Origin of the sequence: Pseudoalteromonas sp. P1-13-1a (assembly GCF_001401875.1) — a bacterium.
Lineage (GTDB): Bacteria > Pseudomonadota > Gammaproteobacteria > Enterobacterales > Alteromonadaceae > Pseudoalteromonas.
On record NZ_LKDV01000003.1, the window covers coordinates 115344 to 173014 of the forward strand.

Annotated in this window: 44 protein-coding genes and 2 pseudogenes (2 of these 46 cut by a window edge); 15 read left to right on the forward strand and 31 right to left on the reverse strand. The window is 39.0% G+C overall.

The window, feature by feature from the left end; translation table 11 throughout:
- Together AN391_RS04155 and AN391_RS04160 are read left to right on the forward strand one after the other, a co-directional pair.
- Positions 1 to 9: the 3' portion of an ABC transporter permease gene (locus AN391_RS04155; protein ID WP_055014229.1), read on the forward strand. Its footprint begins 1305 nt before the window's first position; only the last 9 of its 1314 coding nucleotides appear in the window; the start codon falls outside the window, past its left edge; the stop codon is at positions 7 to 9.
- A 13-nt stretch (positions 10 to 22) separates the two neighbouring features.
- On the forward strand, positions 23 to 523 hold the full coding sequence (locus AN391_RS04160) for a DUF3299 domain-containing protein (protein WP_055014230.1): 501 nt from the start codon (positions 23 to 25) through the stop codon (positions 521 to 523).
- A gap of 5 nt (positions 524 to 528) precedes the next feature.
- On the opposite strand, the gene mutM is transcribed toward AN391_RS04160, so the two are convergent.
- Positions 529 to 1338 carry a bifunctional DNA-formamidopyrimidine glycosylase/DNA-(apurinic or apyrimidinic site) lyase gene (gene mutM, locus AN391_RS04165; RefSeq protein ID WP_055014231.1) on the reverse strand — a complete coding sequence of 270 codons (810 nt, stop codon included), beginning with the start codon at positions 1336 to 1338 and terminating at the stop codon, positions 529 to 531.
- Positions 1338 to 1853 (reverse strand): hypothetical protein, encoded by a 516-nt coding sequence (locus AN391_RS04170; protein WP_055014232.1) that lies wholly within the window; start codon positions 1851 to 1853, stop codon positions 1338 to 1340. The genes mutM and AN391_RS04170 overlap by 1 nt, the downstream gene beginning before the upstream one ends.
- Positions 1854 to 1971: 118 nt before the next feature.
- Here AN391_RS04170 and AN391_RS04175 point away from each other — a divergent pair, with 118 nt between their 5' ends.
- Complete coding sequence (locus AN391_RS04175) at positions 1972 to 2898, forward strand: manganese-dependent inorganic pyrophosphatase (protein WP_055014233.1); 927 nt, start codon at positions 1972 to 1974, stop codon at positions 2896 to 2898.
- 151 nt (positions 2899 to 3049) lie between these two features.
- Here the strand turns inward: AN391_RS04175 and rpmG are convergent, their stop codons facing one another.
- The 3 genes from rpmG to radC all read right to left on the reverse strand — a co-directional run bounded on the left by rpmG (position 3050) and on the right by radC (position 4398).
- Positions 3050 to 3205 carry a 50S ribosomal protein L33 gene (gene rpmG, locus AN391_RS04180; protein WP_022946036.1) on the reverse strand — a complete coding sequence of 52 codons (156 nt, stop codon included), beginning with the start codon at positions 3203 to 3205 and terminating at the stop codon, positions 3050 to 3052.
- Between the two features lie 11 nt (positions 3206 to 3216).
- A complete protein-coding gene (gene rpmB / locus AN391_RS04185; RefSeq protein ID WP_004587946.1) occupies positions 3217 to 3453 on the reverse strand; it encodes a 50S ribosomal protein L28 in 237 nt (78 codons plus the stop codon).
- Positions 3454 to 3723: 270 nt separating this feature from the next.
- Positions 3724 to 4398, reverse strand: a complete 675-nt coding sequence (gene radC, locus AN391_RS04190) for a DNA repair protein RadC (RefSeq protein WP_055014234.1) — start codon at positions 4396 to 4398, stop codon at positions 3724 to 3726.
- Between the two features lie 144 nt (positions 4399 to 4542).
- Between radC and coaBC the strand changes: the two genes are divergently transcribed.
- The 3 genes from coaBC (at position 4543) to AN391_RS04205 (ending at position 9343) form a co-directional block, all read left to right on the forward strand.
- Positions 4543 to 5736, forward strand: coding sequence for a bifunctional phosphopantothenoylcysteine decarboxylase/phosphopantothenate--cysteine ligase CoaBC (coaBC, locus tag AN391_RS04195; RefSeq protein ID WP_055014235.1), 1194 nt, complete (start codon positions 4543 to 4545; stop codon positions 5734 to 5736).
- 101 nt (positions 5737 to 5837) lie between these two features.
- Entirely contained in the window at positions 5838 to 6425 is a 588-nt protein-coding gene (gene slmA / locus AN391_RS04200; protein WP_004587943.1) for a nucleoid occlusion factor SlmA, read from the forward strand.
- A gap of 158 nt (positions 6426 to 6583) precedes the next feature.
- Entirely contained in the window at positions 6584 to 9343 is a 2760-nt protein-coding gene (locus AN391_RS04205; RefSeq protein WP_055014236.1) for a prolyl oligopeptidase family serine peptidase, read from the forward strand.
- Between the two features lie 69 nt (positions 9344 to 9412).
- Here the strand turns inward: AN391_RS04205 and AN391_RS04210 are convergent, their stop codons facing one another.
- From AN391_RS04210 to AN391_RS04225, 4 genes are all read right to left on the reverse strand, one after another.
- Entirely contained in the window at positions 9413 to 10570 is a 1158-nt protein-coding gene (locus AN391_RS04210; RefSeq protein ID WP_055014237.1) for an ROK family transcriptional regulator, read from the reverse strand.
- A 73-nt stretch (positions 10571 to 10643) separates the two neighbouring features.
- Positions 10644 to 11885: a glycerate kinase gene (locus AN391_RS04215; protein ID WP_055014238.1), complete on the reverse strand. Its 1242-nt coding sequence runs from the start codon at positions 11883 to 11885 to the stop codon at positions 10644 to 10646.
- 10 nt (positions 11886 to 11895) lie between these two features.
- Positions 11896 to 13476: a sodium:solute symporter gene (locus AN391_RS04220; protein ID WP_055014239.1), complete on the reverse strand. Its 1581-nt coding sequence runs from the start codon at positions 13474 to 13476 to the stop codon at positions 11896 to 11898.
- 185 nt (positions 13477 to 13661) lie between these two features.
- On the reverse strand, positions 13662 to 16103 hold the full coding sequence (locus tag AN391_RS04225; protein WP_055014240.1) for a TonB-dependent siderophore receptor: 2442 nt from the start codon (positions 16101 to 16103) through the stop codon (positions 13662 to 13664).
- A gap of 196 nt (positions 16104 to 16299) precedes the next feature.
- On the opposite strand from AN391_RS04225, the gene AN391_RS04230 reads away from it, so the two are divergent.
- The 4 genes from AN391_RS04230 to AN391_RS04245 all read left to right on the forward strand — a co-directional run bounded on the left by AN391_RS04230 (position 16300) and on the right by AN391_RS04245 (position 21294).
- The gene (locus AN391_RS04230) at positions 16300 to 17601 is read left to right on the forward strand and encodes an MGH1-like glycoside hydrolase domain-containing protein (RefSeq protein ID WP_055014241.1); all 1302 of its coding nucleotides are present in this window, start codon (positions 16300 to 16302) and stop codon (positions 17599 to 17601) included.
- Positions 17602 to 17618: 17 nt separating this feature from the next.
- Complete coding sequence (locus tag AN391_RS04235) at positions 17619 to 18596, forward strand: carbohydrate kinase (RefSeq protein ID WP_055014242.1); 978 nt, start codon at positions 17619 to 17621, stop codon at positions 18594 to 18596.
- Entirely contained in the window at positions 18593 to 19792 is a 1200-nt protein-coding gene (locus AN391_RS04240) for an AGE family epimerase/isomerase (RefSeq protein WP_055014243.1), read from the forward strand. Before AN391_RS04235 ends, AN391_RS04240 begins: the two co-directional genes overlap by 4 nt.
- Before the next feature lie 227 nt (positions 19793 to 20019).
- Positions 20020 to 21294, forward strand: a complete 1275-nt coding sequence (locus tag AN391_RS04245; protein WP_055014244.1) for a cytosine permease — start codon at positions 20020 to 20022, stop codon at positions 21292 to 21294.
- Positions 21295 to 21349: 55 nt separating this feature from the next.
- Here the strand turns inward: AN391_RS04245 and AN391_RS04250 are convergent, their stop codons facing one another.
- Complete coding sequence (locus AN391_RS04250; protein WP_055014245.1) at positions 21350 to 21868, reverse strand: Lrp/AsnC family transcriptional regulator; 519 nt, start codon at positions 21866 to 21868, stop codon at positions 21350 to 21352.
- A gap of 196 nt (positions 21869 to 22064) precedes the next feature.
- Between AN391_RS04250 and AN391_RS04255 the strand changes: the two genes are divergently transcribed.
- The gene (locus AN391_RS04255) at positions 22065 to 24209 is read left to right on the forward strand and encodes a TonB-dependent receptor (RefSeq protein ID WP_055014246.1); all 2145 of its coding nucleotides are present in this window, start codon (positions 22065 to 22067) and stop codon (positions 24207 to 24209) included.
- Between the two features lie 75 nt (positions 24210 to 24284).
- A complete protein-coding gene (locus AN391_RS04260; protein WP_055014247.1) occupies positions 24285 to 25391 on the forward strand; it encodes a DUF917 domain-containing protein in 1107 nt (368 codons plus the stop codon).
- On the opposite strand, the gene AN391_RS04265 is transcribed toward AN391_RS04260, so the two are convergent.
- The 13 genes and pseudogenes from AN391_RS04265 to AN391_RS04325 all read right to left on the reverse strand — a co-directional run bounded on the left by AN391_RS04265 (position 25388) and on the right by AN391_RS04325 (position 42199).
- On the reverse strand, positions 25388 to 26299 hold the full coding sequence (locus AN391_RS04265; RefSeq protein ID WP_235576186.1) for a M48 family metallopeptidase: 912 nt from the start codon (positions 26297 to 26299) through the stop codon (positions 25388 to 25390). The genes AN391_RS04260 and AN391_RS04265 overlap by 4 nt on opposite strands.
- Before the next feature lie 497 nt (positions 26300 to 26796).
- Positions 26797 to 27456, reverse strand: a complete 660-nt coding sequence (locus AN391_RS04270) for a hypothetical protein (RefSeq protein ID WP_055014249.1) — start codon at positions 27454 to 27456, stop codon at positions 26797 to 26799.
- A 52-nt stretch (positions 27457 to 27508) separates the two neighbouring features.
- Complete coding sequence (locus tag AN391_RS20870; protein WP_055014250.1) at positions 27509 to 27640, reverse strand: hypothetical protein; 132 nt, start codon at positions 27638 to 27640, stop codon at positions 27509 to 27511.
- Positions 27641 to 28279: 639 nt separating this feature from the next.
- Positions 28280 to 28903: an HNH endonuclease gene (locus tag AN391_RS04280; protein WP_055014251.1), complete on the reverse strand. Its 624-nt coding sequence runs from the start codon at positions 28901 to 28903 to the stop codon at positions 28280 to 28282.
- 1 nt (position 28904) lies between these two features.
- Positions 28905 to 30035: an AAA family ATPase gene (locus AN391_RS04285; RefSeq protein WP_055014252.1), complete on the reverse strand. Its 1131-nt coding sequence runs from the start codon at positions 30033 to 30035 to the stop codon at positions 28905 to 28907.
- A gap of 53 nt (positions 30036 to 30088) precedes the next feature.
- Positions 30089 to 31231, reverse strand: a complete 1143-nt coding sequence (locus AN391_RS04290) for a phospholipase D family protein (protein WP_055014253.1) — start codon at positions 31229 to 31231, stop codon at positions 30089 to 30091.
- A 157-nt stretch (positions 31232 to 31388) separates the two neighbouring features.
- Positions 31389 to 31790: pseudogene (locus AN391_RS04295) on the reverse strand (integrase core domain-containing protein); the annotation flags it as partial.
- Between the two features lie 19 nt (positions 31791 to 31809).
- A complete protein-coding gene (locus AN391_RS20715) occupies positions 31810 to 35892 on the reverse strand; it encodes a hypothetical protein (RefSeq protein WP_200910088.1) in 4083 nt (1360 codons plus the stop codon).
- Positions 35889 to 36905: a ComEC/Rec2 family competence protein gene (locus AN391_RS04305; protein ID WP_055014254.1), complete on the reverse strand. Its 1017-nt coding sequence runs from the start codon at positions 36903 to 36905 to the stop codon at positions 35889 to 35891. The genes AN391_RS20715 and AN391_RS04305 overlap by 4 nt, the downstream gene beginning before the upstream one ends.
- Before the next feature lie 42 nt (positions 36906 to 36947).
- Positions 36948 to 38237 (reverse strand): hypothetical protein, encoded by a 1290-nt coding sequence (locus AN391_RS04310; RefSeq protein ID WP_055014255.1) that lies wholly within the window; start codon positions 38235 to 38237, stop codon positions 36948 to 36950.
- Positions 38238 to 38239: 2 nt separating this feature from the next.
- Complete coding sequence (locus AN391_RS04315; RefSeq protein ID WP_055014256.1) at positions 38240 to 39340, reverse strand: nucleoid-associated protein; 1101 nt, start codon at positions 39338 to 39340, stop codon at positions 38240 to 38242.
- A 225-nt stretch (positions 39341 to 39565) separates the two neighbouring features.
- The gene (locus tag AN391_RS04320) at positions 39566 to 41065 is read right to left on the reverse strand and encodes a competence protein CoiA family protein (protein WP_055014257.1); all 1500 of its coding nucleotides are present in this window, start codon (positions 41063 to 41065) and stop codon (positions 39566 to 39568) included.
- A gap of 213 nt (positions 41066 to 41278) precedes the next feature.
- Positions 41279 to 42199, reverse strand: a complete 921-nt coding sequence (locus AN391_RS04325) for a hypothetical protein (RefSeq protein ID WP_055014258.1) — start codon at positions 42197 to 42199, stop codon at positions 41279 to 41281.
- Between the two features lie 962 nt (positions 42200 to 43161).
- On the opposite strand from AN391_RS04325, the pseudogene AN391_RS04330 reads away from it, so the two are divergent.
- Positions 43162 to 44396 (forward strand): annotated as a pseudogene (locus tag AN391_RS04330) (IS110 family transposase).
- A gap of 275 nt (positions 44397 to 44671) precedes the next feature.
- Positions 44672 to 45193 (forward strand): hypothetical protein, encoded by a 522-nt coding sequence (locus tag AN391_RS04335; RefSeq protein ID WP_055014259.1) that lies wholly within the window; start codon positions 44672 to 44674, stop codon positions 45191 to 45193.
- Between the two features lie 437 nt (positions 45194 to 45630).
- Here AN391_RS04335 and AN391_RS04340 read toward each other — a convergent pair whose 3' ends face one another.
- The 6 genes from AN391_RS04340 to AN391_RS04365 all read right to left on the reverse strand — a co-directional run bounded on the left by AN391_RS04340 (position 45631) and on the right by AN391_RS04365 (position 53345).
- Positions 45631 to 45954 (reverse strand): hypothetical protein, encoded by a 324-nt coding sequence (locus AN391_RS04340; RefSeq protein WP_055014260.1) that lies wholly within the window; start codon positions 45952 to 45954, stop codon positions 45631 to 45633.
- A 68-nt stretch (positions 45955 to 46022) separates the two neighbouring features.
- Positions 46023 to 47585: a TnsD family Tn7-like transposition protein gene (locus AN391_RS04345; RefSeq protein ID WP_055014261.1), complete on the reverse strand. Its 1563-nt coding sequence runs from the start codon at positions 47583 to 47585 to the stop codon at positions 46023 to 46025.
- Positions 47586 to 47659: 74 nt separating this feature from the next.
- The gene (locus AN391_RS04350; RefSeq protein ID WP_055014262.1) at positions 47660 to 49081 is read right to left on the reverse strand and encodes an ATP-binding protein; all 1422 of its coding nucleotides are present in this window, start codon (positions 49079 to 49081) and stop codon (positions 47660 to 47662) included.
- A complete protein-coding gene (locus AN391_RS04355) occupies positions 49053 to 51215 on the reverse strand; it encodes a DDE-type integrase/transposase/recombinase (protein ID WP_055014263.1) in 2163 nt (720 codons plus the stop codon). The genes AN391_RS04350 and AN391_RS04355 overlap by 29 nt, the downstream gene beginning before the upstream one ends.
- Complete coding sequence (locus AN391_RS04360; protein ID WP_055014264.1) at positions 51202 to 52029, reverse strand: TnsA endonuclease N-terminal domain-containing protein; 828 nt, start codon at positions 52027 to 52029, stop codon at positions 51202 to 51204. Before AN391_RS04360 ends, AN391_RS04355 begins: the two co-directional genes overlap by 14 nt.
- A 131-nt stretch (positions 52030 to 52160) precedes the next feature.
- A complete protein-coding gene (locus AN391_RS04365; protein ID WP_055014265.1) occupies positions 52161 to 53345 on the reverse strand; it encodes an NAD(P)/FAD-dependent oxidoreductase in 1185 nt (394 codons plus the stop codon).
- Between the two features lie 329 nt (positions 53346 to 53674).
- Between AN391_RS04365 and AN391_RS04370 the strand changes: the two genes are divergently transcribed.
- The gene (locus AN391_RS04370) at positions 53675 to 55801 is read left to right on the forward strand and encodes a S8 family peptidase (RefSeq protein ID WP_055014266.1); all 2127 of its coding nucleotides are present in this window, start codon (positions 53675 to 53677) and stop codon (positions 55799 to 55801) included.
- Between the two features lie 45 nt (positions 55802 to 55846).
- On the opposite strand, the gene AN391_RS04375 is transcribed toward AN391_RS04370, so the two are convergent.
- Positions 55847 to 56320 carry a peroxiredoxin gene (locus AN391_RS04375; protein WP_055014267.1) on the reverse strand — a complete coding sequence of 158 codons (474 nt, stop codon included), beginning with the start codon at positions 56318 to 56320 and terminating at the stop codon, positions 55847 to 55849.
- An 82-nt stretch (positions 56321 to 56402) separates the two neighbouring features.
- Positions 56403 to 57671 carry the 3' portion of a methyl-accepting chemotaxis protein gene (locus tag AN391_RS04380; protein WP_055014268.1) on the reverse strand. It continues 657 nt past the right edge of the window, so only the last 1269 of its 1926 coding nucleotides appear in the window; its start codon lies beyond the right edge, outside the window; its stop codon occupies positions 56403 to 56405.

A 57671-nucleotide genomic window follows, 5' to 3' on the forward strand; every position in this document is an offset into this window, starting at 1 on the left:
AAAACTTAATTTTAGGAATTTCATGATACTTTTTAAATCTGCGCTTTATTACAGCATGCTAGTGGGCTACTTCCTTATTAGCTTTAACAGCAGTGCAAATCCACCAAAAGAAATTTTTTGGGAAGACTTAATCCCACAAGGGCATGTACAAATAGATACTCAAGCACAGGCCAATCACGAGGGCAGCGAGCAAAACTGGGTGCAACCAGAATTAGATGCTCCCGTGGTTGAAGCATTAAATGGGCAATCAGTGAGCTTGCCGGGGTTTGTTGTTCCACTAGAGGGCGACAGCGAAGTCATTACTGAGTTTTTACTTGTGCCATACTTTGGCGCGTGTATTCACGTACCGCCCCCGCCGCCAAATCAAATCGTTCATGTAACAGTAAAAGGCGGTGTGCCCATAGAGAGCTTGTATGATGCGATTGTTGTCACAGGCATTATCAGCACTGAAACCTGGTCGGGCGAAATAGCCCAAGTGGGCTATAAAATGAAAGCCGTCGGTGTGGCCCCCTTTGAGCTATAACATGGCTATTTTTGGCAGTGCTTACAAAACACCGTACTGCGCTGCCCTAGCCTAATTTCTTCAAGTGGCGTTTTACACGTTACGCACGCCTCTGCTTTTCGCCCATACACTAACAACTGCTGCGCAAAATAACCTGGTTTGCCATCACTTTGGGCAAAGTCTTTTAAGGTTGTACCACCTTGTGTTATTGCCGCTGCTAGGGTGTCTTTAATAATAGGAACGAGGGTTTGATAACGCTTTAGCGATACTTTGCCTGCTTCGCGTTTTGGGTGTATCCCCGCTTTAAATAACGACTCATTGGCATAAATATTACCTACGCCCACAACCACCGCGTTATCCATAATAAATTGCTTCACGGGGACTTTTTTATTACGCGATTGCTCGTATACACGCTTTGCAAAAAAATCATCCGTAAGCGGCTCAGGTCCAAGCTTTGAAAGCAACTTATGAACATCACCCGGTGCTTGCCATAAACAGCAACCAAATCGGCGAGGGTCGTTTAATCGCAGCGCCTTGTCATTACTAAGAATAAACTCAACATGATCATGCTTTTTAAGTGGCTCGCGTTTATCCACAACACGCAAATTACCCGACATTCCCAAATGTAAAATAGCACTCCCTAATTCGCAGTGCAGTAACAAATACTTTGCTCGGCGCTCGATTCGCTCTACCTTGAGCCCTTCTAACTTATAAACATCATCTGGCACAGGCCAGCGCATACTGGCATTATAAATATTAACTTTGCTTACAACTTGGTTTTCAATATGTGGGGTGATCCCCAGTCTACTAACTTCTACCTCTGGTAATTCAGGCATTAATGCAACTCACTTTTTGAAAAATCAACACTTGGAAATAACTGCTTTGCAGTTTCTAAATCAAGCCCCATAACACGCTGGCTATTTTTCTCGAGCAAATAATATTGCCCGCTGCCTTTATAAAGTAAATAAACCCAAGGTAAGCGCTCGCCAGCCAACTCAAAGGTGGCAACATAAAGTGGTGAATTGGGGTTAAATACCATCGACTCATTTACTTCCAATAAGGCAGCCGTTTGCCACCTATTGATTAGCTCAGCTAACTGCTGCGGTGATGCATCCCAGCTCACTGGCGTATTTTCTTTTAATGCGGTTGTACGCCAACTAGTACCAATACGTTCAATTTTCTGATCAACAAAGCTCAGAGTTAACACAAAACTTTGTAATGGCAGTACAGGCTGTAATTTAGGCCCGTCCTCGCCCCCTAAAAACTGCTTATGCCAGCCATTTAAAAAAAAGATCATAATCAACATCGAAAAAATAATAACGTTGTTCCAACCTTTGCGGCCTAGTCGCATATTTATACACCCAGTAAATTCAAGATTTTAAAGTGTAACTAAAACTTAATTGCACTGTCTATATGTTAAAGGCCACAGACTTTGGTAGAATATCTGCAAATTTAAAGGAGTTCCGTCAATGTCTATGTATGTAGTGGGCCATAAAATCCCAGATTCAGATTCTATTTGTGGTGCAATTGCACTGGCTTATTTAAAAAACCAAATCGATGAGCCAGCAATTCCAACACGCCTTGGTGAAGTATCACCAGAAACACAATTTATCCTAGATAAATTTGGCTTCGAAGCACCTGAGCTTAAATTAAGCTACGCTGGCGAAGATGTATATATTGTTGATCACACCGAAAAAACACAAGCACCTGACGATATCGACCAAGCACGCGTTGTTGGCGTAGTCGATCATCATAAGTTAGGTGACTTAACGTCATCTACACCACTTGAGTGCTGGATTCGCCCAGTTGGCTGTTCTAACACTATTATTAAAATGATGTATGACTTCTACAACGTAGAAATCCCTAAAGACATCGCTGGCATCATGCTATGTGCAATTTTAAGCGACACCGTTATTTTTAAATCGCCTACTTGTACAACGGCTGATATTAAATGTGTAGAAGCACTTGCAGAGATCGCTGGCATTGAAGACTTTAAAGAACTAGGCATGGACATGTTCCGTGTTAAGTCTGCAGTTGAAGACACACCAGTACGTGACTTAGTAATGCGTGATTTTAAAGACTTCAACATGAACGGCAATCTAGTCGGCATAGGCCAGCTAGAAGTAATCGACCTTGCAGTGTTTGACGAAATTAAAGCAGACTTAGAAGCCGATATTGCTAAGCTAAAAATTGAAGGTAACCGCCACTCAGTATTTTTACTACTTACCGACATCATGAAAGAAGGCTCACAAATGCTGATCGCATCAGATGATGCAACACTTGTAGAGCAAGCTTATGGTGAAAAACTAAGCGAAGGTAAAGTGTGGCTAGACGGTGTATTAAGCCGTAAAAAGCAAGTAGTACCACCACTACAAGACGTGTTTGCCAAGCTGTAAGCTTTAAAATAATGACCTTGTGGGTTTTACCTGCAAGGTTTTTTTATGCCTAGGTTTTAGAGTAAGTTGGCGTATACATTACGAATATGTAACTTTAAAAACAAAAAACCCAGCCTAAGCTGGGTTTTTACAATTCTGAAAGAAAACTAAATTACTTGATTTTAGCTTCTTTGAAAATCACATGTTTACGAGCTTTAGGATCGTATTTTTTGATTTCCATTTTTTCAGGCATGTTACGCTTGTTTTTGTCGGTAGTGTAGAAAAAACCAGTACCAGCAGTTGAAACTAAACGGATTTTATCGCGCATGATTCAGTTCCTTAAACTTTTTCGCCGCGAGCACGGATATCTGTAAGTACCGCGTCGATGCCTTTTTTATCGATAATACGCATACCTTTAGTAGTAGTGCGTAGTGTTACAAAACGTTTTTCACTTTCAACCCAAAAACGGTGTGTTTGTAGGTTAGGTAGGAAACGACGTCTAGTCGCGTTTCTCGCGTGTGAACGGTGGTTACCAACCGTTGGACGCTTACCTGTAACTTGACATACTTTAGACATGTCTATATATCTCCAATAACTTCGCTCGAGCTTAATTTAACCTAAGGCCATGTATTTGTGCCCTAGATAAATCGAAGGGCGCTCTTTATACAGCTTTTACAGGCAAAGATCAAATACTGATCTATCCAACCAGCTCATATGTAAATTTGATAGCGGCTAATTATAAAGATCGAATGCCCTTAGGGAAAGTAAAAACTGCATTTAAATTAAACTAATTTGCCAAAACACCTCAAACAGCTCATTTTTAACACACTTATTCACCAAGCAAAGTTAAATCAAGCCTCGCTGTGCAAATGAAACACACGTTTCTCCTCCCACGATAATATGATCAAGCACATTTATGTCTACCAATTGCAACGCTTGCTGTAATTTTTGAGTGATAAGTTTGTCTGCTTGGCTTGGCTCGGCAATACCACTAGGATGGTTGTGCGCCAAAATAATAGCCGCAGCATTGTTTTTTAAGGCCGCTTTAAGCACTTCTCTGGGGTAAACGCTGGCTGAGTTTATCGTGCCATAAAACAATATTTCGTCTTTTACCAAACGGTTTTGACTATCAAGGTAGAGCACCATGAACACTTCTTGCTGTAACCCACGCATTTGCAGTGTTAAATATTCATATACCGCATTTGGCGAATTAAACACCGCATCGCGCTGGCAGCGCTCCTGCATGTAACGCTGACTTAGCTCAAGCACAGCTTGCAATTGCACATATTTTGCCACCCCTAAGCCTTTTTGCGCACAAAACTCATCTTGGCTGGCGTTAAATAAATTATGCAATGTTTTATTTTCGTTAAGCAGGTGCTGCGCAAGCTCAATAACATTCATGCCAGGTAAACCCGTACGCAAAAAAATCGCTAATAACTCCGCATCGCTCAAGGCTTTGGGTCCTTTAGCAATGAGTTTTTCACGGGGGCGAAGTGAATTAGGTAACGAAGTTAATTGCATTATTCATCCTTGATGATTAAAAAACAGTCATATAACTGTAATGCAAATTTCAAAATTAGCCTGATTATTTAATCTTAAAAACTTAGCTCAAAGCACAAAGATTTGTTATTTTAGCCTACATACATACTCAAGCTGAAAACACTCATGACTAACTTATCAAACAAAAAAATAGTACTTGGCATCACTGGCGGTATTGCAGCCTATAAATGTGCCGAGCTCGTTAGGCGTTTAAAAGACGCAGGTTGCGAAGTAAAAGTCGTTATGAACGAATCAGCTAAACACTTTATAACTCCATTAACCATGCAAGCAGTGAGCGGCGAGATAGTGTCTGACTCATTACTTGACCCCTCAGCTGAAGCTGCAATGGGCCATATAGAATTTGCAAAATGGGCTGACTTAATTTTAGTCGCACCTGCAACGAGTAATACTATTGCCAAAATGGCTGCAGGCATTGCCGATGACTTACTAACAACGTTATTACTGGCAACCCCCGCAAAAGTAGCAATAGCGCCTGCAATGAACCAGCAAATGTATGCTCACCCTGCTACACAAGCTAATTTGGCAACGCTTAAATCTCGTAATGTATTAATTTGGGGCCCTGGCAAAGGCGAGCAAGCGTGTGGCGATGTAGGTGCTGGGCGCATGCTAGAGCCGCATGAGCTTGTAGCTTTGTGCACGGCCACAGAGCAGCCGCAATTATTAGCGGGTAAAACAATTACCATTACCTCTGGGCCAACACGTGAGCCACTTGACCCTGTACGCTTTATCTCTAATCACAGCTCAGGAAAAATGGGCTATGCCCTTGCACAAGCTGCGTTAGAGCTTGGTGCTAAAGTTAATTTAATTTCAGGCCCAGTGACTATTAAAGCCCCTGCTGGTGCTAATTTAATAAACATAGAAAGTGCTGAACAGCTTTTAAATGAGTCATTAGCCTATGCCGTACATTCTGACGCTTTTATTGGTTGCGCCGCCGTAGCTGATTACAGAGCAGCGAATGTCGCTACTCAAAAAATGAAAAAACAAGGCGATGAGCTTACCCTTACACTTGTTAAAAACCCCGATGTAATAGCCGCCGTTGCAAGCTTAGAGCAAGGCCGCCCTTATACAGTAGGTTTTGCAGCAGAAACACAAAATGTAGAGAGCTACGCAAAGGGTAAACTTAAAAATAAGAACTTAGATATGATTTGTGCAAATGATGTATCAAAAAGTGGCTTAGGCTTTAACTCCGATCATAATGCTTTAACACTTTATTGGCATAATCAAAGCGTAGAATTACCAGCAACAAGTAAAACAGAAATTGCGCATCAAGTGATCGAACAGCTCGCTAAACATCTATAAAAATGCTGGAAACAAACTGAATAAAACATTAACATAAGCCACTCATTTGAACAGAAAATGACTAGCCCCAGCTAAAAATAACAAATAAAAAAGGAAGGTTCATGCCTGCGACAAAAAGAAGTAATCGCAAAGAGCAGATACTGCAAGCCCTCGCGCAAATGTTAGAAACCAGCCCAGGACAACGGATTACAACTGCAAAGCTTGCTGCTGAAGTGGGCGTGTCTGAAGCGGCGCTTTACCGCCACTTCCCAAGTAAAGCACGTATGTTTGAAGGCCTAATAGAATTTATCGAAGACACACTTTTATCGCGCATCAACCTTATTTTAGAAAACGAAAAAGAAAGCCAAACACGCGTTTATAATATTTTATTATTACTACTCACCTTTGCAGAAAAAAACCCAGGAATTACACGTATACTTACCGGCGACGCCCTACAAGGCGAGCAAGAGCGTTTACGCGAACGTGTACAAGGTTTATTTGAAAAACTAGAAACGCAATTTAAACAAGTACTGCGCGAGCGAAAGCTTCGTGAAGGAAAAACCTTCCAAAGTGACGAACTTACCCTGGCTAACTTTTTACTAGCCTATGTTGAAGGTAAAATGAACCAGTTTGTACGCAGCGACTTTAAAGTAAAGCCAAGTTCGCAATTTGAAAAACAATGGCCAGAGCTACAAAAAATTTGGTTATAACCTTACTTTATTATTTTACCGTTAGCGCTAGTTATTCGCGCTAACGCTTACCCTTTCGTCCCTTTTCTTATACCGCTTATCTGATCCGCTCGAAATATAAAGCAAACTCGCTACAATACTTATTACATTAAAAGTACTGTGAAAAACGAGAATCAATAATGAAAACAACGCTCACCTTTTTAAGCTCAGCTCTGCTTGCAAGTTTGGCAAGCCCAGCTGCTTGGGCTCAAAAGCCGTTAGAATTTAAAGACGTATTCGATTTTAAGTACGCAAAAAACACACAACTTTCAGATGATGGTAAAATCCTCAGCTTTAGCGCTAAGCCTTACCGTGGCAATGCAAACGGGCAAGTTTATGACTTAACAACTAACACCCTCATTAGCACTGTAGAGCGCGGCACCAAGCCCGTTATTAACAAAGCGGCTAACTGGGTGGCCTTCACACAAGTGCCAACGCTTTTAAAGCAAGAGACCACTAAAAAGAAATCTGAGCTAAAAAACAACCTTATATTAATCAACACTCAAACCGGCGAAAAACAACAATTTGCCGACGTAAAAGATTATGTATTAGCTGATAATGGCCAGTGGCTTGCTTACCGAGTTGATCAAAAAGCTGAAAAAGACGAAACCACCGACAATAAAACAGAAGAAAAAAGCGAGATCACGCCAGACAAAAAAGATAAAAGCTTTGAGCTGGTTATTGTCGATTTAAAAAACAATACAACACATAGCATAAATAATGTATTTAGTTACGCCATAAGCCCTAAAGCCAGCCTGTTACTCGCAAGCCAAAGTTACAGCGATGGCAATAATAATCAAATTGTCCTACTTGAACTAAACAACAACTTTGCACAAAGTGTACTAATCGATGAGCCTGGTGTTGTTGCGCAAACAATTGTGTGGCATCCAAGCAAAGATATTGCAGCATTTAGCTTAGGTAATTATGTAAATGACGATACACGCCGTAGGCAATATGAACTAAAACTTTGGCAAAATAATACCCTTAGCACTATCGACCCCCCTAATAAAGACTGGGTAATAGGCAAAACAGCAAAAATTACATTCTCCGAAGATGGCGAGCGTTTATACTTTGAAAACCACCCAAAACTTGCTGCAAAAGTAAAAGCAAAAGAATACACTGATACAGCGTCACTGTATAACTTTGACACGATTCGTGAGCATAAAGGGCTGAAAGTTTGGCACAATAACGACGCTCAAATAAAACCACGCGAAGAACAACAATGGAACAAGGTAAATAAAAACCGTCATTACAGCGCAGTTTTACATTTAGATAGTCAAAAAACAGTACAGCTTAGTAATGAAAAAGTGAGCGATTTAGCGCTTAACACTAACCGTAGTCAAAGTGTATTAGGCTATTCAAACCAAGCGCATCTTGAAAAAATAATGTACGGCGGCTTTTTTGCCGACTACTACAGCATCAATGTAAATACTGGTGAGCAAACAGTCATTGTTAAAAACTCACCGTTTACACCAAGCCTTGCGCCAAATGGTCAGTACGCTGCTTATTTTGCTAATAGCCAAGTTCAGCTTAAAGATTTAAAAAATAATAAAGTAACCGCGCTTAGCAAAGCCATTAATGCCACCTTTGCAGATGACAAGCACGACTACCCGTCAGCGCAGCCTGGTTATGGGTTTGCCGGTTGGTTAAATAACAGCAGCCAAGTATTAGTGTATAGCAAATACGATATTTGGGCGTTTGATGTAAATACCCAGCAAGCAACCCAACTTACAAACGGTAAAGATACTGACACCCAATATCGCGTAATTCAGCTAGATAAAAACCTAGTTGGCTATAATAAAGATGACACGTTGCTACTATCGGCTGTGAACTTACAATCAAAACAGCGTGAAGTTGCTAAGCTCGACTTAGGCTCAAACACAGTCACTAAAGTACTTAACGGTAATAAGCGCTTTGATGTAGTAAAAAAAGCAAAAAATGCCGATAAATACCTATTTACCGAGCAAACTTACCAACAATTCCCTGATTACTACCAAACTGATTTTAGCTTTTCAGCGCCTAAAAAGGTAACTCATTTAAACCCACAAATTGCTGATTTTTCCTGGGGCGAAAAGCCAGAGCTAATTAGTTATAAAGGCTTTGACGGCGAAGACTTACAAGGGGTATTAATTAAACCTGCAGGCTACAAAAAAGGCGATAAAGTACCGGTTGTTGTGTACTTTTACCGCTATATGAGCCAGCGCATGTATGATTTTCCTAAAATGGAGCTAAATCATCGTCCTAACTTCCCTATGTTCACCTCAAATGGTTACGCAGTATTTTTGCCTGATATTCGCTTTGAAATAGGCCACCCAGGTAAATCGTCAACGCAAACCATGATAAACGCCACACAAAAGCTTATAGATTTAGGCATAGCCGACCCAGATAAAATAGGCCTACAAGGGCACTCATGGGCAGGATATCAAAGTGCATTTATGATCACCCAAACAGATATGTTTAAAGCGGTTGTATCCGGCGCACCGGTATCAAACATGACCAGTGCGTACAGTGGCATACGTTTAAAGTCGGGCCTTGCACGTCAATTTCAATACGAAACAGGACAAAGCCGTATAGGTAAAAACTTATTTGAAGCACCCGAGCTGTATATAGAAAACTCACCAGTGTTTTTTGCAGATAAAGTAAATACCCCTATTTTAATTATGTTTGGCGATAAAGACGATGCAGTGCCTTGGCACGAAGGCGTGCAATACTACTTAGCACTGCGCAGAGCGGGTAAAGACGCGACCTTTTTACAATATGAAGGCGAACCACATCATTTGAAAAAGTTTCCTAATCAGGTCGATTTTTCAATACGTATGATGCAGTACTTTGATCATTACTTAAAAGGCAAGCCAGCCGCTAAGTGGATGACAGAAGGTGAACCGTTCGTTGAAGAGTAAGTAACCCAAACAAAAAAGCCGATATTGCTTATGCAATATCGGCTTTTTTGTTTTTAGGTTTCTCTTAAGCTACAAACACAACTCTCTAAATGGCAATGTGGCTGCGCCTATCGACACCGGAAAATTATCAATATTAGACACCACCAGCTTAGGCATTGGGCGTTTAGCACCTCGTCTAAATTGCGCATAAACTTCAGTACGCGCTATTACTTTTTCAGCTAGCTCTTTAGGTATATGGCCACCAATAATAATCGCTTCTGCATCTAATAACGCTGAGCAACAGGTTGCGACTAAATCAAACGAGTCTTGAACTTTAAATAGCCATTCTTCAACGCCTGGCCATTCTGGGTCAAAGTTATCGTGCAAGTCGTAAATTGAATTAACAGCAACGCCATTTTTTTTCAAAATACGTTTTAATAACTCTAAATTTGGATGGGCATACAGCTTAGGCGGTAACATGTCGCCAAGCTCACCAGCGTTACCGTATGTACCATGCAATACGTCGCCGTTATTAACTATACCGCCACCAAATGCGGCCGATACAAACATATATACAAAGTTTTTATACTCACGGCCAATACCTGCAACGCCCTCGCCCGCGGCGGCGCCTGTGGCGTCGTTAACCACCCAAGTAGGTAACTGAAAGTGCTGCGATACAATATCGATAATATCAACCTGTGACCACTCTTCTAGCATATGGTGGGTATTCATTTTTCCGTCCATAGAACTAAAAAAGCCTGAAATACCCACGCCCATACCCAATATTTTATCGCTTGGAATATCGCGCTCTGCGCTTATATCATCCACCAGCTTTTGCGCGCATTTAAGCACGTTATTAATGCTCATATCCGACATTAGCTGCATGTGGGTGTAAACTACTTTGCCTGTAAAATCCATAACTGCAAGTGAAATGGCATCAAGCAAAATAGCTAAACCAAAGGTAAATCCGTAATCGGGGTTTAGCGCAATGCCAAACCCCGGTTTACCTTTTTTATTAGGAATTAGCGTATCGGTTTGCACTATTACGCCGTGCTGGGTTAACGACTTAAGTAAACGCGAGACAGTTTGCTGCGGAATTCGGGTGGCGCTCACAATATGGCTTTGTGTTACACATTGCTCCCAAAACACCACCTTAATAATATCGCGCTCAATGTCTTGAAAAAGCTTATCGCCTTTGCCAAGCTCAAAACCTGAGCGTAATAAGTTACTGTTATTTAGCGAAAACATAGCTATTAACCCTAATAAAATTGGAGCACAAGATTACGTTAAACCACTATAAAGAACAAGTACGGCGCAGCGCCTACTCAACCACTATCACTCTAAAATCATTCACATTTGTGTTCGTGGGCCCAGTAATAATTAAATCATCTATAGCTTTAAAAAACTGATGACTATTATGACCTTGTAACTGCGCTTGTAAGTTCTCACCAGCGGCTTGTGCGCGAGCAATCGTACTGCTATCTATATACGCGCCAGCAACATCTTTACTGCCATCAACTCCGTCAGTATCACACGCTATTGCGTAAATACCCGCTTCGCCGTTTAGTGCTTCAGCCAGTGCCATTAAATACTCTTGATTAGGGCCGCCATCACCGTATACATCGGCAACAGTTACTGTAAGCTCGCCACCTGAGAACAACATAACCCGCTTGCCTTGTACTTTTTGCTCAAGAGCAATTTTAGCATGTGCGCGGGCAACCTCTTTTGCCTCACCTTGAATATCGTATCCAAGTACTTGCGTATCCCAGCCATTATGCTGTGCTACATTTATTGCGCTATCAATGGCGTGCTGCGCATTAGCTACAATAAAGTGCTCTCCCACTGTATCGGCTGCACCCGCTTGCTCAGGCTTTAGTAAATAAGCTTCAATCTCGCTTATGACTGGCCAATTGTACTTTTGTAAAATAGCCAGTGCATCAGCTTTAGTGCTGCCATCGCTAATAGTGGGGCCTGAGGCAATATCGCTTGGCTTATCGCCCACTACATCAGAAATAATCAGCGTGACATAATCCGATTTAGCCGCTTGCGCTAACTTACCGCCTTTAACAAGCGAGAGTTGTTTGCGCACAACATTAATTTCATCAACACTTGCACCACTTTTAAGTAAAAACTGATTAAGTGCCTGCTTTTGCGCAAATGGAACATCATCTACCGGTAAGCACATAAGCGACGAGCCACCACCTGATATAATAAACAAAATAGGAATATCGGCCGGGTTATTTTTTACAAGCGCCAATAACTCTTTACCTGCTGCTAAGCTGTTATCATCTGGCGTTGGGTGATTAGCGCTCAGTACTTTTATGCGCCCAGTATCGCCGGCACTTTCGTAGCCATAACGCGTCACTACCGCACCAAAGCATTTATCCCCATAAAAACGGTTAACCTCTGCGGCCATTTCTGCGGCGGCCTTACCAGCACCTACCACACATAAACCATTACTGGCATCTATATTTTCCAAGTACTTGCCCATACACGCACTGGGTTTACAGGCATTTACCGCCGTGGTAAATAAATCGATTAAAAATGACTTTTTAGAATCCATGGGTAAACGCTCACGAAAAAATTGATGGAATAGCAAGGCAAATTAATACCATCACAACAAACATGCTAAGCAGCATAACGATATCTTTACCGGTTAAAATTGAGTTTGAGGTTGTCTCAGCGTTTTGCGCTTTAGCAACCTCGTTTACTTCACGAGGAATAACGCGGCTGGTTATATAAATAATAATTGCAGTGCTTACAAAACCAATAAAGTTCCACCAAAACCAAAATATGTCTGGCGCAAATACCGACACCAACAAGTTAATTAACACACCACTAATTAGGCCTATATTTGCATGCAGCGCAGCACTGCGCTTACTAACTACGGCAATTAAAAATACCGCCAGTATTGGGCCATAAAATAATGAGCCTACTTTGTTAATGGCTTCAATAATAGTAGGCGCTATATCACCGGCATAAAGCGATAAAATTAACGTAATTGCTCCCCAAATAAGTCCTAAGTATTTAGCTAGTTTTAAATAGGTTGGTTGGTCTAGCTCTTTATTTGAAATACGGCTGTAATCTTCAATACTGACCGCCGAAAGCGAGTTAATAGCAGAGCTAAGTGATGACATAGCCGCCGATAAAATAGCCACTACTAATAAACCAATTAGGCCATGTGGTAAGTAATCTAAAATAAAGATTGGCATCATCCAATCTGGGTTATCGGCTGGAATTTTTGCTAAAAATTCAGGGTTGCTCATAGCCAGTGTGCCTACAATTAAACCCGACACACAATATAAAATAGTAATAGGAAACCGTACTACGCCGTTGGCTAAAATCATGTAGCGTAAGTTTTTAGGATCTTTCGCACTAAGTGCACGTTGCGCTTGTGTTTGGTCACACCCATAGTAGGAGGCGTAAAGCACCACACCACCAAAAATCATAGGTAAAAAACCAAAACCATCACCACTAAAACCAAACGAATCAAATTTTATGGCTTCTAATCGACTCGAATCCACATTAGCAATAAAGGTATCAACCCCACCTAAGTGATAAAGTCCGAAGCCAATACAGGCAATGGTACCCAATACAATGATGATCATTTGAATTGCATCACCATATACCACCGCTTTCATGCCGCCTTGCAGTGAATATAACACCGTGATCACGCCGGTAAGCACAATGGCTTGCCATGCTTCTATGCCCATGGTGCCTTGAAGAATAAGCGATACCGCATAAATCATAATACCGGTGGCAAATGCACGGCTAAACTGAAAAACCACACTAATAAACACACGGGTAGAACGACCAAAGCGCATTTCTAAGTAATCATAAATACTGACAATGCCGCTTTTATAAAGCTTAGGTAAAATAGTCGCTAAAATTAAAATCATCGCCAGCGGCACACCTAACTCATACGAGAGCCATTGCATACCACCGCCTTCACGCAAACCAACAAATGCAGGAGCCGAAATAAAGCTAATAGCCGAAAGCTGTGTGGCCATTACCGACAAAGCTAAAGGTTTCCACCCTAAGCTTTTACCTCCTAAAAAGTAATCACTTTTATTGGTTTGTTCGCGTAGCATAAACCCCATTACCAATAAGGCACCGAGATAAAGAGCAACTATTGAAAAATCTAATATATTCATAATTATTTCGCGTATTCACATGAAGAAAACACAGCGCCTTCTCAAAAATAAAAAACTAAACAGCTATATGCTTACTTCTAAAACAGTCCCTAAAAACAAACCTATCGCTAACTTAGCTGAAAAATGCATCACAACGCAAAAAGCCTATTAACCCCATAACAGGTTAATAGGCGTAAAGCATTTATTTAAAAGTCGTATTTGACTCTAAATGTAACGCGTCGTGGGAGAATTGGGCGACCTACAAAGTAAGGATTGTCTGACGTTTGGCTGTTGCCTAAACGCGGCGAGCCTTCGGTTACACCATCAGAGTCAAACAAATTAAATATCCCTACGCTTAGGCGTACTGTTTGCTCTGGTGCAATTTGCCAGTTATAACCTGCATCAAATCTAAATAAATGAAATGAATCAAGCTCTACCGAGTTTGCATCGTTAGCATAGTTTTTACCGGTAAAGTTATGATACAAAGCAGCATCCCAGTTGTCTGCGGTGTAACTAATGGATGAGTTAAATAATATTTTTGGTTTACGACGTAACTCGTTACCAATAATAGAAGGGTCTGAGTCAAACTCAGTAAATTCGTGGTCGGTGTAAGTCATGTTGGCATCAACCGCCCACTCATCGGTAATATCGTAACGACCGGTAAGCTCCACGCCCATTGCTTTGGTCGATTGCATAACTGGCAGCTCTAATACGCCCCCGTTACCATCGTTTACAAAGTCTACGCTGCGTCTGTCTTTTAAGTCGGTTCTAAATAACGCGATGCTCCCGCTAAAGTCGTTATCAAAAAACTTAATACCCAGTTCGCCTTGTTCAACAATTTCGGCTTCGTAGCTGGCAGGCTCACCTAAATCGTTAAACTGAATCCCTCTAATTTCTGGGAAGAAAAACCCGCGAGATGCATTCGCGTATACGTTTAAGTTATCGGTCAAGCGGTATAACGCCGCACCCGATACGGCAAATTCAGAGGTATCTACTTCACCGTAGGTCATCACACCACTGCCTATGGTGTTTACCTGTAAATTAGGCGCAAGTGATGGATCATCAGATATTTGTACAACTTGGCTGCCTTCACGGCTAATTTTGCCGTCAATTTCTTCATATCGTACACCAAAATCGATAATCCAGTCATCGCTTTCCATTTGGTCCGCAATATAAAGCGCACGACGGGTAGCGCTAATTGTTTGGTTAGTGTAAGAAATACCTGGACCACTTATACCATTTTGTGTGTACTGAACAACATCACCCTCAGCATTGGTGTACGTTAAATCAACCAGTTCTGGGTTATTGTTAAATTCCCCCAAGTAGGTCGTAATAATGTTATCGTCATCGGCTTCACTGTGTGAGAAAAACGAACCTAACGTAATATCATGGCTAAAATCGCCAACAAACATACTTTTAATAACATTAAATTCGGCAGAAAAATCTTCTGCTGGACGATCGCGGTCTAAAATACGGTTAGCAAATAGCAAGTCGTCACTTGCCAGTGCCTGCCCAGATGCGGTGTAAGTAAACGCTGCATCGCTTACATCGCCTAAACCTCGGTTAGCTAAAAAGTCTTCTTGGCTCTCAGGAACATTAAAAATACCGTCGCCATCTAAAAAAAGGTTAAATTCGTGCTGATACTTTGCGTATTTGCTGCGCATGTTAATAGCAAAATCGTTAGCGAGCTCTTTTTCAAACACGACCGAGATTGAGCCACCTTTAGTTACCACACCATCACTGATTGGCGATTCATAACGACCATTAGCAGTGTCATAAGTAAGGTTAGACACATTAGCAGTTTGTAATGACTCCACCTCGCTGCCATCGTTACCAATTAAACGCTCGCGGCTGTCGCCATCAAGCGGAATAGGCAGGTAAAACTGCGCTTGATCGTCAATGTATTGGCCATAAACCGTAAATGAGCCAGAGCCGTCATCAAATTCTTTACGAATATTACCGCGAAGCTGAGTACCTTTAGTCTCAAGCCCTGTATCTAACGGGCCCTCGTCGTAACGGTAAAACCCCGACAGCGCATAGTAAAGGCCCTCTTCGTTAAGCGGTCCGCTTGTAGCAAAGTCTAAACGAGTACGCCCTTGATCAGATAGCTCCATTTGCACGGTACTTTGCGGATCATCACTGCCTGTTTTAGAAATGTAGTTAATAATACCCGCTACAGAACCTTGGCCAAATAAGTTAGATACACCACCACGCACAAACTCTACGCGCTCAATACCTAAGTCGTTTCGGTAGTAAACATCAAAAGCCGACGAGTTTAAGCCAAAAACACTCAAACTAGGTGAACCGTCGTACGACAGTGGCGTAAACTGAAACTGACCCGATGAAGGTAAGCCTCTTACTTGTAGGTTTGTTGCAACCTCACCACCGCCCCCTTCTACTTTAATACCTGGGATATAACGTAGTACATCTGCTTGGCTGCTTGAGGAAAGCTTTATTAATTCATCTTCGCTAATAGAGGTTACAGATTGTGGAGTATCTGAAATTACACGTCCTTTACTGGTACCAGAGACGATAATACGCTCAACGTTGTTGGCTTTTTTTGCTGTATTTGGCGCAGACTCTTCTGCGGCAAACGCGCCTTGTGTGAGGCATAAAGATACAATAGAGGCGATCGTAGTTTTATTCACGGGTATTCTCCAATTGTGCTAGTTGTCTGTGTGTAATTACTTAGAGTGTGGCTAAGTAAGTGCGAAATAATCAAGTATACATGTTAGTTTTTTGTTACTTCGAACAGGATTTAAGCACAGAAAAAAAACATTTACAACCCACAATGAGTGCTTTAACATTATTCAAATCGAAAATAACACACAAAGAGCACCCAATATGACTACTACGATCAACGGTAAACTTGATGCAGCCACAGCGGCATCGCTTACAGACCTTGCTACTAAAACACTAATAGCAAACGATTTAGGTGGCTATACAGTACCAACGCATGGCCTTTACCCGTTTCAATGGAACTGGGATTCAGCAATAACAGCACTAGGTTGGATGAAGTCTGACGAGCGCCGTGCGTGGCAAGAAATTGATGTGTTATTTTCAGGCCAGTGGGATGATGGCATGGTGCCGCATATCTTATTTCATAAAGATTCAACTACCTATTTCCCTGGTCCAGATGTGTGGGGCTCAGATAAAAAAATTAAAAGTACGTCTATTTCGCAGCCACCCGTTGTGGCCACAGTAATGAAAGAAATGCTTGCCAGTGCACAAGATAAAACCCTTGCAGAGCAAAAAGTTAAGGCGTTATTTTCAAAGGTTGTTGATTACCATTTATGGTGGTACAACGACCGCGATCCTGAAAACACAGGCTTAGTGGTCACTTACCATCCTTGGGAATCGGGTATGGATAACAGCCCATCTTGGGATGATGCGCTTGAAGCTGTACCTGGTGTTGATTGGGAGTATACCCGCCGCGACACCAGCCATGTCGATTCGTCGCAGCGCCCGCATAAAAGCGAGTACGACCGTTTCTTATACCTAGTAGATTTTTTTAAACGTAACAATTTTGATAGCAAAGTAATTTACGAAACCTGTCCGTACAAAATGAACGACCTAGGTATTATTGCTATTTTGCACCGTGCGACAAAAGATTTACTCAAAATGGGTGAACAGCTTGATTTAAACGATGCACGTACCGATTATTTAGCACAGCGTCTAGAACTAACTCAAACAGCAGTTAACACGTTATGGTGTGAGCAAAGCGAATATTTTTACTGTAAAAACGTGTTAACCAACAGTCTCGCTAAAGTTAAAACGTCAGCGGCATTACTAACCGTTTATGCTGGTTTAACATCTGACGAGCAAACTCACATTATTAAAACCGCAACAGAAGATTTTATCGAGTCGAGCAAATTTAGTGTGGCATCTACCCACCCTAAAGAAGATAAATACGAGCCACAACGTTACTGGCGCGGCCCTATTTGGTTACACATTAACTGGATGATAGCCACCGGCCTTAAAGAAGCAGGGTTTGTAACAACAGCTGAAAAAATTCAGGATGACACCCGCGACTTAGTGCTTAAGTCGGGTTACTACGAATATTTTAACCCAGAAACAGGCGCTGGCTGTGGTGGTAAAGATTTCTCATGGACAGCAGCAATTGCACTGCATTGGCTACTTGATTGATAACCTAAGGCAGCATCATGAAACACACAATATGTTTTGGTGAAGTACTCGTTGATTTACTCTCAGATAAATTAAGTCAAAACAATAGCGAGCACGAAGCATTTACTAAGTTTGCAGGTGGCGCACCTGCAAACGTAAGCGTAGCCATTGCAAAGCTAGGTGGTAACGCCTACTTTTCCGGCATGCTAAGCACCGACAGTTTTGGCAGTTTTCTACACAACGCCCTAAAAGAGCAAGGTGTAAAAACCGACTTTATGCGCTTTACAAGCCAAGCCAAAACCGCCCTTGCGTTTGTATCACTTGATAGCGACGGCGACCGCACGTTTGAGTTTTACCGCGATAACACCGCCGACTTACACTTTAGTAATGATGACTTTAGCAGTGAATGGTTTGAGCAATGTGACATATTCCATATTTGCTCAAACACCTTAACCGACGAGCGCATACGTAAAACCACCGCGTATGGGGTTGAATTTGCCAAGCAAAATAACTCAATTGTCAGTTTTGACATTAACTTACGCCTCAACTTATGGCCAAGTAATGCCAATCCACGTGAGCATATTTTACCCTTACTAAAACACTGCTCTATTATTAAGGCCTCAAAAGAAGAACTTGAGTATTTAGCCGCTGAGCAAACGGGTGAAGAATTTATTGCTCACACGCTTAATAATGGCTGTGAGTTATTTGTGGTTACCGATGCAGGCAACCCAATGCACTGGTATACCAAAAATACCAAGCAAACGCTTATCCCACAAAAAGTAACTATGGTTGATGCCACCGCCGCAGGTGATGCATTTGTAGGTGGGTTACTGTATCAACTAGGCTTACAAAACCTGACACCTAGCTCTTTTAGTAAGCTTTGCAATAACCCCGAAACACTCACAACTATTTTTGAATTTGCTTCGTTATGTGGTGCCCATGCCGCATCTTATAAAGGAGCGTTTACCTCCTTACCTAACGAAAAATCGCTTAACGATTTTAGGAGCGCACTATGAGCCACACACCTGATAACTTTAAAAGCCGCGAATTTTTAACACAACATATTGCCGATACACTGGCGTTTTATGAGCCAAACATTGACGATGAGCACGGCGGTTTTTACCAAAACTTTTCGGATAATGGTGAGGTGTTTGATAAGCAAACCCGCCACTTAGTAAGCTCTACCCGCTTTGTATTTAACTATGCACGTGCGTACCAAACCTTTAATGACGAAAAGTACCTAAACCGTGTTAAATCGGGTATTGAGTTTATTCGTAAGCACCACTTTGTTGAGCAAACAGGCGGCTACAATTGGCTATTGAGTGTTGATCAAGGTAACGCCACTGTACTTGATGATACCAACCACTGTTATGGCTTTGCGTTCGTGATTTTAGCCTACAGCTGGGCGTACCGCGTAGGTGTTACGCAGGCGCGCGAATACCTAAACGATACATTTCAAACAATGGAAACACATTTTTGGGATGCAACAGCCGGTTTATATAAAGATCAGCACAACAGTGACTTTACTCAGTGCGATGCATATCGCGGCCAAAATGCCAACATGCATACCTGCGAAGCACTTATTGCCGCTTATGAAGCCACTCAAGATGAGCTATTTTTAAATCGTGCGCTCACACTTGCCGACAACATGGTTAACCGTCAGGCTAACTTAATGGGCGGGCTTATTTGGGAGCACTACGATATAAATTGGCAGGTTGATTTAGAGTACAACAAAAACGACCCTAAAAATTTATTTCGCCCGTGGGGTTTTCAACCAGGTCACCAAACTGAGTGGTCAAAACTATTAATGTTTTTAAATAAGCATAAGCCACAAACCTGGCTTGTAGAACGCGCCAAAGCTTTATTTGATGAGTCAATAGATGTTGCGTGGGATAAACAACACGGCGGTATTTGTTATGGGTTTGCGCCAGATAAAAGCATATGCGATGACGACAAGTACTTTTGGGTACAAGCCGAAACACTGTGTTGTGCAGCCTACCTTTATGAAACCACAGGTGATGAAAAATACCAGCAATGGTATGACAAAATTTGGCAGTATTCATGGCAGCACTTGGTTGATCATCAATATGGTGCGTGGTTTAGAATTTTAAGCGTAGATAACAAAAAAATAGATACCGAAAAAAGCCCTATTGGTAAAACTGATTACCATACTATGGGTGCCTGCTTTGATGTGTTGGCGTTATTAAAATAATGAAAAAGTAGTTATATTTTGTTGTGTAGACCTTTTAACCGCCATGTTGGCGGTTTTTTTTGCCTAGTTTGTAGCGCTTTTCAAATACATAATAATCACCACAAAATATAATTTTGTACATGCCCTGCTTTTAAAACCTCATATTTTGAATAAACACCTAATAGTAAAAAATTTTGCACGCCAGCGGCGTATAGTAATATAAAAGATAATAAAAAGAGAAACAGGCAATGCCAAACGGGAACGACCCTCACAGTATTAATACCAGCGAACTTGTTGCTTGGCCACGTATTGCAGCCATAGCCGCAATGCTCAGCTTTTCGCTACCCACCTTTATCACCGGCCTGGAAATACATCAAAGCTCAAGTGTGAGCAACACGCTTTGGGCATTAGTTATTGGCTCACTTATTTTAACCATTATTGGCGGCGCCATGGGCACCATAGGTGTGAAAAGCCGCTTAAGCTCTTATCTATTGGTAAAAATAGCGTTTGGAAATGCTGGCGCGGGCATCGTCAATATTGCCTTTGCTTTATCATTAATTGGCTGGTTTGGCGTAAATATTGATTTGTTTTCTAATGCGGTGGTGCGCTTACTTAGCGCTGAGTTTAATATTATTGTGCCCGAATGGCCGATCGATATAGTCGCAGGTTGCGCCATGCTCATAACCACATTGTATGGGTTTAAAGCGATTAACGTACTGGCCTCTATCATGATCCCTATTTTGGCTGCAGTCACCGCCATGATGCTATTTGGCGCACTCGATAGTATGCCACTGGTTGATTTTATTAATTTAGAAAAATCAGCAACGCTTTCTCTTGAAGATGGTGTAGCTGCCATTGTTGGCGGCGTTATTATTGGCGCAATAATATTGCCCGATATAACCCGTTTTTCTAAGCAAAAACGTGGCGGCGTGTACACCTCGTTTATTGCGTATATGGTTATTGAGCTTTTGGTTATTTTTGTGGCTGTATTTGCCGCAGCTGCCATGCAAGAAACTGAAATATTAAGCTTAATGCTTGCGCTTAATTTAGGGTTTTCAGCTTTTTTTATTGTGATAGCAGGCAGCTGGATTTTAAATTCGTTAAACCTGTACAGTACCGCACTTAGCGTGGAGGCTACCTTCCCGCATTGGCATAAAAAGTGGGTTATTGTGTTATTAGGTTTGGTGGGAATTGGCGCTGCTTTTATTAATATTTTAGATATGTTTATAAGCTTTTTAGCGTTTTTGTCTGATATTTTTATACCGGTAGCGGGCGTAATTATTGTTGATGCACTGTTTATTAAACCCCAAGCTTATAGCGCAGCTGCTTTGGCAAATAACGCTAACTTTTCACTTCCCGCGTTTAGCGCATGGTTTGCAGGCGCGGCATATGCGGTGTGTAATGGCGCTTTATTTAACGTATCAATGAGTGGTATTACCGTGATTGACGCCATTTTATTAACGGCCGTTATTTATACCCTGTTTGCAAAAGCCATCGCGCCCAAACCGGTTATTCAGCAATAACTTTAAACAATAAAAAGGCGCATAAAGCGCCTTTTTATTAATCTAAATTAGGGGGCTACTCTTCATCGTCTACTTTCATTTCGTCTCGCCATTTAAGTTTTTCCAGCGGGTAGCCTAAAAAGAACTTAGCGCGCTCAAGCACTATGCGTGTAGTCAGCTTTTTAATTGCATATTGTGAACTGCCGGTTAGCCTGTCGCACATTGCATTAAGTGCTTGAATATCGGCAAAGCAACAAAAAGAAATATAATCAATATCACCACTTAGCTGCATGCAATCCATTATTTCGGGAATGTTGTGTATGTCAGCTAAAAACTTACGCCGTGCTGCTAGGCTGTTATCCTCTAGCGTAAATTCCATGTAGGCAAATACATGCTCACAAATTTGCTCTAAATTAATATCCGCATGAAAGGTTCTAAAGTATCCCGCCTCTTTTAGCGCTTTTACTCGCTGAAAACACGCACTGGGCGATAAGTTAACTTGCTCAGCTAATTCGACATTTGTTAGGTCTGCAGTAAGGTGCAAAATTGCCAGTATTTTTTGATTGTACCTGTCTATTTTTATCGTTTTTTTCATAACCGGTTTCACATTTAATAATAATTAATTTTGTAAATTTAAGGTCAACAAATACATAAAATTACGCGCTTAAGCGTTATTTTCAGCAATTTGTGTGTGCTGTATTAAGGCTTTACAAAATATTATTTTGTCTGAAAAAGCGACAATGTTTATCACTAAGTAACATCACCATGATAGTCACATTAGGACATAGAACATGAGCAGATACAACAAAATACGCTTTCGTAAAACACTATTAGCATCGGCAGTTACTCTGTCGTGCATAAACTATGTGCATGCGCAAGAACAACAACAAACAGTAACTGACACCATAGAAAAAATTTCGGTAATATCGCGCGGGCGTGTTGAGTCGATACAAAATGTGCCCGACTCTGTTACCGCATTTAGCGCCGAGACAATCGAAAAATCACGTATTACTAACTTTCGTGATGTTGCTAATTTAACGCCCAACTTATCGCAGCTCGATAATTTTAGACCCGGCCTAGCCCGTATTACTATTCGTGGCTTAATTACACCACAGGTTGGCGATCCACCATTAGCGTTTGTAGTTGATGGTGTTACCGCCCCCGATTTAGAGTTTATAAACCAAGACCTAGTTGATATTGAGCGTATTGAAGTTATGCGTGGTGCTCAAGGCGCACTGTATGGCCGAGGCGCCATTGGTGGTGCGGTTATTGTGACAACGAAAAAACCCATTGAAGACTTTGAAGGTAAAATTAAAGGCTCAATAGGTAATGGCAACACCTATAATTTGAATGCGGTTGTATCGGGCTCGCTTAATGATGAAAACACCGCTTACTTTAGAGCCGGTGGTTACATTAAAGATACCGATGGGCTAATTAAAAATACCTATACAGGCGATTACGCCGACCCGTTAAAAGAGCAATCGGTTTTTTCTCAGTTAGAGTTTGAGCTAAGCGAAGACACCTCAATAAATCTAAAAGGCAAATACACCTCAAGCGAAGCTGGGTTTGCTTACTACCAAGGGGTGAGCGATGACACCATTGAAGACTTTTCAATTAATACCTCACAAAATATTATTAACCAAGATGAGCGTGATGTGTATGAGCTAAGTGCTAAGCTTACCCAATATTATGATTTAGGTAAGTTTGAGTTTGTAACCGCGTATAGCAATTCAGAAAACGAGCACTTTTACGATGGCGACTACTCTGCCGATGCCACTTTTATTGACGAAGATGGCTTTTTTAGAGCCCCGTTTGGTACTGAAGGGTTATACGATATTGAATCGTTAACGGTAGAATCACGATTTATATCCCAGACGGATCAGGCATTTAGATGGTCAGTGTCGGCGTTTTATCAACAGCGCGACCGCGATACTGCGGTATCATTTTATGATGATTTTACCGATGCCGAAATTTTAACGCGTGCAGATTTTGCCAGCGACGAGCCCTACCTTTCAATTATCGATAACAACAGCAGCGATGCATGGGCGCTTGCTGGGCAATTTAACTACGATATAGACGAGCAGTTAGAGCTCACCGGTGCAATGCGCTACGATCACGACACCCGCGAGTCGTTCGACCCAACTAATAAAGACGCCACTTACGCTAAAAAATCGTTTAGCCAATTACAACCTAAAGTTACCTTGGCGTACCAGATGAATGACGACCTACTGCTTTACACCGGCTACTCCCGTGGCTTCAGAAGTGGGGGCTTTAACGAGCCGGCCGACGGTATTAGCCGCACCTTCGATAAAGAAATTTCTGACAGTTACGAAATAGGCTTTAAAACCGCTTTGTTTAATAACAAAGTTACCCTTAATGGTGGCGCGTTTATTATTGAGCAAGATGATGCGCAATTTACCCAATTTAATGTAGATACCTTCACCCTAGAAAATCTCTCTATTGATGAAGTGCAAACCAAAGGCTTAGAACTTGAAGCTGCATACGCTGCCACCAGCAATCTAAGTATTAATTTTAGCGCTGGCATTATCGATTCAGAAATTAAACGCTTTGCAATACGTCCTGAGCTTTCTGGCAGGCCACAATTTTGGGTGCCTGAATATAACTACGGACTGTCGGCAAATCATAACCTAGTACTAAACGCAGAGTGGTCTCTGTTCTCGCGTGCTGAGCTATTAATTGAAGGCCCTAAAACATTCAATATTGATATTCCTGATGTTGAGTCGTCGCGTTATACCTATCTAAATGCAGGTGTAGGACTTAAGTCAAACCAATGGAGCGTTCAAGTTTACGTAGACAACTTAACGGATGAGCGCGCCATTGAAGATATTTTCTTATTTGGCGATGGTGTAACCGAGCTTGCCCGCCAACCTAATAAGCCACGCAGTTACGGCATAGAGCTAAGCTACGACTTTTAATGTATTTCACCTTATAGAGCAGGTATGCCTTTGAGCGCCTGCTGTTTTTTTTAGTTAACTAATAGCGATACACACATGCAAATTCTTAATCGTGAACAACTTATTGATATTTTATATGGCTGCGCCATTTTAGGCACTGGCGGCGGCGGTGAGTTAAGTGAAGGCATTGCCTATATTGATGAAGCACTCGCACAGGGTAAAACCTTTAAGCTAATTAGTGCTGATGAAGTACCGCCAGGGGAGCTGGTATGTACACCTTATATTTTAGGGGCAATATCACCTTTAAGTGAACAAGAAGAGCGCGCTTATGCAAACCTGCCCCGTACCAATAAACATGCTATTTTGTCCGCTTATGAGCGCGCACTACAGTACACAGGTAATGATGCTATTTATGGCACTATTTGTTGTGAGCTTGGCGGCTCTAATACCGCAGTATCGTTTTACTTAGCAGCAATGTTTGACGGCTATATTATTGATGCCGACCCCGCGGGGCGCGCAGTACCGGAGATCACCCATTCAACCTATTATTTAAATAACTTACCCGCAGCGCCCATTATTACCGCGAATGAATTTGGTGAGTGCTTTATTTGCGAAAATGTAATGGATGACTTACGCGCCGAAACCGTCGTGCGAGCGCTGGCTAAAATTAGCCGTAACGACATAGCTGCTATTGACCATATTTTACCAATTGAGCAAATGAAGGATGCAGTCATTCACGGCACTATTAGTAAAGCACTCAAACTCGGTAAAGCAATGCGAAAAGCCAACGAACAGCACGCTAATACCGAGCAAGTAATCGCACAGCATGGTGGTGGTTTTGTTGCCTTTGAAGGCGAGGTAAGCGCATTTGAATTCAACACCGTAGAGGGATTTACCCTAGGTGAGGTAACACTTAAAGGGTTAGGCGAATTTGTAAATAACAACTACAAAATAACGGTTAAAAACGAAAATATGGCCGCGTTTTTAAATGAGGAAGTGCACGTAACTATTCCTGATTTAATATGCTGTATTAACAGCCAAACAGGCACACCCATTACTAATCCTAATTACGAGGTAGGCATGCATGTAGCCGTTGTAATTTTACCAGCGCCAAAGGAGTTTACAGGCCCTAAAGGTTTAAGCATATTTGGCCCACAATATGCCGGCGTGAACGCCCCTTATAAAGCAGCTGTTGTAAGCTAATTTTTAATAAGGGCTTGTTGCAGCTTGCTATACAATGCAGCATGCCCTTTACCAAACATAGTGGCGTTTCTATCAATTTTACTAAGCCATTCTTTCGCTTGTGCTTTTTTACCTATTTGTAAATATACCTGCGCTAAGCGCAAGCTATAAATAGCGTGGTAAATACTTTGTTGTTCTGTGTAATCAAACGCTTTTTTATAATAGCTAATAGCCTCTTTATAATTTTTATTTTGATGATAACTGTAAGCCAAATTACCACTCGCAAGCACTATTTTAGCGACATGATTTGTGCTTTTTATGGCGTTGTAGGCCATTAAATTACTACGTATAGCTTGCTTGTATTGCTGCCAATTTAAGTAAATATGCGCTTTGTTAATATGCAGCTCTAAATGAAAAATAGGATCATTGTTTTTTGCAAAGCGCTGCTCGGCATCTATTAGCAAACGCATGGCGGCTTTTTTACTCCCAAATACATAGTGCAAGTTAGCCAACTCCACCAACCTTAGCGGATCGCCAAACGCATTATAAATACCGTCTAACTGGGTAAACGCTTTTGCGGCATACGCTTTAGCCTCTGCTTTTTTGCCAATATAATTAAGTGCTTTAGCGTAATAAAAATACATTTGTAGCTTAAATACATCGGGCAGCTTATCTTGCTCTAAAAACGGAGTAATAGCGTTAAGTAAGTTTTCGAACTGTTGGTAGTCGTAGTAGTAATCAAATTGGTAGGTTTTTAGTTTAAACCACTGTGGAGGGTTACCTTGGGCTTTATTAAGGCGCGTTTCAATATAAGTTAAGCAGTGTGTTTGGGGCTGTTGCAAGCAAAACACTTCATGATCGCTGTAGTTTTCAGATGCTAATGCATTAAAACTGGTAGCGGCAATACTTAACAGCAAAAATATACGCACTGATATCACACTCTTCAAAGTTACCTTTAATTAAGAGTGTAATATTTTTATCTCGCCTATCACAATACGCTGAAATACTTATGTGCAGCGACAATAAAGTTTGCCCGTAACAGAAAAAATGACAATAAAGTTTGCCCGTAAGAGAAGGTGAGACTTTAGCTTCTGCAAGCAAGAAACAAGTTAACAACGCTAATCGCTGACGTAAGAATGAGTAACTTTCAATATTAGAATATCGAAAAGCCAGCGGCCACAAAAGTGACGGCTGGCTTTCCTCCCCACCCTATCCCGTAATCACATGGTATGTTTCGGCTAATCAGCAATACCTTTGACCTAGCTTAATGAAAGCAATAACAATGCGCTCCTAAAAATGTTTGAATAGCGCTGCGGTAGCAAACTGGCTAGTCACAGGGCTTACCAATACAGGTGCTTCAAACTGATGTGGTTTATCCACATATTTTGGCGTTAAGGTGCCAGTTTCCTATGGGGGTCTCACTAATTTACCAAATAGCAGGATATTCAACAACTCCGTCAATACCAAACCCATGATTTAGCAAAGCTTGTCTTACTATAAATGGCAATGTATTCGCATCGCTAGGGTACTTAGCTAGAGTAGTTTCTGAAAATGTATCAATAGCAGCTAGCAGCTCTGATAGGCTAAATTGCTCAGAAACAACCGACCCCCAAATAGCGTCTTCAACTGTTGATTCTAATTCGGCATTTGTATTTTGAAACATTAGGCGACTTTGATACACAACTCTGAACTTGTTGTTACCCTGATGATGGATAACAATCTTAAGCTGAGGAATCTTTTTTAGTAACTGAGACTTAACTCGTCTAGCATCAAAAAATGCTTGGCTTAATATCACCTTTCCTTCAACTTTATAGAAATTTTTTGAATTTGTCTCAGAAACGATATTCCAATAAACACGAAAAGAGTTTCTTCTTAATTTATGACCATAAATTTCAAGTAAGGGTTTTAGTTGCTGTTCAGTGCCTTGTTTAGAGCCACTATTCCATCCACTAACAATTGATTGTTGAACCCTACAGGCATCTTTAATTTCATTTTGAGTCCAACCATCATTTAGTGCCAGTCTTATTAGCTGCTTGGTTTGTTTGAACTTTCTCTTATTCTTTTTTGAGCTTGTTGTTGCTTCCATAATTATCCTTAAAATGAAGCAGATGAATAATCACCTGCTTCCTCATTCTTAGCTATTTTTTCTGGTTTGGGTTCATCTGCTTACCTCTATTACCATGTACTTTAGCATTAGCAGGGTTGTTTCCTGAAGTGCCTTTATTATTATTTGCTTGATTCGCTTTGTGATTACTATTTTGATTAGACATTATTTTCTCCTCATTGGTTGTCTGTCTAAATCATATGAAATTATGAAAAAAGAAAAACTGATAGTTTTATGATAAAAAGTGATAGTCAGTGATACTCAAATCGAGACTTGATTTTTCAATCTGGGTTGTGATGCTAGTTTCATTTAATGAATATTTTCTGATATTGGTACATTAATTATTACTAATCTATATATTTTTTACCTTCAAGAAGCTAAGCAATTAATTATTATTCTAATAATAAAAATATTACTCTCAATATTAGACATCAAAGGGCATGATAATTCAGAACTAGAAAGTTAGCGCGTGACAAAACTAATTTAGACATCGTCTGGTCAAAAGATAAGCCTTAATAGATTTAGAAAACTAACGAGAAACAGACGTATTAGTAGAAGAAATTATTGAAATGATGGGAAATAGCTCCGACTAACAAGCCAATATTAGTATCGTTGAATGCTTATGTTGTGAAATATTAAAACAGTTTATTTGTATTAAAAAATACATTATCTTTTTAAAAGGAATAGTCTCATATGGGAAGTCCACAGTATTGAACAACGCTTCTATACAACACCATTAAGCAACGAGAAGCGTTTAACAAACTAAGAAACTTATAACAACTCTCTGTATAAGGCTATAAGCTTGTTAGAGAGCCATTAAAGACTGTTGAATTTCCAATGCTATGTCTTCATCTATCTCTTCAGATATAGGCTGGCTTTCGATACCCTGTGCATTGTTAATTGCGTCAACTTCTAGATCATTAAGTTTAAAGTAATCATAAGTGTATTGCCCCTTACCATTGGGACTCTCCACAGTATATTGAATTAACATATAGTCATTTTCAACTACCATAGAATAATGGATATGATCCCAATAATTATCAGTATGAGGGTGGATGAAAAGGTAGTTATTTGAGTCAGAAAAGTCAGGAGCAAAATTTGCGGTATTACTGATAAAAGAAGTATCTTGTTTTTTTATTTCCATATTACATCTTTTACAAGCAATGCTAAGATTTTTTGGCTCGAACATATATCTTCTATAAGCAGGGGTTCCTTTTGGGAGTATATGTTCGATATCTAAAACCATCCTAAACTCACCAACGGTGACTCTCTTACAATAGCAGCACTGCTGCTTTTGTTCATTCCTGTAAAAGTCTTTTAGGTTCCTCTTAAATTCATTTAAGTGACCTGAAGACCAAATATTACCACCTTCCTGAATTGCGGTTATGATGCTTTGGTGATCATCTATAGTTAATACATAAGGTCGCATACTAAACCTTCCTTTGCTCTATTTTATCAGCAAGTTTTCTGACAGAAGCCAACACATCTTTTTGTTTTGGATCATAAACTTCATTCTCTAGCAGTTTGAACAACCTTTGCGCTTGTGCCAAATCAATTTGGTTTTCCGCTAGCTCATTAAGAGTATTAGTGATTAGATTTGAAAGGTATCTATTTTCTGGAGTAGCAATGCCAAACATTTCCCAAAGTAATTGTTCAAGGTTATTCGAATTTTGAGGCAACTTTTCCAATTGATTGTTTTGCGATTTGAAGATGGAAAGACTTTCTTCACTTACTTCAGCACCTGAAACCACAATTGGAGAATGAGTTGCGCAAACAACTGTCGGTTGATGGAGATAGAATATATCCATTAGCTTTGCTATATACTCTCTTTGCCACCTAGGGTGCAGACTATTCTCTGGTTCATCAATCAAGATTACCGAGTCTTCACTTATCATTGTTGAAATAAATACCAATGAAGTGATGAATGACAACTCACCAGAGCTTGCTTCTGATAGGTTGATTGGCTCCCAATTTTTTCTTAAGAAAACCTCGACTGTGGAGATAAAATTAAGCTTTTTAAGCAGTTTTTCATGCTTCAAAAGCCTTGTTATTGTAGAGCTATTCATCTTGTCGTAGCGAAATTCATCTAATCGAATCCAGTGAATTTCGTTACTAGAATTTTCATAAAGCTTATTGATTAAAGTTACAATATCCTGCAACTCATTAGGAGGTAAAAATTCAACCTCTTCAATTTCATACTGCTTTACTACTCTTAAGAAATTAACCTTGAATCCAATCTCATTTTGGTAACCTACATATTCAAGTATTTGCCCAATTCTATTGGTTTTAACTAAGTCTTCATTGCCTAAGTTTAATAATGCTTTTTTAATAGTACGCTGCGATATCTTTCTTCCACTTCGATACGCCAGTAAGCTAAAGTTACGACTTCGGCTATTGAACTTATCGTGAATAGAATTGGCAATTGCTATGACTTTACGCCCTTGTTCGAGGTATTTCCTCGACAATTGGCTTAACAACGTACTCTTGCCAGAACCATTTTCGCCAATAATCACTGCTACATGGCTAGGCTCTAAATCTGCTAGGTGCTCCTTTCTTATCATTTTAGTTTTAATACTTCCTTTAGTTTAAGAGTATCTAGGGGCCAACCTGCTTGTTATTGCCCGTAGTTATCAATTTTTGACTTCACATAATCACCAAACTCTTTGGTGATTCTGATGTATGAATGCCCCATTTGAATTGCCCCTTTAAAATGATCTTTTCCGGCTTTCGTTACGCCAATATTTGGATGTTCTGTTTTAAAATCAGCTACTAATTGATCATAATAAATGGGGCTTTCAAACCATGCAGTTCCATAATTTAATGAGAGATTGTTAGCGAATACATAATAAGGCCATCTTTGATAATCCTTATTTATATTCTGCTCTTCGGCTGTGAATTCCCAAATTGCACTAGCGCATGCGTAATAACTTAAAAAACATGCACCGCCTACAGCGACTTCTAACAGGCAATCTCCAAGCTTTAATCCTTTGGGTTCTTTTGCAAAGGTTAATCTGCTTTGCGACTTATCAATGACGATTCTTTGTTCAGGTAAAATAGGACGATCTCTAACACCGGACACTTTGATAAAGTAATTTGCTTCTGGTCGAAGTTTAGTGGTTCTATTGCCAGCACTAGGAGTTGCATAGTTGTTAAGTAACTCAGATAGTCCTATTTCTCGATTTCCTGATGGTGGAGTTATACTACTCGATATTTCAGCATTTTGGCATAATTTATCAAGTTGCCAATCAGCTAAATTTACATAGTCCAGCTCTCCTCGACTAGATTCTTCGAATTCCATAAGTGCCTTTTCTTCCTGAATAAGAACCCCAGTCTCATTGTTTAAAGCCAACCCACTTTCCGTAAAATTTGCTGAAGTGACAATACCAGCAAATGGAGTACCGCTGTTGCGAAAAATATAAACTTTAGAGTGAAGCTTTTGATCTAAGCCGATAACAGGCCAATCTCCAGTTTGAGATTTCACTAAGTTTCCAAAGTCTCTTAACGAAAAAGGCTTCGAGAACTGATCATCCCCTCTTGGTGCGCAGGTAGAAATCAGCTCAATTGATTTCCCTTTAAGTGATATGCCATCTAATAGTTTATTAAAGTCCTTGGCTAGAAATGGAGAAACCAACAGGCACTCATCACAAATTTTAACTAACTGGAGTAGTAATTCCTTGTGGTTTTTCCATTTAATAGTATTACCAAGAAGCTCAATTTCGTCTTCTTTCTTCTCTATATTTGTAATTATTAGAGTCATTCGACTTCCAGTTGTCCGCAGTATCAAAAATCAAGGTTTATATTCTATATTACCAATAAGTTATATAAATTTTATATAGACTTTTTTAGCCACCAATACTCGGTAACCCCTCATTTTGATGGAGGCTAGCCGTAGAATTTCCGTTGTTTAACTTTTTCAGCTTTTGTATTGGTGTTATACCACCTGACCCCATATTAGGGCGTTCATTATTATAAGCCCAAAACGAATCAGTTGCCCTGTGTTGTAACTCACTAATATCACTCTAAATATAATGACTTAACCAGTCGTAACGAACCGTTCGATTAAAGCGCTCTATATAGGCATTTTGCTGCGGGTTACCGGGTTGAATAAACCGTAATTCGATATCATTATTCAACGCCCATTGCGCTAATTGCTTTCTAATATATTCTGGGCCATTATCACATTTGATGGCTTTTGGTTTACCGCGCCACTCTATAATTTGATTTAACGAGCGGATCACACGTTCAGCAGGCAGTGATAGATCAGCGTCAATAGTCAGCCCTTCACGATTAAAGTCATCAATGACATTAAACAAACGACACTAATCAAAGAAAGGATTAATTACTTGTATCACCTTGCTTCTTTATCAATAAGTCCAACCTGGCCTGATATTTAACCTCATCAGCTAAGGATAGAGCAGGTAATATTGCTTTCAATAAATACAATACATTACTAGTCCATTCATAGTCCTTTATTGACAAAGCCTTGTTTATATTTGAAAAATGAAACTCTAACTTTTCTAGCGAACCTTCACCAAACCTCACAAAAGCTAACCATTTATTCTTTAATGATTCAAACGCCAATTTCGATATCAAATCGGATTGTTTTAACTCTAGACCTACTTGTATAGATATTAGTGTGCAATAAAAAATCCCACGGATAAAATCAATCGGAGTTTTATACTGGTAATGCTTAAAAGACATTATTAATTTAGTGTTATTTATAAGGGGATCTGTTGTTTCTATATTGCAACCTTTAAGTATGCTTATTAATTCATCTCGGATATATATTTCTGGCTCAATAGGGAGACAATTTACAAACCTATCAACTTCATCCCATTTATTTTGTAACGCACAGCTTGTAACAAATGCAAGTATGTAGTTTTCTAAAATACCGTCATGCTTTTTAAAGTCATCATTTGTTGCTTCTGGCAATGTTTGATATTTGAAATTAATACCTACGGATTTTTCTCTATTTCTTTCATCAATAGCAAGACTTAAGTGAGACACGAAGTGTTTAAGTGCATTTATTAATGATTTTCCGTTAGGCTCTATAATTGACTTATCTAATTTAGAGGAGCTCAAAATCCAATCACCTTCAACTACTGTTCCATTAGGTAAGTGCTCATCTAGTTTTAAAGATATACCTGCATCTATTAAACAATACTTCTCTATAGAAGCTAACATATACCAAGCTAATTCTATTGGTGCTAACCCGTGTTTATTTATATCTTTGCTAGGCTCAGGATTACTCACAATTCCGGGGAATATAACAACATCTCCACCATCATTTAGAAACTGCTTTTGCTCTTTAGCCTCTTGTAGCAGCCATAATAAAATATGGCGAGACACTGCGTGACAATGAGCAGCATTTAATGAACTTTTTGGATCAAGGCTTTCCAGTACTTCAAATAATGCTGCTAGTTTCTGGAGACTTTCCTTTCGCTTTCCAGCATGCCAAAATACTAGCGCAGAATCGGCTTGAAGTCCTATTCTCATCGGTAAGTTTTCTGACTGCTTATCTTTATCTAAAAAATCAATTCCCTGCTGAAAGTATTGATAAGCTAAAGTATAATCGCCTTCATACTCTGCACAAATAGCAGCTCTTCTCAAGAAAAAAACCTCATCGCCTTTTTGAAGTTTAGATTTTTTGTCATCTAGTAATTTCTTGGAAAGTTCCAGACTTACTCCGTAATCCTTTTTTCGATATAGGACCAGTGCTTTTGCTCTAAGTAAGCAATAATTTGCGCTTCCATATTTCCTGATTCCAGCTTCAATCAAATCAAGAGCTTTATCAGGATTATTGCCTGTTTCATCCCAAATAACAGCTGAGAATTTCACACAAGTAGCCGCTAAATCATCATATCCCCAGCTATTAGCAAAACACTCAAGCTTAGCAAATATAGCTGAATGCTTTTTGCAATCGATAGTACCGTTATCATACTCACTTAACCATGCACCTCTAACGAGTGCATCAATATCAGAGTCGATTTTTGTTATTGTTCTAAATAAATCGTCTCTGATTTCAACGTCACATGTATCAATAAATTTAAATAATGGGACTAAATCTTCTATTTTTTTTATCTGGCTAGTTTGATTAATAATAAAAATACTTATAGATGGACTTCCATCAACTTCTGTCGGTATCTCTTTATGAGGTATTGAAGAAGGAAGTAAATCAGCTTTGTTTTTAAATAAAGAATTTAGCTTGATTACTATTAATTCCCAGTTTGGTAACCTCCCAAACTTCGGCCGAGACATTAACAGTTTTGAATATACCAATATACGGACCAATACCGCACTACCAGACTGTTGAACATCAACCTTATCAGCTTCTATTTCAAATCTATTGAATGCAGCTAAGTAACTCTCTTTTTGATCTTCAAGGCATGCTAAAAGTAAAAGTTGAGAGCCTCGTAGCATAATATTTACGTTTAAGTCCTGCTCAAATATCAATCTGTCTGAATTAAAAAAAGTAAACATCATTAAGTGTGGTGCGATAATTTGAAGGTCACTAAGCTCAGTTGTAATGATTAAATAGTTCAACATTGTAAGTGCTCTAGCATTTTCACCTGCAAATGCTGCAAAAAAAGCACTATTCATGGAAATAGGATCTATTGCTCTTGTACGGAGAATTGAGTCTGCTATTTCAAATTGAAATTTTTTCTGTTGCTGCTTAGTCAATGTTGCAGCTGCAAAATTAGATAACAAGGGAGATAAAGAAAAGCGGTTTCCTTCATGCTGATCTACCCAAGCACCTATAAGTTGATCAAAGGTAATTCCTGCATCCGTCACTTTTGGAGAGACTAAAGCTAAATCAAGAACCAAATTCCTATCAAACTTTCCTGAGATTAGCGATATTCGCTCGATAAGCTCTCTTGCACTTGTCGAAAGCTCATGAAGTAATCGCTCTCTTGTTTTCTTTTTAACTTTTTCTACACTGTTATTTTTTTGTAGCAAGAAACTTAAAGTCCGAAATTCTTCAATACTCCAATTACTCGTTTTCATACTTTGGATCATTGCGGTAACTAATTGTGGATGCCCCCCACCTGTTGACACATAAATATATCGCGCCCAGTAATCCTCAGTTACATTCAAAGCAAATAGAATTTCTTTAATATCTTCCTCAGAGAAGTCATCTACTTTCTGTTCAACTTCTTGAAGTAGGTTAGCTGAAGACAAATAGTCTTCATCTATTTCTTTTGATGATGTAAAAATTATAAAAACATTACTTTTAATACAATAATAATGAAGATTTAGCAGCCTCTCATTAACCATTGGCGTGTGATCACATTCAAAGTCATCAATAAGGATTCCTGTTACTTCTTGGTGTTGAAGGTTAGCTAACGAACTAACTAGAATTTGACACACTTCCTTTGAGTTCAACCCTCTTAAATTAACACTAACCCAACTACCTCCTAATTTTTTTGCCGCAAACTTAGCCGCAACCGTTTTTCCAACACCTGCCGCTCCGAACAACCACGCAGTGTTATTATTTTTAAGCGAATAAACAGTGCTATCAATTAGTTTTGGTCTCGACGCCATTGCTACAGGAAGAGGAACACTTTCAATCAAATTTAGAGGTGACGTATGTGATAAAGCTATATCTGTATTACCAGATAAAGAAGATGGCATTAATTGAGAGAGCAAACTTTGTGAAATTGAACGAGTTAGTTCTTCTAGTTCAATATTATTTGATGTACTGTTTTGTCTAATCTGAGGATTGGTATTTTTTTCAATTGCATAATCCTCATAATCTTGCAGCTCAATTTCAGGAATTAAGTGTTCCTTAAATAAAGATATACAGGTACAATTAACACCCACAAAATTATCTTCACTAACAGACTTTACTATTGAAGTAAGAAAAGCCTTGTCTGAATTATTATCGTGAATAAATACGCCACTACCAGAAAGCCCTTGCAATACCTCAGCCCCAGTTTCGCCTTTAAAATCAGTGTAAAATTTTGCCGGTATCTCTAGATGTATATCAGCATCTCCAATGCTATTCTTGGTACATGGACTTATTGAATAAGTTTTTCCACTTTCAGACTTCACCCTACCTTTAAAAATAAACTCCAGTGCAGGCTTGTCTGTATCACTAGTAAAAAATATCTCAGGGAAATCCATTATATTTAGAGCAACGTCAACCTCAATAGCAATAATGTCATAAGTCTTAAATATTTCGAGATTACCTAGCACTTTAATAAAAGTTAAATTTTCTATTTCTTCAGATTCGGATTCATAAGTTAATGTAGAACAAAGTTCATCACTATATTGCTCACACCCCTCCCCAAAAGTAACATGGGCGGAACTTAAGACATAAAATGCATTCCTAACTTTAACGAGTACAGCACTTCCCAAATAGGTAGATTCTTTAAAGATTTGAACTGTCGTGTAGGGCAATAACGTTAGGTGATTCATGTCAATCTAATCTCATTTTGTTCTATGTATTTTATTTTATATAAAAGACGTTCGTCTAGACTTAACAATGGGCCATTTCTTGTTTCAATAGCTGAAATTGAATGATTAAAATAGAAGTTAATTTCATCGTTATTATTTCTATCAACTAAGGTTGCTAGCTTAGCAATTGTTTCGACACTAGGATGTTTACTTCTTGCCTTCCCACCATTCGTGCTAATAATAAAGTTATTGCAACTAATCATACTTAGTAGCTGTTTTGAAATGCTTTTTGCACTACCGTGGTGAGATAACTTAATATAATCAAATACAGCCTTTTTTTCGGCGCTAAAGCCTTGTCGTTGAAAATAGTCTGAAATTACTTCAGGGTGTGAATCTGCTAAGAAAAGCACTCTCTTATTTTTATATTTAAGAATGAAAGCAATGGAACTGGTATTAGCAATATCGTCGGACTTTTTCAGAAACGAGTCCGGTAACTCAGCCCACTCTGTAATAGTTTTTGTGGCAACATTTAATGATATATTAGTCTCTTTTTTATCTGGTAAAGAACTACTTAGAACCGCTTTATATTTTTCGAAATAATCTTCTAAGTCAACGATATTTGGAGAAATAACCTCTAAAGATAAGTATTCAGAAACGTCTAATACTTGTCCTTGCATTAGCCCCTCAAATGGCACCGCTTTTTCATTTAGCAAGTTAACCAAAGAATTAGCCTGTAATATTGATATTCCACCAGAGATCCTAGGTACAGGAACTGATTCGGGTGAATTCACATAAACTTTACTTAATGAAAAACGTTCTGGGTAATCCTCTAATAATGGAAAAGCTCCATTAATATGATCTTCGTCAGAGTGAGTCAAAATAATAAAATCAGCTGATTTTGTATTCTTACTTATATGATGTTTATAAGTTAATTTGAAACCACAATCGACTAGAAATTTTATGTTATTATCCTGTTCTTCAACAAGAAAAGCATCGCCGTACTGAGCTTGAAAGATAGTAATTACTAGAGCCAAAATAGTTCTCAAAAATTAGATGTGTAAGAAACTTAATAAAAATTAAAAATTGGATAAATAATTAAAAAAGCTTATAAATTCTTTCCATAGATGGCCGCTATCACCAAACTTTTCAGTAAATATATAAACAGCAATAAAAGTTACTAGCCAAACTATTACCCTTGCGGACCATAACCCTAAAAGTAGGAAACGTGATTGGGCTTTGAAGGTTTTCTCAGAGTTTTTTAAGCAGCTTTTTAAATCACTAGGGTAACTAGCCTTTTCCACTTTATAAGTGCTAAAGGTTAAATCAGCGCCTATATTAATACTTTTCCTCAATAAAAGTTGATTTTTAACAAGCCCGCTGACTATGAGACTGAACAATAAGGTACCAAATACAAGCACTAAATTCTCAAGTATAGATTCAAGCTTAAGCATCGAAATAAGAGCAACTAAAGATATTGGAATGCCAAAAAGCTTTCCCGTAATATCATTCATTACTTTTGACAACGAACTTGCGAGCTCTATTTCAGCCTTAGCTAATTCTGTCCGAACCTTATTAAAAGAGAAGCCACTGATATATATATCAAAACTAGCTTTGTACTCAGTTAATAGTTCACTCCAATGCTTTAATAAATAGCTAAATTCATTATCACTTGGAGGACATTGTGAAATGACATTTGCGAGAGCAAAGCGAAATATTCCAAGCTTTTCAGATGAATGTGCATAGTTTTCGTCTTGAGCTTCAACTAATTCATTGAGAGTTGACAAGTCAATTGCGCCAATAGATAGATCTATTTCTTGGAATAAAGTTTTCAGTACATATGGTTTATGAGTATCTTTTTCCGTGAGTATAAACACCAATCTAAAGACATCTTCTTTTGTTTTCTCATCATGGTAATGAGCTATTTTTGAAAGTAATGAAATTAAGTTAACAACACTTGTTAAGGTTGCTAGGCGCGAGTTTTCTCCGTCTTCAGTTGATAAAACGTTGTCCTGAGCAATGTAGAATTGATCTAAGTTTTCTCCTCGGAATACAGATTTATGATTTTCAAGAAGATCAGCATAAGAATTAAAAAATAAAACAGAACCATTTGTAGCAATTTTCCATTTTAGTTTAATGGTATCTCCTTCCGAAATTTCAGAAGGGGAAGATATATCAACACTATTATTCTTTAATAGTTCATCGAACTCACCATATGATATTGATAGTTCATCGCAATTGCTCATTGCACACTTCAACTCTGGGGTAACTTCTATCTCGGCAGTAAATGTTCCATTTTCAACCCGCGGACAGCCGATCAAACGGTACAAAGACACTACTTTCTCTAAAGCAGTTATTTGTGTGCTCACTATTAGTCTCTTAACCTATCTGTGATAGTATTTATAGCTTCATTACTTAATCGATTAAATGTTAGCTTTCGATTTTCCCTATCAAAATGAATTTCTGCGTCACTTGTCTCTCCGAGCGCGCTTTTTTCTAATTGAGCTTGCCAGTTATCAGACTTCACCTTAATTCTTGCTTTTTTATTAACGGTAGACTCATGCACTACAAAAGCGGAGGGGACTTGATATTCATCACTATTCAAAAGAGCAGTTAATTCATTATCAAGAACTACCTTGTCCTCCTCATCATAGCTCGACGGGTAACATGGTCTAACTGAGCCAACGACGTCACCGATTGTTGCCTGCCTATCTTCACTAATACACCCTCGAAGGTAAGTAATGACATCTTTTTTTGCCTCTGATTTACTCTCTCTTAATTCATTTTTAGATTGGAAAAAACTAGTAATACCGCTAATACAACCGCTTGTAGCCGTAGAGGCAGCTATCCCCTTACTACAGCCCAAAGCCTTAATAAAATAGCCTGATGCACTTTGATTAGACTTCGGACTAACAAAACTCAAGTAACTCAGCTCTTGCTGCTCTTCTTCCCCAGCATTTTGATATTGAGCATATTTAGAGAAGTTAATCTTTGCAGCTTGGTGTAGCTTATTAAGGTCAAGCTCTATAATTCCTATGGGGACTAGATTTTCATCTAGTTGTAGACCTTCCTTTTGTTTTATCATTGCAACTATTAAAAATTGCTGCCCTCCGGTTTCATACAATGAAAACAATAGATAACCACCGGAAGCAAAGTTTACATCCCTAGACTTTATTTCAAGGGATCTCATTGCATTTTTAGTAAGGCTTAGGAAGCTTTCAGCAGTATGATTTTCGTTAAGAAAGGTCTCAAAATGCCTCGGAAAGGCACCTACCTCGTCTGCGCTACCAAACGTACCAAATACTGCATTATTATCTCTAGTACCATAAAGCTTAATAACATCTTTAACTAAAGTATCCACCGTATCTAAAGAGCAATCTAAAACATCTTCAACTATTACAGATGGCATTAACCGCTCTCGCGGCTCTTTAACTAGTTGATGGATCACAGCAAAAGTAAGATTTACAGACAAAATTACATCCTTTTAATTTATTATTATACTGCATTAATAACATTTCCCCTTTTAAAAGCACAAGAAATTATTTGCAAAAATAATATATTAGTCGCAAATTTACTTAAGGTAAGATTGAATAATTACTTCTCTAATTGCCACTAAATCAGATTGAAAATATTTGGCTACTAATACTAAAAGAAGTGATAGATAACCCTATGTTTAACTATGTACTACGCACCACAATTACCTTATGTATGACCAGGGTAAAAAGCTTTTCAACTGCCTACTTTCCACTTCATATTTAGTCCACCCGACTCTTTTTAAATAGCCTAACTCGAATAGTTTTTTTAGCCAAAAGCCAACCATTTTTCTACGAGATTCATAAGCTTCATAATCTATTGAGAAACCCAACAGAGATTCCAGCCAAGGATCACTCGCGATATCGTTTGCATCAATTATGTAACCTTTATTGCAATGAATTTTATAGACCCACACAACAGTACGCCATACATCCCAAGACGAGTTCCAGCAATAGACGTACTTTGAAAGTTGCTCAGGTTGCCTTAAACCTAGCTTTTTACACAGAATTTGCATTTTTACAGTTTCGTTCGCATTTTTAAAATATTGAACAAAAGCAGATCGTTTTTGTGTTCGATTAACTATTTCTTGTTCTTTTTTAATTAATTCAGCATTAGCAATTTTCTCAAGCTTTTCTCGCCAAGTATCTATGTTTTTCCACCTAAGATTAAACTGCAAGTTATCAATGTTCATCTGTTCGTAGTAGCTAATAAGTAAAGTTGGACTTGAATGAGTCATTACTTGACGAAGGTTATTTACTACAAAAAGTACGACATCTATATTTACTTTTTTCTCAACAACAGCCGTCCCTTTATAACCATATTTAAACGGTAACCAATCGTCATTAAAATGCGTAACCTTAGGTTCTCTAGATACGATAAATCGCTCAGAATTAGAAAGCTCCTTATTTACGGTAAGAGAGGGCCACGTGAAGTTGGGGATATTAAGATTAGTGCTCAGTGATTTTGCTATAGTGTACAAATTAGCAAGATAGCGCCGATTGATTTCAATAATTTCATTATCGACTTGTAGTTTTAATTTTTTTTCTAGTTGACTTTTCTTTCTACAATGAAGCCATCTTCGATTAGCTGTTTTTAATACAAACATTTTCAATTCGTTACGATCTACGTTCCAAGGCAATACGCTTAAATCAATTTCAATGGCGTCGACATCAACAGCGCTATACTTACGCTCTCCGACCTCATCTTTTGCGTTAGTAACAAAAATTTCCACAGCTAAACTTTCGCCTTTAGTTGATTGACTTACAACATCAGCAATTAGATCATTATTCAGTTTAACTTCTTGTTGAGCTTTTACCATCTGAAAGTTCGACACTTGTACAAGCGCTTTCTTAACTGTTTCTCCAGCCATATCTGTAGAGGAATAAGTAGCATGAATTTCAGGTAAAATAAGATGTAGGTTTTCAGACGCTGAATCTTCTAAGACTTGCTTTGCCGCAAGGTGCAACGCAGATTCACCACTACACCCTGTGTGAGCTTTATGTGAAAAATAATGTGCTTTTTTGGATCCTTGATTTGCAATAAGTGGACTAGAGCAATTTACTGAGGGGCATACACAGTCACAGGCCTTTCCTTTTTTAACCTCAGAGATATGGCGCATAATACCATCAACGCCAAGCCCCCAAGCTATTTTAACTTCAGACACATTGAGTCCTTTAAAAGTTATAATTCACTGAACTGTTACTAGCATAAGAAATGAGCTTATTTAAACTGGTAAGTAAAACCCTTTCTACGGTTAAAATAGGTAATTACTCATCGTAAGGCAAACTTTAATAGTTAAAAATACTTAGCTATATGTGTATATCTTCATATATATTAGAGAGCATTCTATGAAAAAAAACACTGGACTTTCCATAGTTTACTGGACATTATTCTCAGAAAGGAGAAGTGGTTGCCAAGGATACCTCATCACGCCTAGGAACCCTGTTTGATGAGAGATGTGTTTTCTCAATGTTAGAGAATGCTGGCTAAGAAAATATAAATTAAGATTATCACTTATATAATCCGATTCTAAATTCTGTAGATCACAAATATTTTGATGCTCACATGAACTGCATTCTTTATGTTTCGGAACCATTACAATTTCAGTTAACTCTCCCTTGGCAGATATTTTTACTTTCCAAAATTCCATTTTTTTATATATATATTCATTGAGTTCTTTATTACCACGGTATATGTGTAATAAAGCTTCTATTGTTTCTATTAGCTGTTCTGGGAAATCAAATACATTTATAAACCCCAGCTCTGTAGAAAGGTTTTTAACCATCCAAAAACCTATGTCATCAAGAGTACACAACATCACTTTTATTGGAAAGACATAGTAGTCATCATTCTTTCTTTTAATGGCAGAATCAAAAAAACGAAATTTAGTATCTTTTTTTTCTATTTTCGAAATATAAGGAATTCGACCTGATATTACCAAGATCAAATTGTCTATTGCCTGCTTATATGATGTTGCAGGCAGATACATTAGATAGTTATTGTGTATTCTGCAGAACGAACTATTAGACCATTCATTTTTAAAATATCCATAGCCATACTTTCGTATAGCAGCTTCAATACAGCTAACACAGAACTTGATTTCGATCTTTGACTTACTTTTAACATGTTCGCCAGCAAAAAAAACACTATGAAGCTTATTTATAAATAAAGTGGGAGAGTAAATAGGATTACTCCCTAAATATAAATTGGTATTGAGTATATTAAATAGAAATTCTTCCTGATATTTTTCAAAAAGCGAAACTACACTGCTGTGAGCGTATGGCTGACTCCGCCACATACCATTAGCAGTTATTACACCTTTTGGATCAAACTTATCACTGTAGATAAGTTGTTCCCTTATCAGAAAACTATGTAGGGACTCGTCTTGAGGAATATTTATGATTTCTTTGGCACTTATGAAGTTAATTAGTCTTAATACATAAAGAGAATGCTTAACCTTACCTGTATTTTAACAGTAAATAATTTAAAGAACAAAAACTAGTGTTCAACGCAATTTAACTTGAATATCTCAGTTAAGTACTAAGTTTTTTCAGACAACAACTTAGCTTGTATTTTTATAGATACTGCGCCGCTTAAATAGAGAATTATTAAGAGCTAAAAATCACCTCAAGACAAATTATCAAGCAGCCTAAAAGTACTTACTCTGCCAACCCCTGTGTCAGGATAGTTGTCGCCTCTAACTTTTGTAGTAGCACATATCAGATCTTACAGTTTGGGCGAATAAGTTTATGCTTCATCTGACAGGCAGCTGTGAGTTCAACTGGTGAATACCAGCCATTGAAATTGAATAAATTGGACTTCCCAGCTTTCACTAGACTCCGGCTTATAATCTTAAAGTACAAAACGGAAGTAAACTTCCGGCTTGTAAGCCTATATTGCTATATTTCGGAAGCAAACTTCCGTTTCTAGGAATTCAAAGGTAGTTATCGGAAATATACTTCTGTTTTTTGATAGCGTTGTTAACCTAGATAGCTATATGAGCTACTTTTCAGGCTCTTACTTGAGCGATATATAGTCATTCACACCTAAGAACTACACTTTAAAGTGGTTTAGGGTATGTGCTTACTGGCTACGAATAATAAGCGAAAATCATTTGATGATCACCGCTTTTCTTTCGAGCCAGTAAGTGCTCCACGGCTCGCTAACGAATACTCAGGGCACGCACACAAACTGCTGGCTATATTTCTTTCGAAGAGCGTGGAATACATACCAATCCTTTATAAATAGGAGTGGATGATTATGTCGATAGATCAATTTGCTGCACATGTTGGCTTAGATTGGGCAGATAAAAAACATGATGTTTGTATTCAATTTAAAAATGGCGAGCGTCGTTTTGAGGTAATTCAACATACACCAGAATCATTAGATACTTGGCTCAATACGTTGCACAATCAGGTAAATGGGAGAATCGCTGTTGCGCTGGAGTTAAAAAAAGGCCCAATAGTGTATGCACTACAAAAATACCCCTTTATTACAGTTTTCCCCGTTCATGCGTTGTCACTAGCACGTTACCACCAAGCATTTTCACCTAGTGGTGCCAAAGATGACCCTCAGGATGCAGAGTTAGCACTTGACCTTATGCTACGCTATCCAGAAAAAATAAAACCAATTGAACCAAGTATCGGTGAACTCAGGCTATTACAACAATTAGTTGAACAACGAAGACTGCTGGTTGAAGATAAACGACGTTTTGTTAATAGACTTATTAATACACTTAAGCAGTACTACCCTCAGCCTTTAGAATGGTTCTCCCACCGAGACAGCGGGCTATTCTTAGCTCTCATTGCTAAATGGCCTAGCCTTCAGCAACTTAAAAGAGCTAGAGCTAATACAATACGGCGTTTTCTGAACTCTAAAGGTGGGCCCGCTGTTAAGCATACAGAATCACGGATTGAGCACATTAGAAATGCACTTCCACTTACAACGGATCAATATGTTATAGAAGCTAATATGTTGCTCGCTGTAACTCAGGTAAAACAAATCAAATTAGTAGTGGAGAGTATTAAAGTTTATGACGTGCGTATCGATGAGTTGTTTAAAACATTACCAGATGCAGACATTTTCAAATCCTTACCAGGTATCGGGCCATGCATGGGGCCTAGAATGTTAGCGGCTCTTGGGGATAATCGTAACCGCTTTAATTGTGCCGAAGAAATTCAAAATTATGCAGGTATTGCGCCTGTTACCAACGAAGTGGACAGAAGTCATGGGTACATTGGCGATGGCAATGCTCTAAGTTTGTAAGGCAAACCTTCGTGGAGTGGGCAGCGAAAACAGTACATACTTCTTATTGGGCAGGTATATATTATCAAGGGCAACGTTCTAAAGGTAAGTCTCATCAATCTGCTGTTAGAGCGCTTGCATTTAAATGGATACGCATAATCTATCGGTGTTGGAAAACGAAATGTTGCTACGATGAAGCTAAGTATTTAAAGGCACTTAAAGAGCGTGATTCGCCATTATTAAAGACATAAATGACTTGTTGAATGCCTCAGGGCGTGAAGCCGTCACTCAGGTAAGTTGTCATTAACTTAGTAAGAATAAGAGGAAACTTTCCTCTTTTTTACATGTTTATATAAGCCGCAGGAAGAGTAATATTTATAGCTGGCAATAACTTATGCTATTTGCTATTTGCTATTTGCTATTAATATAAGTCCACAAAATCAGGATGTTTTCGCACTAAATTAGGGAAAGTGTCCTCTGACAAAGATGTTAACTAGCTACCCATAGTTCATCATTTAAGGTTGTAATGAAGAAAACTTTAGTTATTGCGTTATCAACATATTTAGCTGGATGTGCAAGTTCTTCTGGTATTGTTGATGCAACAAAAGTTCCATCGTATTTCGATGGAGCACATTATTCAGGTAAGTTTACATTCGTAAAGAGCGATACGTTTCCTAACCAAAAACAGTATCGGGTTTTTGAACAAGGAAGTGATAGTACAGCTCCGCTCAGTGAGTTGCGAGCTAAAGCTAATTATTCTGCAAGGTTTTTCTGTAGCAATAAAAGAGGAAAGCCAAGAGTTGTAGTGGTATCGGAGATGACATCACAAGGGCCTCATATTTTGGGCAATTTTCCACGATATGAACTCGTATTTACTTGCGTCCGACAAAAAGATGAGCCATTCCATGTAATGAATAGTGAGGAGGTAAATGTAGATAATACAAGTAATAAATATGAACAATTAAAGTTGTTAAAAGAGCTTCTTGATGATGGGACTCTCAACGGAAAAGAGTTCAAAGTCGAGAAACAAAAGCTGCTGAATAAATAAGTAGCGCCAATTAACAAAAAATCCATGCGACCACCTTCGCGGCGCACGATTTGGGCGTTACTAATGTCCGCTACTGGCACATATGCGATTGTCAGATTTGCTCAAAAACTAAAAATCAAACCTGTACGATAAGGCTATAAGTAAATTTTTACCTTATGGGTAGGAAAGTGTCTTCTAATACTTGATTCAAAGTAACCCTGTTAGCTTTTAGTGCATTCATTTATTAGCTTTTAGTGCATTCATTTATTAGCTTTTAGTGCATTCATTTATTAGCTTTTAGTGTATTCATTTATTAGCTTTTAGTGTATAGCTAAGGACATTTACAGCATGATACTCTTCACGCTTGCTTCATCAAAGCCCTCTAGTATCTATCGTTATGCAGAGAACATTATCTTCAAAATTAAAACAAATAGACAGATTAGAAGGCGATGAGCGTCTTATTTATCTTCCATAATATCTTTAAGTGCTATGAGTTTTAACTGTGTGACATCGCGGTATCCTTTTGCTAACAAATCGTCTAATACAGCACCAGTGTAGAAGGTGTAGCCATTTTCTTCACCAACAGGGAGCTCATATATAGAGCCTGATATTTGAGGCCAAATCCAATAATTTCCACAATCAGATAAGTGCGGTAAAGACTTTGAGCCTGAACTCAATCTCCAACGATCCCCTTCCCTCCAAGAACAGAATATAAGATATAAATTATCGTTTTCTTCCGATTTGGATTTTAAAACAACCCAACCTTCTGGTTTAAAAATCATAGTAAGCCTTCTGCTCATTAAATTTGACTAAAAAACAATATATTCAATTCTATCTGACTATACAGACCCTATACATTTAATTGTTCTTCAATATATTTTATAGTCTCTGGTAATCTATTCGCGTACCTAGTTAACCAGCCATGACCTCCAATCGCTTTGTCTAGTTTTGTCCTAGATAAAGTAACTTCAGACTTTACCAGTATAGCTTTAACTTTAGTGAGTAATTCCCTATCTCTTTTACTCCAATTAACTCTTGCTAGAGCTTGTGGCTTAGTTGGAGCAGGCAAAGTTAAATGCAACCACTCATTTTCATTTACATTAAGCCAATGAAAAGCAGCGTAACAATTTACCTTTACTTCTTGCTTAATGGCTAAGGGCTGTAGCTTTATGAATCTTAATATCATAGCTTTATATTTTCGCCTTTTAGACTCATATTTAAATTGTTTCCTTTTTTTTACTAAACTAGGCTCTGAAGAGATTACTTGCTCAACGCTTCCTGAAGATATTTGAAATAGAGACGCTATAGCTTTTCGGTGAAAACCTTTTTTAGCTAGAAGTAATATCCTCTGTTTCATTTTAATTGTTATATATTTGGGCTTAAGGTTAATCGGAATATTAAATCTTAATGCAAGGGTTTTTATATAACATCGGCTTTTTCCTGTGACTCGACTAACACTCGCCATTGACTCACCTTGCTTAAGCAAGCTGATGCATTGATTTTCCATCGACATCGCAGGTTTTGATTCTGTCAAAACAATATTACTTCTCACTTTTTCAACTGCTTGCTTTGTAAGCCAAAAACCAAATAAGAGAAACTTTATTGGATGTTGAGAAGCTTTGCCTGATAGAAAATATGAAATATAACGATAATCCTCTGATGAACGGGGGTAAAAAAAGTTTGTGTCATGGACTAAATCTTGAGAAAGTTGATATAAACTCATCAAAATTAACCTCCGACGATATCTTCCTTTATTAGTTATGTAACCTAGCTTTTGAAGCTGGGCTTTAAAAGTATTTAAACTGAAGCTTTTACTACTATAACTAGTTAGATTTAATACATCATATGAATACTGAGCAAAATCAAAGCTGACTTGGCTACTTGGTCTTGATTTAACATCTAAAGGTGGTAGTAAGCAATGGCTTAATCTTGAGCGAGTTTCTAGAGAAAAATGTTCTAACTGAACCCTATGTAAATAACAGGATTCAATGCCAGGGATTTGATGACTTCTATGCCAATAAGATAAACCAAATTCTTGAGCATTGACTCTGGCGCATTCAGGGCAAAACTTAATAGAAATTTGCTCTTTTTCACGAACACAGGTTAGTTGACAAGCGCGAATAGCTTCGCATGCCTTACTAGATATCAAAGCATTCGAAATAATTGAGCCATAAGATGGCAAGAAGTGCATAAACAAAGGAGCTAATGTTTGCTTTTTTAAAACTTCAAGTGATAATTCATGACTAAATTTACAGACTTGTTCAAGACCCGCTGTTAAATAAGGATGAATCGTTACTTTATGGTTACCAAATACATTAGATAAATAATTCTCACAAGTCATGCCACTCAAAGTAAAGTGACGCACAATACGGCTAAATATTATTTCATCTGGAAAAGATAGAGGAAGCTGCATTCATTTTGAGTTCCAAGTTTAGCAATAGTTTAATTTTAGACTAAAACACTCTTAATGCTCATTATTCGAACACATCAAGATAACTCAGATAAAGGATCTTCAAGCAACACTTTCTTCTGTCTCAAAAAACTAATAGGGTTTTCAAAACCGCCAGCTTGTTGAAATGTATCTGGAACTTTTACTCTGTCTTTCAAATCGACAGCACCTATTAATTCAATCAGTTGACCCGCAAATTCTGGATGTTGCGGTTTAGTAATATCACCAGTTTTATCTATAGCAATCACTCTTTCTGTCTCAATATTTTCAGTACTACGTCGCTGTTTTCCTATTGGTAAAGCAATTACACTTTTTAGTTCATGAATCTCATTGGTTTGTCGGGATAAACCACATGCTATTGCATTGCCAGCCTCGAGTGTTGATACTGTTAGCCGCTCATCACTGCTGCCAATCACTAATCGCTGTGCCTCTCGATAAGTCCGGCTTGCCATGTCTATATTCCCAACAGAAAGCTTGTGTAATGAGTCATTGAGCTCTTCCGAGAGTTCCGTATAAACATTAGTCCATTGGTAATTCCAAAGTTGAGTTATAAACGCCTGCCATGAACCACTATCCTTACCAAGGACAGACATAGTATGATGGTATCCACTTTCAGCTCTTCTAGCTGCTTTCAATTCTTTAATTAAAGTTTGATCAAATGGTGGATTTCCAATAAAGAAGAGCGGCACACCTAGTTTGTTCACTAATCGATGTAAGAACCTAAGCAGATTGTTCTCACCACCTGTTCGTTTAAACTGCAAGTTTTGCATCTCGTCTATAATTAGCATCCCGAGAAAGCTAGATTTAATACACTGCTCTAATTGACGAACAAGTGCACCTATTGATCCTGCTGGCTTAGTTTTTTCTCTATCTAATGAAAGGTCTAATACTGATAAAATTTCTTCACATAAATCTCTTACACTAGAATTACTTGGGCAATCGACTTTTATCCAAACGACCTGTTTTAGTGCTGTAAATGAGCAACCTTTATAAGAATCATGTTCAATAACATTAGGAAAATAATTAAGAACCTGCTCCAGCATTGATGTTTTACCTACACCACTTTCACCAATTAGCGTTAAACCCTCACCTTTAGGTTGAAAAAAGCCAGTTATAGGTTCAATTTCAGGTCTTTCATCAACTAAATAATGTAAATATTGTGCAGTAGTAGGGCTAAGTGGATTTTTTGCTGAGTATCCTTTTTTTATAGCTCTTTCTATTGCTCTGAAACAAGCTTCATAGTCAGTCAAAGGTTGCCTAAGTTCTTCTATCCTATTTAAATACTCCTCTCGCACTAAAGGATTTGGGTGTTCAGAAATTTCTTCTGCATAATCTGGATAATTACTAAACACTTCCATAACAACTTCCCAAGAAAATTTAGGAGGAAGAGCTTCAATTAAAGGGTTACCTTTGTGCTCAGGTAATATTGCATCACGGTATATAGCTTGTGTTATTGTCATGATTACTCTCCTTTTTTCTTCTTTTTCTTCCAACAGGTAAAGAAATGATCTTGTCAGATCTATTTTCTGATATTGTAGTATAGGTGGTTTCTGGGGTCTTTGTTTTTGGCTGGAGTACGTTCGTTGTTGCTTGCAACTCATCCTCACGTCTTTGGCGGACATTCTTCGTTTTTTCGGAAAACGCCATCTTTTCAGCATTGTTGCTTCGTTCTTTAGCGTTTTTAATCACCTGATGACGGTTTTGATGATCATCAATTGATGTAACACTTATAGGGGTCAATTCTTTTTTTAAATCTAACCAGTCTTGTATAAATTCAGACTCATACATCGATTTATCTTTAAACATGCGACTACGAGGCAATAGATAACAGAGCTCAAAATTTTTATTTTTATCTAGTTTTACATAAATGTGATTAGTTGTATTTTCATCAATTCGTGCTTCCAATTTCCATTGGCCTGATGATCTAGCTATAGATGCTAAATTACGTTCTTCAATTTCTTTGTTTGAATAATACAACCCATTAAAGTGAATTCCATTGCGCGTCATACTAACTTGTGTAGGGGGAAGTAAGCGGGATATAACGTCATGAGGTAGAGCGGCTTGAAGTTCATGTTTATGCTTAGCGAGATGGATCTTCCAGTAATTGATAGGAGTTGGAGATAAGTCATTTTTAACTAGTAACGGACTAGAAAAAGCTAAGTCAGAAAATATGGATTTATTATGCTCTAAAACGGCTTTAATTATTTCAAAAGTCACTTCTTTTAAAGTATAAATAGCATCCTTTCTTGGATCTCTACTACCCCTAATGACGTTACCACCTCGAGTGGTACCTAAAAATTCATGAATAACTTTTTTATTTAAAATATCAAAGCACTTCTCAACCACTCCCTTACAATCCGGCCTATAAGGAGGGGTGAAAGAAAGCTTAGTCATCGGGTTTAACGCTTTCTTAGGCTGTAAGCCAATCATTTCACCATTATCGCAGACAAGATCTTTTGGAATATGCGAGCAAGGCCACTCTGAATCATCTATATTTACACCAAACTCTTCACAGTAACGAGATTTAGGTAGGAAACAGTTTGACAATGCTTGCCTAGCAGCTCGCCATGAAGCATGAAAGAGTGAAACATGCATTCCAACTATCATTCGACTAGCCCTATCAACGACGATATAAATTGTTGGTCGGCCTAATATATACTGAGAGCCAAGCTCAGAAACAATATGAACATCAGCAACCGTTGCATCTATCTCAAAATGGGCCCCAGGTAAATAGCTATCTTGAATTACGCTACCCAGTAAACCTCTTTTATTCCTTAAGTAATCATTTTCCGAGGTTCTATTTTTAATAAACTCATCTTTCGAAAATATTTTTTTTGACCAGTAGCTAAACTGTTTAAGAGTAGGAACTACTGGCGGTTTACCATATGCATTAGCAAGGCGTACTTCATCAGCATAACTATCTATCAGCATATTTTTATAAGTTTTTGACAGCGTCAAGCCTGTCTGCTTTAGATAGTATTTTTTAAGTGCTTTCGTAAATTTATTTTTATCTATATCAGTGACTATAAATTTAACTGCTCTTTCCACAGCCACGGTTCTTGGCTGTTTAGGTGACCCCAATGGTTTATCTGTTGGTCTCCTATCTTTCCCTAAACCACCACTCTTGCTATAGGCTGGGAGAAGAGCCATTTTATCCTGTCCATAACGCCAAAATTGAGTTAAAAGGCGGGATAATGCTTTACGATCAATGCCCATTTTTTCCGCATATTTTGCGAGATGTGGAACACGCTTCTTAGTCGCATAATCAAAAAGAAAACCTCGGTCAGAAATAATGCTTTCAATTAGCTCGTAATTTTTATCTCTACGAGAGAGATGCTCTTTGCTAATATTCTCTTCTGCGACTAAAAGAAAACTCGGAAGGCTAAAGACTGTCTTGGTGAAATTTTGGCTTTTAACATGTTCAATAAAAGCTTCTATTGAAATAGCAAAAGGGCGAGTGGTAGGCGAATTATTACTAAGAGGAAATAGGATGACAGAAGTAACATCGCTCATAATGTCTAAAACTCGATATAAGCCATCATCAGCTAAATCTGAGCCTTTCAACTCCCATACACTATTTCTAGGAAGTTCCATTCATGCCCCCTTTTTGCATAGAAGCTATAGATTTGACATCTAAAATTCCAACTTCAGGAATATTAGATGATAAATCTACATCAATGTATTTATCTGCAATTAAATAACGAATAAGTAACTGTGAATCATCATGTGTAGCTATATTCATGGAAATAAGTTCATTACAAAGATCTTCAAAAAAAACCTGCCCTACATTTATAATAGTTAAGGCACGACTTATTTGTTCGTCAGAAAAACGTGTTGGATTTTCACGAAAAGGAGCTGATGCCCATTCAAGATTACGACTTTGAGTTTTGGTTAATTCGTTACCAGTAAAGTAGCTAAACTTAACTCCAAGCAGTTCCCAACAAACTCGTTCAATATCAATCTTTTCAAGTACTCGCTGCTTCCCCGACTCACTTTCAGGCTTAACTGAAACGGCGTGATATGAAATACCTTGAGTAGAATCAATAGTTAGTAATTGATCCGTAGTCATAATTATAGGTTCTTTGGTTTTGGGATGAGCTGGATGCTTAATACCCAGTATATTTGCCACTTTTTGTGTATAGTTAAGTGGCAAGATAGGAAACTGCTCTCTTATATCAACGACACTGTCAGAGAACTCAGCTAGGTAAAAGAGTTCAGCTTCAATTGAGGACATCATATGATGCTCACGCTGAGATTTCCGCCCAAAAACTAGTGACCTCGTTCCGTGAGATTTAACATCCTGAATTCGCAGCCAGGGCTTATAATTAAATCCTTCTCCTATCCCATATTTGTTCTTAAGGGCTCGCTGAAAATCCTGAACAGATTCTAACTTTCTTCCTCGTGACATGAGTATTACCATTACCTTTACATAGATAAAGCATAGTAGCAAACCTCACTACGGGCAAACTTTATTGTCTAAAACCCCTCTTACGGGCAAACTTTTGTGCTTACGGGCAAACTTTATTGTCTCTACACAACTTATGCGTATTGCCCACATGCAAACCCACAACTCCACGCATATTGGAAGTTATAGCCGCCTAGCCAGCCTGTTACATCGGTTACTTCGCCTATAAAATATAAGCCTTTGGCTTTTTTAGCTTCAAAGGTTTTAGAACTTAACTCATCGGTATCAACGCCGCCTAACGTTACCTCAGCGGTACGATAGCCCTCTGTGCCATTAGGCTTTATTTGCCACGCGTGAATATAATTTACCAGTTCATCTATTTGGGCATGGGTAAGCTGATTAATATTACAATCAGGAATGGCTTTACTGTCGTGCAGTATGTCTATAAAGCGTTTGGGTAAAATAGTTGCCAGACTATTTTTTAATGACTTTTGAGATTGTGTTTCTCGCCAATCGGCCAGTTGCTGCTTTAAATCGAGCTCAGGGAGTAGGTTTATAGTAACTGCCTGCCCTGCTCGCCAAAATGAGCTTATTTGCAATATAGCAGGGCCCGAAAGACCACGGTGGGTAAACAAAATATTCTCTTTAAATACTGTGCCGTCTTCGCTTGAAACTTCGCACGGTATGCTAATACCCGAAAGCCCTTCAAAGCGCTCTTTATCGTGTTGATGCAAAGTAAATGGCACTAGCGCCGCCATAGTAGGTAGTACGTTTAAGCCAAACTGCTCTGCAATTTTATAACCTATAGGAGTGGCGCCTAGTTTGGGCATTGTTAAACCGCCCGATGCGATAACGAGCGATTCACAAGTAAGTGTTTCTTGCTCAGTGGTAACACGGTAACCAATGTCGGTTTTAGCCACATTTAGCACTTCGCTGCGCAATTTAATAGTAACACCTGCCCACTCGCACTCAGTAAGTAGTATATCGACTATATCTTGCGCGCTGTTATCGCAAAACAGCTGACCTAAGGTTTTATGATGGTATGCCAAGCCATGGCGGTCCACCAGCTCAATAAAATCGTGTTGCGTGTAACGGCTTAAGCACGATTTAACAAAATGGGGGTTACTGCATAAGTAGTTTTCTGGGCTGGCATTTTCATTGGTAAAATTACAACGCCCACCGCCACTGATTAAGATTTTTCGGCCTGGTTTTTTACCCATATCAAGCACTGTAACGCTACGCCCGCGATAACCTGCTTGTGCAGCACTCATTAATCCGGCTGCACCTGCGCCAATCACAATTACATCTACTTGATTCATTACTTCGCCCTACTCAAAAATTTGCCCGATTATAGCAAAATTTACTTAAACACTCTGAATAGAATTTATTATTAAATTTATAGCAACAAATATAACTGAGAGTATTTTCCGGCTTTCTAAACAACTTAAAAAATAACAGTACTTTATGCTTATTTTTATTTTGTATGATAAATACTAAACAACGACAAAGTCACCATACACCTAGGTTATAACTAAAAGAAATAGGTACATAAGCAATTATTCTTTTAAAGAAATTAACAGATCATTTACCTTTGTTTCTGTTTCGTAATTTAATATTACGAACTAACTAATAACAACTAGGGATAATTATGACAACAAGTAAATCATTTAAGCGTTGCGCTATCGCGCTTACTATTAGTACGGTATTTGCAGCATCTGCAAGTGTTGCTCAAGATGTTTCAACCTCAATGGCAGAAACCTCAGCCAAGCTACAAACCCAGTCGGGATTTGAAACACAGTTTATTATTAAATACAAAAATAGCGTGAACGATATGTTAAGCATTTCGTCTGCTGACGCGAGCCCTGCAAATATGAAAAAGCGTGCTCAGCGCTTTGTAAAAAATTTCGCTTCTAAAAAAGGCAAAGTGAAAGCGAAGTATATTCGTGCTATGGCTCTTAATAACCACCACGTAATGCGCGCAGACAAAAAACTGAGCGCTGCAGAAGCACAAGAATTTATGCAAGAAATGGTTGATTCTGGCAATGTTGAATACATTGAAGTGGATCAAATGTTAAAACCATTTGCAACGCCTAACGACCCTCGTTACGGCGATCAATGGCACTACTATGAGCAAGCTGGCGGCCTAAACTTACCTACGGCTTGGGATACTGCAACGGGAAGTGGCGTAGTGGTTGCGGTACTTGATACTGGCTACCGCCCACATGTTGATTTAAATGCTAACATTTTACCGGGTTACGACATGATCTCTAACCTATCGGTAGCAAACGATGGCGGCGGTCGCGACAGTGACGCACGCGATCCGGGTGATGCTGTAGCTGCTGGCGAATGTGGAAATAACGGTGCACAAGGCTCAAGCTGGCACGGTACGCATGTAGCAGGTACGGTTGCGGCTGTTACTAATAACGGTGAAGGTGTTGCCGGTGTGGCCTATGGCGCTAAAGTGGTGCCTGTACGTGTACTTGGTAAATGTGGTGGTTTAACATCAGATATCGCAGATGGCATTATTTGGGCATCTGGCGGAAGTGTATCGGGCATTCCTGCTAACCCAAATCCTGCTGATGTAATTAACATGAGTTTAGGTGGCAGCGGCTCGTGTAGCTCTACCACACAAAATGCTATTAACACGGCACGCAGTAATGGTGCAGTTGTGGTTATTGCTGCCGGTAATGATAACGATAACTCAGCAAACTATAACCCAGGTAACTGTAGCGGCGTTGTCAATGTTGCCTCTGTAGGACGTAACGGCGGGCGAGCGTATTATTCAAACTACGGTAGCAATATTGATGTTGCAGCTCCGGGCGGCGCACAAAGCTTTGCAAACGATTCTGAAGGGGTTTTATCAACCTATAACTCTGGCTCATCTACACCATCAAGCGATAGCTATGCGTTCTCTCAAGGTACATCAATGGCGGCGCCTCATGTTGCCGGCGTTGCTGCCCTGATAAAACAAGCTAAACCAAATGCGACCCCAGATGAAATAGAAAGCATTTTAAAATCAACCACCCGCTCTTTCCCTGCAACGTGTACAAGTTGTGGTACGGGTATTGTTGATGCAGCAGCCGCAGTAGCTGCAGCAAGTGGCGGTACAACACCGCCTACAGGTGGCGATAGCGAACTGACAGATGGCGAAGCAAAAACAGGCTTAAGCGGTGCTGCAAGTTCACAAGCGTATTACACAATGACAGTACCAAGTGGCGCAACGAATGTGACATTTACTATGAGTGGCGGTAGCGGCGATGCAGATTTATACGTGCGCGCTGGCAGCCAACCAACGACATCAAGCTACGATTGTCGTCCGTATAAAGGCGGTAATAGCGAAGAATGTTCTATTGATAACCCAACCGCTGGTACATACCATGTAATGCTGCGTGGCTATTCTGCATACTCTGGCGTTAGTTTAGTGGGTAATATTACAGGTGGCTCAACAGGTGGCGGTTCAACTACACCAGAAGCCGGTGGCGGCACGGTAAGCGATGTAACGGCTACAACAGGTAATTGGAAGCACTACACTTTAGATGTGCCAGCAGGAATGAGTACATTTACAGTCACCACCTCAGGTGGTACAGGTGATGCTGACTTATTTGTTAAGTTTGGCAGCCAACCTACCGCATCTAGCTACGATTGTCGTCCTTATAAAAACGGCAACGCAGAAACATGTACATTTAGTAATCCGCAAGCGGGTACATGGCATTTAAGCGTTAACGCTTATAGAACCTTTTCAGGTTTAACTTTAAGTGGACAATACCAGCCATAATTAAAATGGCCCTAAGTGCATGCACTTAGGGCCGTCATAAATCGATTATAATGCTTCTAACACAGACTCAGCACGGCTCACTAAAAACTCTTTGTCTTTTTCAACAAATAAACCGCTTACTACGTTGTCATCAACAATCATTGCATAACGCGTAGAACGTGTACCACCAAAACCGCCGGTGTCTTTATCAAGGCCTAATGCTTTAGTAAAACTGGCATCGCCATCTGCAAGCATATCAATTTCTTGCGCATTTTGAGACTCTCCCCATGCTTTCATTACAAACGCATCGTTTACTGATACACAGTAAATTGCCGCAATACCTTTAGCTTTAATTTTATCACTAAGGGTTATAAATTCAGGCAAATGGGCATTTGAGCACGTTGGTGTAAATGCTCCTGGCACTGCAAATAACACAACTTTTTTACCGCTAAAAAGCTCAGTATTAGTAAGCGTTTGCATACCTTTATTGGTTAATTGCGATAATGTCACTGCAGGTAACGTTTGGCCTTGTTCAATCATGATAAATCCTTAAGCATTTGATTAATGTACTCACAGTATAACGTTATAAAGCACCCTTAAAAGCAAAGTTTTAATGCTGAATTTACAAACCGAGATTCGCTTTTATCGTCTGTATTTGTTGCTGAAGCTGAGCGCGAATATCATCAACCAGTAGGCTTGATTCACTTACTTGGCCTTTCATGCTTTGCATTGACTGACTAAAGTTATTCAGTAAAGTACTTTGTTGTTTAGCCAACTCCATGGCTTCAAAGGCCACCTTGTTGGCTTGCTGAGCGTTGTCGGCCACGCCTTCTGAATTTACTTTTAGCTCTTGTGCATTTTGTGTTTGCGATTGTGCGCCATCGGCTAAGGCCGCAATTTGTGTAGATACTGTGCCCGACTTTTCGCTCAGTAGTGTGAGTTGCTCATTAATATCGCTCAATGAACCTTGAGTTTGACGGGCAAGCTGGCGTACTTCATCAGCTACAACAGCAAAGCCTCGGCCATGCTCGCCTGCGCGTGCCGATTCTATTGCTGCATTTAACGCGAGTAAATTTGTTTGTTCGGCAATATTACGGATCACTTCAATAATTTGCCCAACGCCTTCAACCCCCGCAAGCAGCTCTTGTAGGTTTTGCATACTTTGTTCAACCCGTGTTTGCGTATCTGAACTGGCACTTAGCATGCTTTGTGCAAAGCCTAAACTTTGCTCCATAGCACTAAACGTGTGTTGGGCGTTATCTGCCACTTGGGCATTAATATTATTTACCTGCTCGCCGATTTGCTGAATATCGGTAAGTAAATGTTGGTTTTGCTCCACTTGCCCATGACTTGTAGACGTTTTATGACTAATAGTTTGCAAATGTTCACTCATTTGCTGCATAAAATCATTTACCACTTTTAGCATTTGGGCACGCGCTTGCGCCTCTTTGCGCTGTCGTTCAATTAATAAATTAAAGTAACTGGCTATTTCGCCAACCTCTGTTTTTGGGTTCTTACTTTCAATGTTTTTAAGCTCGTTACTTTCAATTAAAAAGGCAAACCCGTCTCTTAGTTGCCTTAATGGGTTCAGCACTTGGTTACGCTGCACAATATAAACACCCGCGGCTAGCATTACCAAAGCGCCAATAGCAAAGCAAAATACCCAAAATACGTTTTCTTTAAGCGCCCCTTGTGCGTGTTTTAGTTGCTGCTCTGCATTAATAACGGTTTTAGAGAGCAAGCTAATTTGCTCACGTAATTCATCAGTGCCCGCTTCACGTTGTTGGGATTGCGCTATTGTGTTGGCTAAATCGCGAGGGTAGCGGTTAGGCCAGCTTATAATTTCAGATTTTATTTCATCGGCCAAATCTTCAGCTTCTTCATCAAAAAA

Excerpts from the sequence above, each read along its gene's own strand:
- AN391_RS04160 (WP_055014230.1), top strand. The coding sequence starts at position 23 with ATGATACTTTTTAAATCTGCGCTTTATTACAGCATGCTAGTGGGCTAC.
- mutM (WP_055014231.1), bottom strand. The coding sequence starts at position 1,338 with ATGCCTGAATTACCAGAGGTAGAAGTTAGTAGACTGGGGATCACCCCA.
- AN391_RS04170 (WP_055014232.1), bottom strand. The coding sequence starts at position 1,853 with ATGCGACTAGGCCGCAAAGGTTGGAACAACGTTATTATTTTTTCGATG.
- AN391_RS04175 (WP_055014233.1), top strand. The coding sequence starts at position 1,972 with ATGTCTATGTATGTAGTGGGCCATAAAATCCCAGATTCAGATTCTATT.
- rpmG (WP_022946036.1), bottom strand. The coding sequence starts at position 3,205 with ATGCGCGATAAAATCCGTTTAGTTTCAACTGCTGGTACTGGTTTTTTC.
- rpmB (WP_004587946.1), bottom strand. The coding sequence starts at position 3,453 with ATGTCTAAAGTATGTCAAGTTACAGGTAAGCGTCCAACGGTTGGTAAC.
- radC (WP_055014234.1), bottom strand. The coding sequence starts at position 4,398 with ATGCAATTAACTTCGTTACCTAATTCACTTCGCCCCCGTGAAAAACTC.
- coaBC (WP_055014235.1), top strand. The coding sequence starts at position 4,543 with ATGACTAACTTATCAAACAAAAAAATAGTACTTGGCATCACTGGCGGT.
- slmA (WP_004587943.1), top strand. The coding sequence starts at position 5,838 with ATGCCTGCGACAAAAAGAAGTAATCGCAAAGAGCAGATACTGCAAGCC.
- AN391_RS04205 (WP_055014236.1), top strand. The coding sequence starts at position 6,584 with ATGAAAACAACGCTCACCTTTTTAAGCTCAGCTCTGCTTGCAAGTTTG.
- AN391_RS04210 (WP_055014237.1), bottom strand. The coding sequence starts at position 10,570 with ATGTTTTCGCTAAATAACAGTAACTTATTACGCTCAGGTTTTGAGCTT.
- AN391_RS04215 (WP_055014238.1), bottom strand. The coding sequence starts at position 11,885 with ATGGATTCTAAAAAGTCATTTTTAATCGATTTATTTACCACGGCGGTA.
- AN391_RS04220 (WP_055014239.1), bottom strand. The coding sequence starts at position 13,476 with ATGAATATATTAGATTTTTCAATAGTTGCTCTTTATCTCGGTGCCTTA.
- AN391_RS04230 (WP_055014241.1), top strand. The coding sequence starts at position 16,300 with ATGACTACTACGATCAACGGTAAACTTGATGCAGCCACAGCGGCATCG.
- AN391_RS04235 (WP_055014242.1), top strand. The coding sequence starts at position 17,619 with ATGAAACACACAATATGTTTTGGTGAAGTACTCGTTGATTTACTCTCA.
- AN391_RS04240 (WP_055014243.1), top strand. The coding sequence starts at position 18,593 with ATGAGCCACACACCTGATAACTTTAAAAGCCGCGAATTTTTAACACAA.
- AN391_RS04245 (WP_055014244.1), top strand. The coding sequence starts at position 20,020 with ATGCCAAACGGGAACGACCCTCACAGTATTAATACCAGCGAACTTGTT.
- AN391_RS04250 (WP_055014245.1), bottom strand. The coding sequence starts at position 21,868 with ATGAAAAAAACGATAAAAATAGACAGGTACAATCAAAAAATACTGGCA.
- AN391_RS04255 (WP_055014246.1), top strand. The coding sequence starts at position 22,065 with ATGAGCAGATACAACAAAATACGCTTTCGTAAAACACTATTAGCATCG.
- AN391_RS04260 (WP_055014247.1), top strand. The coding sequence starts at position 24,285 with ATGCAAATTCTTAATCGTGAACAACTTATTGATATTTTATATGGCTGC.
- AN391_RS04270 (WP_055014249.1), bottom strand. The coding sequence starts at position 27,456 with ATGGAAGCAACAACAAGCTCAAAAAAGAATAAGAGAAAGTTCAAACAA.
- AN391_RS20870 (WP_055014250.1), bottom strand. The coding sequence starts at position 27,640 with ATGTCTAATCAAAATAGTAATCACAAAGCGAATCAAGCAAATAATAAT.
- AN391_RS04280 (WP_055014251.1), bottom strand. The coding sequence starts at position 28,903 with ATGCGACCTTATGTATTAACTATAGATGATCACCAAAGCATCATAACC.
- AN391_RS04285 (WP_055014252.1), bottom strand. The coding sequence starts at position 30,035 with ATGATAAGAAAGGAGCACCTAGCAGATTTAGAGCCTAGCCATGTAGCA.
- AN391_RS04290 (WP_055014253.1), bottom strand. The coding sequence starts at position 31,231 with ATGACTCTAATAATTACAAATATAGAGAAGAAAGAAGACGAAATTGAG.
- AN391_RS20715 (WP_200910088.1), bottom strand. The coding sequence starts at position 35,892 with ATGAATCACCTAACGTTATTGCCCTACACGACAGTTCAAATCTTTAAA.
- AN391_RS04325 (WP_055014258.1), bottom strand. The coding sequence starts at position 42,199 with ATGTGGCGGAGTCAGCCATACGCTCACAGCAGTGTAGTTTCGCTTTTT.
- AN391_RS04335 (WP_055014259.1), top strand. The coding sequence starts at position 44,672 with ATGAAGAAAACTTTAGTTATTGCGTTATCAACATATTTAGCTGGATGT.
- AN391_RS04340 (WP_055014260.1), bottom strand. The coding sequence starts at position 45,954 with ATGATTTTTAAACCAGAAGGTTGGGTTGTTTTAAAATCCAAATCGGAA.
- AN391_RS04345 (WP_055014261.1), bottom strand. The coding sequence starts at position 47,585 with ATGCAGCTTCCTCTATCTTTTCCAGATGAAATAATATTTAGCCGTATT.
- AN391_RS04350 (WP_055014262.1), bottom strand. The coding sequence starts at position 49,081 with ATGACAATAACACAAGCTATATACCGTGATGCAATATTACCTGAGCAC.
- AN391_RS04355 (WP_055014263.1), bottom strand. The coding sequence starts at position 51,215 with ATGGAACTTCCTAGAAATAGTGTATGGGAGTTGAAAGGCTCAGATTTA.
- AN391_RS04360 (WP_055014264.1), bottom strand. The coding sequence starts at position 52,029 with ATGTCACGAGGAAGAAAGTTAGAATCTGTTCAGGATTTTCAGCGAGCC.
- AN391_RS04365 (WP_055014265.1), bottom strand. The coding sequence starts at position 53,345 with ATGAATCAAGTAGATGTAATTGTGATTGGCGCAGGTGCAGCCGGATTA.
- AN391_RS04370 (WP_055014266.1), top strand. The coding sequence starts at position 53,675 with ATGACAACAAGTAAATCATTTAAGCGTTGCGCTATCGCGCTTACTATT.
- AN391_RS04375 (WP_055014267.1), bottom strand. The coding sequence starts at position 56,320 with ATGATTGAACAAGGCCAAACGTTACCTGCAGTGACATTATCGCAATTA.